Annotated in this window: 52 protein-coding genes (2 of these 52 running past the window's edge); 30 read left to right on the top strand and 22 right to left on the bottom strand. The window is 72.5% G+C overall.

Features of this window, described 5'->3' with window-relative positions:
• Nucleotides 1–17, top strand: the end of a protein-coding gene (locus LTT61_RS28725) for a molybdopterin-dependent oxidoreductase (RefSeq protein ID WP_233017133.1). The gene continues 2,278 nt to the left of window position 1, outside the view; the window shows 17 of its 2,295 coding nt (coding positions 2,279–2,295); its start codon lies beyond the left edge, outside the window; the stop codon is at nt 15–17.
• 90 nt (nt 18–107) lie between these two features.
• On the opposite strand, the gene LTT61_RS28730 is transcribed toward LTT61_RS28725, so the two are convergent.
• The gene (locus tag LTT61_RS28730) at nt 108–554 is read right to left on the bottom strand and encodes a sigma factor-like helix-turn-helix DNA-binding protein (RefSeq protein WP_233017134.1); all 447 of its coding nucleotides are present in this window, start codon (nt 552–554) and stop codon (nt 108–110) included.
• Between the two features lie 179 nt (nt 555–733).
• Here LTT61_RS28730 and LTT61_RS28735 point away from each other — a divergent pair, with 179 nt between their 5' ends.
• From LTT61_RS28735 to LTT61_RS28745, 3 genes are all read left to right on the top strand, one after another.
• A complete protein-coding gene (locus LTT61_RS28735) occupies nt 734–1,756 on the top strand; it encodes an LLM class flavin-dependent oxidoreductase (RefSeq protein WP_233017135.1) in 1,023 nt (340 codons plus the stop codon).
• A gap of 461 nt (nt 1,757–2,217) precedes the next feature.
• Nucleotides 2,218–2,586, top strand: a complete 369-nt coding sequence (locus LTT61_RS28740; protein WP_067657947.1) for a hypothetical protein — start codon at nt 2,218–2,220, stop codon at nt 2,584–2,586.
• The gene (locus LTT61_RS28745) at nt 2,583–3,002 is read left to right on the top strand and encodes a roadblock/LC7 domain-containing protein (RefSeq protein WP_233017136.1); all 420 of its coding nucleotides are present in this window, start codon (nt 2,583–2,585) and stop codon (nt 3,000–3,002) included. Before LTT61_RS28740 ends, LTT61_RS28745 begins: the two co-directional genes overlap by 4 nt.
• A gap of 16 nt (nt 3,003–3,018) precedes the next feature.
• Here the strand turns inward: LTT61_RS28745 and LTT61_RS28750 are convergent, their stop codons facing one another.
• Nucleotides 3,019–3,675 (bottom strand): GntR family transcriptional regulator, encoded by a 657-nt coding sequence (locus tag LTT61_RS28750; protein ID WP_233017137.1) that lies wholly within the window; start codon nt 3,673–3,675, stop codon nt 3,019–3,021.
• A 68-nt stretch (nt 3,676–3,743) separates the two neighbouring features.
• On the opposite strand from LTT61_RS28750, the gene LTT61_RS28755 reads away from it, so the two are divergent.
• The 5 genes from LTT61_RS28755 to LTT61_RS28775 all read left to right on the top strand — a co-directional run bounded on the left by LTT61_RS28755 (nt 3,744) and on the right by LTT61_RS28775 (nt 9,700).
• Nucleotides 3,744–5,111 carry an LLM class flavin-dependent oxidoreductase gene (locus LTT61_RS28755; protein ID WP_233017138.1) on the top strand — a complete coding sequence of 456 codons (1,368 nt, stop codon included), beginning with the start codon at nt 3,744–3,746 and terminating at the stop codon, nt 5,109–5,111.
• 21 nt (nt 5,112–5,132) lie between these two features.
• A complete protein-coding gene (locus LTT61_RS28760; protein WP_233021242.1) occupies nt 5,133–6,317 on the top strand; it encodes a CaiB/BaiF CoA transferase family protein in 1,185 nt (394 codons plus the stop codon).
• 26 nt (nt 6,318–6,343) lie between these two features.
• Nucleotides 6,344–7,264 (top strand): HpcH/HpaI aldolase/citrate lyase family protein, encoded by a 921-nt coding sequence (locus tag LTT61_RS28765; protein WP_233017139.1) that lies wholly within the window; start codon nt 6,344–6,346, stop codon nt 7,262–7,264.
• A gap of 129 nt (nt 7,265–7,393) precedes the next feature.
• Entirely contained in the window at nt 7,394–8,428 is a 1,035-nt protein-coding gene (locus LTT61_RS28770; RefSeq protein ID WP_233017140.1) for a fatty acid desaturase family protein, read from the top strand.
• Nucleotides 8,429–8,455: 27 nt separating this feature from the next.
• Complete coding sequence (locus LTT61_RS28775) at nt 8,456–9,700, top strand: cation:proton antiporter (RefSeq protein ID WP_233017141.1); 1,245 nt, start codon at nt 8,456–8,458, stop codon at nt 9,698–9,700.
• 105 nt (nt 9,701–9,805) lie between these two features.
• On the opposite strand, the gene LTT61_RS28780 is transcribed toward LTT61_RS28775, so the two are convergent.
• Nucleotides 9,806–10,279, bottom strand: coding sequence for a hypothetical protein (locus tag LTT61_RS28780; RefSeq protein WP_233017142.1), 474 nt, complete (start codon nt 10,277–10,279; stop codon nt 9,806–9,808).
• A gap of 185 nt (nt 10,280–10,464) precedes the next feature.
• Between LTT61_RS28780 and LTT61_RS28785 the strand changes: the two genes are divergently transcribed.
• Genes LTT61_RS28785 through LTT61_RS28795 form a run of 3 tightly spaced genes read left to right on the top strand, consistent with a single transcriptional unit; the run spans nt 10,465 to nt 13,729 of the window.
• Complete coding sequence (locus LTT61_RS28785; RefSeq protein ID WP_233017143.1) at nt 10,465–10,911, top strand: helix-turn-helix transcriptional regulator; 447 nt, start codon at nt 10,465–10,467, stop codon at nt 10,909–10,911.
• Between the two features lie 5 nt (nt 10,912–10,916).
• Entirely contained in the window at nt 10,917–11,330 is a 414-nt protein-coding gene (locus LTT61_RS28790) for a VOC family protein (RefSeq protein WP_233017144.1), read from the top strand.
• 14 nt (nt 11,331–11,344) lie between these two features.
• Entirely contained in the window at nt 11,345–13,729 is a 2,385-nt protein-coding gene (locus LTT61_RS28795; RefSeq protein WP_233017145.1) for an ATP-binding cassette domain-containing protein, read from the top strand.
• Here the strand turns inward: LTT61_RS28795 and LTT61_RS28800 are convergent.
• The 4 genes from LTT61_RS28800 to LTT61_RS28815 all read right to left on the bottom strand — a co-directional run bounded on the left by LTT61_RS28800 (nt 13,726) and on the right by LTT61_RS28815 (nt 18,220).
• Nucleotides 13,726–15,339 (bottom strand): FAD-dependent oxidoreductase, encoded by a 1,614-nt coding sequence (locus tag LTT61_RS28800; RefSeq protein WP_233017146.1) that lies wholly within the window; start codon nt 15,337–15,339, stop codon nt 13,726–13,728. The two genes, LTT61_RS28795 and LTT61_RS28800, sit on opposite strands and share 4 nt — an antisense overlap.
• Before the next feature lie 55 nt (nt 15,340–15,394).
• A complete protein-coding gene (locus LTT61_RS28805) occupies nt 15,395–16,207 on the bottom strand; it encodes a hypothetical protein (RefSeq protein WP_233017147.1) in 813 nt (270 codons plus the stop codon).
• Nucleotides 16,204–17,493 (bottom strand): hypothetical protein, encoded by a 1,290-nt coding sequence (locus LTT61_RS28810; protein WP_233017148.1) that lies wholly within the window; start codon nt 17,491–17,493, stop codon nt 16,204–16,206. Before LTT61_RS28810 ends, LTT61_RS28805 begins: the two co-directional genes overlap by 4 nt.
• Before the next feature lie 88 nt (nt 17,494–17,581).
• A complete protein-coding gene (locus LTT61_RS28815) occupies nt 17,582–18,220 on the bottom strand; it encodes a 2OG-Fe dioxygenase family protein (RefSeq protein ID WP_233017149.1) in 639 nt (212 codons plus the stop codon).
• 111 nt (nt 18,221–18,331) lie between these two features.
• On the opposite strand from LTT61_RS28815, the gene LTT61_RS28820 reads away from it, so the two are divergent.
• Nucleotides 18,332–19,366, top strand: coding sequence for an alpha/beta hydrolase (locus LTT61_RS28820; RefSeq protein WP_233017150.1), 1,035 nt, complete (start codon nt 18,332–18,334; stop codon nt 19,364–19,366).
• On the opposite strand, the gene LTT61_RS28825 is transcribed toward LTT61_RS28820, so the two are convergent.
• The gene (locus tag LTT61_RS28825) at nt 19,359–19,913 is read right to left on the bottom strand and encodes a TetR/AcrR family transcriptional regulator (protein WP_233017151.1); all 555 of its coding nucleotides are present in this window, start codon (nt 19,911–19,913) and stop codon (nt 19,359–19,361) included. The genes LTT61_RS28820 and LTT61_RS28825 overlap by 8 nt on opposite strands.
• A 97-nt stretch (nt 19,914–20,010) precedes the next feature.
• Between LTT61_RS28825 and LTT61_RS28830 the strand changes: the two genes are divergently transcribed.
• Together LTT61_RS28830 and LTT61_RS28835 are read left to right on the top strand one after the other, a co-directional pair.
• Nucleotides 20,011–20,877, top strand: a complete 867-nt coding sequence (locus LTT61_RS28830) for an alpha/beta fold hydrolase (RefSeq protein ID WP_233017152.1) — start codon at nt 20,011–20,013, stop codon at nt 20,875–20,877.
• Nucleotides 20,864–21,469 (top strand): TetR/AcrR family transcriptional regulator, encoded by a 606-nt coding sequence (locus LTT61_RS28835; protein WP_233017153.1) that lies wholly within the window; start codon nt 20,864–20,866, stop codon nt 21,467–21,469. Before LTT61_RS28830 ends, LTT61_RS28835 begins: the two co-directional genes overlap by 14 nt.
• A 43-nt stretch (nt 21,470–21,512) precedes the next feature.
• Here LTT61_RS28835 and LTT61_RS28840 read toward each other — a convergent pair whose 3' ends face one another.
• The 3 genes from LTT61_RS28840 to LTT61_RS28850 all read right to left on the bottom strand — a co-directional run bounded on the left by LTT61_RS28840 (nt 21,513) and on the right by LTT61_RS28850 (nt 25,960).
• Nucleotides 21,513–23,351 (bottom strand): acyl-CoA dehydrogenase, encoded by a 1,839-nt coding sequence (locus LTT61_RS28840; protein WP_233017154.1) that lies wholly within the window; start codon nt 23,349–23,351, stop codon nt 21,513–21,515.
• A gap of 134 nt (nt 23,352–23,485) precedes the next feature.
• Nucleotides 23,486–24,736, bottom strand: coding sequence for a diguanylate cyclase domain-containing protein (locus tag LTT61_RS28845; protein WP_233017155.1), 1,251 nt, complete (start codon nt 24,734–24,736; stop codon nt 23,486–23,488).
• A 120-nt stretch (nt 24,737–24,856) separates the two neighbouring features.
• Nucleotides 24,857–25,960, bottom strand: a complete 1,104-nt coding sequence (locus LTT61_RS28850) for a terpene synthase family protein (protein WP_233017156.1) — start codon at nt 25,958–25,960, stop codon at nt 24,857–24,859.
• A gap of 164 nt (nt 25,961–26,124) precedes the next feature.
• Here LTT61_RS28850 and LTT61_RS28855 point away from each other — a divergent pair, with 164 nt between their 5' ends.
• The 14 genes from LTT61_RS28855 (at nt 26,125) to LTT61_RS28920 (ending at nt 47,011) form a co-directional block, all read left to right on the top strand.
• Entirely contained in the window at nt 26,125–26,283 is a 159-nt protein-coding gene (locus LTT61_RS28855) for a hypothetical protein (protein ID WP_233017157.1), read from the top strand.
• 34 nt (nt 26,284–26,317) lie between these two features.
• On the top strand, nt 26,318–26,659 hold the full coding sequence (locus LTT61_RS28860) for a hypothetical protein (protein WP_233017158.1): 342 nt from the start codon (nt 26,318–26,320) through the stop codon (nt 26,657–26,659).
• A gap of 136 nt (nt 26,660–26,795) precedes the next feature.
• Entirely contained in the window at nt 26,796–27,761 is a 966-nt protein-coding gene (locus LTT61_RS28865; protein ID WP_233017159.1) for an acyl-CoA desaturase, read from the top strand.
• Nucleotides 27,762–27,776: 15 nt separating this feature from the next.
• On the top strand, nt 27,777–28,025 hold the full coding sequence (locus tag LTT61_RS28870) for an acyl carrier protein (RefSeq protein WP_233017160.1): 249 nt from the start codon (nt 27,777–27,779) through the stop codon (nt 28,023–28,025).
• Between the two features lie 71 nt (nt 28,026–28,096).
• Nucleotides 28,097–28,993, top strand: coding sequence for an SAM-dependent methyltransferase (locus tag LTT61_RS28875; RefSeq protein ID WP_233017161.1), 897 nt, complete (start codon nt 28,097–28,099; stop codon nt 28,991–28,993).
• Nucleotides 28,990–30,213, top strand: a complete 1,224-nt coding sequence (locus LTT61_RS28880) for a cytochrome P450 (protein ID WP_233017162.1) — start codon at nt 28,990–28,992, stop codon at nt 30,211–30,213. The genes LTT61_RS28875 and LTT61_RS28880 overlap by 4 nt, the downstream gene beginning before the upstream one ends.
• Nucleotides 30,214–30,225: 12 nt before the next feature.
• Nucleotides 30,226–31,941, top strand: a complete 1,716-nt coding sequence (locus tag LTT61_RS28885) for a fatty acyl-AMP ligase (RefSeq protein WP_233017163.1) — start codon at nt 30,226–30,228, stop codon at nt 31,939–31,941.
• A gap of 131 nt (nt 31,942–32,072) precedes the next feature.
• Nucleotides 32,073–33,017, top strand: a complete 945-nt coding sequence (locus tag LTT61_RS28890; protein ID WP_233017164.1) for a LysR family transcriptional regulator — start codon at nt 32,073–32,075, stop codon at nt 33,015–33,017.
• Between the two features lie 75 nt (nt 33,018–33,092).
• Nucleotides 33,093–34,769 (top strand): AMP-dependent synthetase/ligase, encoded by a 1,677-nt coding sequence (locus LTT61_RS28895; RefSeq protein WP_233017165.1) that lies wholly within the window; start codon nt 33,093–33,095, stop codon nt 34,767–34,769.
• Between the two features lie 37 nt (nt 34,770–34,806).
• A complete protein-coding gene (locus LTT61_RS28900; RefSeq protein WP_233017166.1) occupies nt 34,807–36,057 on the top strand; it encodes an NAD(P)/FAD-dependent oxidoreductase in 1,251 nt (416 codons plus the stop codon).
• Nucleotides 36,054–36,656, top strand: a complete 603-nt coding sequence (locus tag LTT61_RS28905) for an SGNH/GDSL hydrolase family protein (protein WP_233017167.1) — start codon at nt 36,054–36,056, stop codon at nt 36,654–36,656. The genes LTT61_RS28900 and LTT61_RS28905 overlap by 4 nt, the downstream gene beginning before the upstream one ends.
• A gap of 28 nt (nt 36,657–36,684) precedes the next feature.
• The gene (locus tag LTT61_RS28910; RefSeq protein WP_233017168.1) at nt 36,685–43,329 is read left to right on the top strand and encodes a type I polyketide synthase; all 6,645 of its coding nucleotides are present in this window, start codon (nt 36,685–36,687) and stop codon (nt 43,327–43,329) included.
• The gene (locus LTT61_RS28915; RefSeq protein ID WP_233017169.1) at nt 43,326–45,452 is read left to right on the top strand and encodes a beta-ketoacyl synthase; all 2,127 of its coding nucleotides are present in this window, start codon (nt 43,326–43,328) and stop codon (nt 45,450–45,452) included. Before LTT61_RS28910 ends, LTT61_RS28915 begins: the two co-directional genes overlap by 4 nt.
• Entirely contained in the window at nt 45,449–47,011 is a 1,563-nt protein-coding gene (locus tag LTT61_RS28920; RefSeq protein WP_233017170.1) for a PfaD family polyunsaturated fatty acid/polyketide biosynthesis protein, read from the top strand. The genes LTT61_RS28915 and LTT61_RS28920 overlap by 4 nt, the downstream gene beginning before the upstream one ends.
• Before the next feature lies 1 nt (nt 47,012).
• Here LTT61_RS28920 and LTT61_RS28925 read toward each other — a convergent pair whose 3' ends face one another.
• Both LTT61_RS28925 and LTT61_RS28930 read right to left on the bottom strand, forming a co-directional pair.
• Nucleotides 47,013–47,474, bottom strand: a complete 462-nt coding sequence (locus LTT61_RS28925; RefSeq protein ID WP_233017171.1) for a VOC family protein — start codon at nt 47,472–47,474, stop codon at nt 47,013–47,015.
• Entirely contained in the window at nt 47,471–48,043 is a 573-nt protein-coding gene (locus LTT61_RS28930; protein WP_233017172.1) for a DinB family protein, read from the bottom strand. The genes LTT61_RS28925 and LTT61_RS28930 overlap by 4 nt, the downstream gene beginning before the upstream one ends.
• 61 nt (nt 48,044–48,104) lie before the next feature.
• On the opposite strand from LTT61_RS28930, the gene LTT61_RS28935 reads away from it, so the two are divergent.
• The gene (locus LTT61_RS28935) at nt 48,105–49,064 is read left to right on the top strand and encodes a helix-turn-helix transcriptional regulator (RefSeq protein ID WP_233017173.1); all 960 of its coding nucleotides are present in this window, start codon (nt 48,105–48,107) and stop codon (nt 49,062–49,064) included.
• On the opposite strand, the gene LTT61_RS28940 is transcribed toward LTT61_RS28935, so the two are convergent.
• The 9 genes from LTT61_RS28940 to LTT61_RS28980 form a co-directional block, all read right to left on the bottom strand.
• Nucleotides 49,061–49,480 carry a pyridoxamine 5'-phosphate oxidase family protein gene (locus tag LTT61_RS28940; RefSeq protein ID WP_233017174.1) on the bottom strand — a complete coding sequence of 140 codons (420 nt, stop codon included), beginning with the start codon at nt 49,478–49,480 and terminating at the stop codon, nt 49,061–49,063. The genes LTT61_RS28935 and LTT61_RS28940 overlap by 4 nt on opposite strands.
• 20 nt (nt 49,481–49,500) lie before the next feature.
• Nucleotides 49,501–50,313, bottom strand: coding sequence for a carbohydrate ABC transporter permease (locus LTT61_RS28945; protein ID WP_233017175.1), 813 nt, complete (start codon nt 50,311–50,313; stop codon nt 49,501–49,503).
• The gene (locus tag LTT61_RS28950; protein ID WP_233017176.1) at nt 50,303–51,355 is read right to left on the bottom strand and encodes a carbohydrate ABC transporter permease; all 1,053 of its coding nucleotides are present in this window, start codon (nt 51,353–51,355) and stop codon (nt 50,303–50,305) included. Before LTT61_RS28950 ends, LTT61_RS28945 begins: the two co-directional genes overlap by 11 nt.
• Before the next feature lie 2 nt (nt 51,356–51,357).
• Nucleotides 51,358–52,197: a metallophosphoesterase gene (locus LTT61_RS28955; RefSeq protein ID WP_233017177.1), complete on the bottom strand. Its 840-nt coding sequence runs from the start codon at nt 52,195–52,197 to the stop codon at nt 51,358–51,360.
• A gap of 75 nt (nt 52,198–52,272) precedes the next feature.
• A complete protein-coding gene (locus LTT61_RS28960; RefSeq protein WP_233017178.1) occupies nt 52,273–53,643 on the bottom strand; it encodes an ABC transporter substrate-binding protein in 1,371 nt (456 codons plus the stop codon).
• A 41-nt stretch (nt 53,644–53,684) separates the two neighbouring features.
• A complete protein-coding gene (locus LTT61_RS28965; RefSeq protein ID WP_233017179.1) occupies nt 53,685–54,812 on the bottom strand; it encodes an ABC transporter ATP-binding protein in 1,128 nt (375 codons plus the stop codon).
• Nucleotides 54,812–55,687: an alpha/beta fold hydrolase gene (locus LTT61_RS28970; RefSeq protein ID WP_233017180.1), complete on the bottom strand. Its 876-nt coding sequence runs from the start codon at nt 55,685–55,687 to the stop codon at nt 54,812–54,814. The genes LTT61_RS28965 and LTT61_RS28970 overlap by 1 nt, the downstream gene beginning before the upstream one ends.
• A complete protein-coding gene (locus LTT61_RS28975; protein WP_233017181.1) occupies nt 55,684–56,208 on the bottom strand; it encodes a YiiD C-terminal domain-containing protein in 525 nt (174 codons plus the stop codon). The genes LTT61_RS28970 and LTT61_RS28975 overlap by 4 nt, the downstream gene beginning before the upstream one ends.
• 13 nt (nt 56,209–56,221) lie before the next feature.
• A protein-coding gene (locus LTT61_RS28980; protein WP_233017182.1) for an acyl-CoA dehydrogenase family protein crosses the window boundary here: on the bottom strand, nt 56,222–56,480 show its 3' portion. It continues 902 nt past the right edge of the window; only the last 259 of its 1,161 coding nucleotides appear in the window; its start codon lies off the right edge, out of view; it ends in the stop codon at nt 56,222–56,224.

Consider the following 56,480-nt stretch of genomic DNA (forward strand, 5'->3'; position numbering starts at 1 on the left):
AGTTCGGTTCCCGCTGAGCCCAACCCTCGGCCGCCGTCCCCGCGCGCTGCGACGATAGTTTCGTGCCCGGCGAGCGCGAGGAGCGGAAACGACGGAGCCGGAGCGGCTCAGGCCGCGAGCGTGGTCCGGAGCGTGGCCAGCGCCCGGTGCTGGGTGACCCGGACCGCGCCGATGGTGGTGTGCAGCGCGCTGGCGGTCTCGTCGGCGGAGAGCCCGAGCACCAGCCGCAGCACGAGCACCTCGCGCTGCGACTCCGGGAGTTCCCCTAGGGGTTCCGGGCCGCGAGTACCGCGGCGGCGCAGTACGTCGGCGACGGTGCGCGAGGTCATCCGGTAGGCGAAGGCGAGGAAGGAGCCGCCGGACTCGGCGAACCGGGGCAGCCCGGTGAGCAGCTCGGCGCAGATTCCGGTGGCGACGGCATCCGCGGGGCCGGTGCCGAGCCGGGCCCGGCAGTACCTGGTCACAAAGGGTTTCACCTGGTCGAGCAGCGTGCCGAGCGCGGCACCGTCGCCGCGGGCGGCCGCCCGGTGCAGCGCCGAATTGCCGCCGTCCATCGCCCCGAACCTCCCATTTCGAATGCTTCGTCCGCCCTGCATCGTAGGCGCAACCGCGCCCGCGGTCGTCACTCGTTCGGCGGACATTCGCGGACGCCGGGTCAGCCGCGCGGGGAAGGGTTGCGTTCCGGCCGAACGCAACCGTGGCGCGCGCCGCCTCCGGCGGGTTGCCTGGCAGGGTGGCACCTCGTATCGCGACACTCGCCTTCCTCACGCCGGGCAACTTCGCCGACGACGACCCCTACACCGGGCTGGAGGAGACGCTCGAGCTCTTCGAGTACGGCGAGCGGCTCGGCTTCGACGGCGGCTGGATCCGGCAGCGGCACCTGGAGCACGGGGTCGGCTCGGCGGCGGTCTTCCTGGCCGCGGCGGCGCAGCGCACGAAGCGGATCGAGCTGGGCTCGGCGGTGATCCCGATCGGCTACGAGAGCCCGTTCCGGCTGGCCGAGGATCTGGCGCTGGCCGACGTGCTCTCCCGCGGCCGGTTGCAGCCGGGGTTCAGCGCGGGCACCCCGCCGCACGCGGAGCTCATCGGCGACCTGGTCTTCGACGGCGACTGGCGCTCGTACGACCTCTCGCACACCCGGATCGAGCGGCTCGTCGAGAACCTGCGCGGCGGGTACCTGGGCGGGCCGGAGACCGTCATCCACTCCCCGGGCAACACCCAGCGGCCGCGGCTGCAACCGCACGATCCCGGGCTGATCGACCGGCTCTGGTACGGCGGCTCCAGCGGCCGCTCGGTGCGCTGGGCGGGCGAGCACGGGCTGAACCTGCTCACCGGCAATATCGTGCTCGGCGAGCGGAGCGACGACTTCGGCGCGAGCCAGCTCGCGCTCATCGCCGCCTACCGGGAGCGGATCGGCCCGGCGCGGCCGGGCCGGGTCGCGGTGGGCCGGGTGCTCGTGCCGACCGACGGTGCGGATCGCGCCACCCGCGAACGGTATCGGCGCTACGCCGAGTCCAGGCACGAGCGCACGCTCGGCCCGCAGGGCGAGCGCCGGGTGCTCTTCGCCCCCGACCTGGTCGGCCCGGCCGAGGAGATCGTGCAGCGGCTGGCGGCCGACCCGGTGCTCGCCGAGACCACCGAGCTGCGCTTGGAGCTGCCCTACGAGTTCCAGCGCGCCGAGTACGAGCAGATCCTGCACGACACGGTCGAGCTGGTCGCACCCGCGCTCGGCTGGAAACCGGCGATTCCGGCGTAGCGCCGCTGATCACAGCACCCGATCAGTTAATTTCCTGCGGATACGCAGGAATTGTATGCACTATTGTGCGAGATTGTGATCGGCATCACCCTTGGTGCTGGCATTCACCGTCTTCGCAAATATCGAAAACCGGTTGACCTGCGCCGATGAACCCCCAGGTAGGCGGGTTGGCACGGTTGCGGGGTAATCCCCGAATCGCGGGCTCCGAACTAATTAAAAGGACATATTTCAGACCGTAGGTCAAGTTTTTCGACTATCGACCAACCTGGTGGACGTTGCTAAGCTGTCGCTGCTCACGAGAACCGACCGGTTTTCCGAGTTTCTGCCACAAAACATGACGCCCACCTGGAGACGCGTTCATAGCCATGATCGATGACGAGCGCGCCTTCCGAGCGGTACCGAGAATGTCCCATCGACGGCCGGAGATGACGCGGGCGCAGGGATTCAGGAGTGCACCAGATATGAAGCTCGACGACGCCCTGCGGGACGGCATGAGCGTGGACGGCGCCATCGGCATCGCCCTCGTGGACATGCGCAGCGGGATGCTGCTGGGGAAGCAGGGCGGTAACCAACTGTTCGACCTGGAGATGGCGGGCGCGCTGAACACCGAGGTGCTGCGCGCCAAGCTGCGCGCGGTCGAGGCGCTGCAGCTCGGCGACAGCGTCCAGGACATCCTGGTCACCCTCGGGGCGCAGTACCACCTGATCATGCCGCTGATCCGGAACGACGGCGAGGAGCTCTTCCTCTACCTCGCGCTGGACAAGGCGCGCGGCAATCTGGCGCTGGCCCGCCACCAGCTGCGCCGGATCGAGCAGGCGATCCGGCTGTGAGCCGGGCGTTCGACCGGCACGCGATCGCCCTCGGCGACCCCCGTGCCGTCGGAGTGCTGCTGCAGCGCGCCTGCGAGGAGATCGCCGACGTCGAGCACGCCGTGATGACCAGCCGGGACGGGCTCGTCATCGCCGCCGACGACGTCTCGGGGACGATGGCGGACGGTGATTCGATCGCCATGCGCAGCTCGGCCATGGCAGCGGCGGCCATCGGCATCGGTGACCACTTCACCAACCTGGTGACCCAGGGCAGGCTGCAGTCCGCGGTCTTCGAGGCCGATCGCGGCTGCGTCGGGGTCTTCCCGCTCAGCTCGTCGCTGCTCCTGGTGGTCACCAGCGCGCCGACGGTCAACCTGGGCCGCTTCAACGCCGCCGCCAAGCGGGTGCTCGGCATCCTGCAGGCCCCCGCCGCCTGACGCGGGCAGGCCGCGTTCAGCCCCCTGCGGCCACGTTCTCCAGCCAGGCCGCCAGCGAGATCCCCGCCTCCAGCACGTGCCGCTCGGCGATCCGCCTGGCGGCGTCGGCGTCCCGCGCCTCGAGCGCGTCGAGCAGCTCGTCGTGCTCGTGCAGCGAGTGCTTCTCGTGATCGGGGAAGAGCCGCAGGAAGTTGGTCGGCACCACCCGGGACGCCTGCTTGATCTGGGTGAGCAGCCGGGGGGAGTGCGCGGCCCGGTGGATGGCCTGGTGGAACTTCCAGTTCGCCTCGCCGATGCCGTCGTCGCCGGAGCGCGCCGCTACCGCGGCGGCCAGCTCGCGCAGCCGGGCCAGCTCGGCGTCGGTGCTGCGCTCGGCGGCCCAGGCCGCCGCCTGGCCGGTGAGCACGCCGAGCAGGGTGAAGCTGTCCCGCACGTCGTCGGCGCCGATCCCGATCACGGTGATCCCGCTGCGCGGCGCCACCCGGACCAGCCCCTCGAAGGAGAGCTCGAGCAGCGCCTCCCGCACGGGCGTGCGCGAGGTGGCGAACTCCTCGGTGATGGCGTCCAGGTCGATGCGCGACCCCGGTGCCATGGCCCCGGTGAGGATGCGGTCACGCAGCTCCCGTGCCGCCCGTTCCCGCACGGTGCCCGCGATGTCGACGCTTCCTGCCATGTGCCGGAGTCTAGCAACGAAGGCATGTAAGGGTTGGCATCTGATATATCAGATGTTAAATTCCCTGCATGACGACACGACGAGACGACCGGATGACGCTGGTCGCATTCATGCAGGCGGGCAGTACCTCGGTCTACTCGGGGTCGTGGCGGCACCCGGCCACCGAGCACGGATACCTGGACGCGTCCTACTACGCCAAGGTCGGCAGGCAGCTCGAGGAAGGCTGCTTCGACCTCATGTTCTTCGACGACCGGCTGGCCATGCCCGGCATCTACGGCGGCTCGGTGGCCGAGGCGGTGCGCTACGGCGCCCGCCCGGTGAAGCTCGACCTGAGCGTCGTGCTCGGCGTGCTCGCCCAGGCCACCTCGAAGATCGGGCTCGGCGCCACCTACTCCACCACCTACTACCCGCCGTTCCACGTGGCCCGCACCTTCGCCACGCTGGACCACCTCTCCGGCGGCCGGGCCGCCTGGAACGTGGTGACCTCGGTGAACGACAGCGAGGCGCAGAACTTCGGCGTCGACGCGCACCTCGGCCACGACGAGCGCTACGACCGCGCCGACGAGTTCCTCGAGGTGGTCGCCGGGCTCTGGGACACCTGGGAGGAGGGCGCGCTGCTGCACGACCGCACCGGCGACTTCGCCGACCCCTCGAAGGTGCACGAGCTGAACCACAGCGGCCGCTTCTTCTCCTCGCGTGGCCCGCTCACCGTGCCGCGCACCCCGCAGGGGCGCCCGGTGGTGATCCAGGCCGGCTCGTCGGGGCGCGGCCGCGACTTCGCCTCGCGCTGGGCCGAGCTGATCTTCACCGGCGACCCCGGGCTGGAGGTCGCCAAGTCGCACTACGCCGACCAGAAGGCGCGGATCGACGCGGCCGGGCGGGACCCGCGCTCGGTGAAGATCTGTCCCATGGCCTACGCCGTCGTCGGCGAGACGGAGTCGCACGCCCGCGAGCGCGAGGAGATGCTGCTGCACGAGCTGGTGCACCCGATGGCCTCGCTGACGCTGCTCTCGGAGCTGATGAACTACGACTTCTCCAGGCACGGCATCGACGACCCGGTCACCGACGAGCTGATCGCCTCGGTCTCCGGCATCCGCGGCCTGGTGCAGAACCTGCGCGAGCACCTCGGCCGCACGGTCACCCTGCGCGACCTGGCCGGGCACCGGGCCACGCTGCTGCAGGGGCCGCGCTTCGTCGGCACCGGCGCGCAGGTGGCCGAGCAGATGGCGGAGTGGTTCCACGGCGACGCCTGCGACGGCTTCGTGCTCGCCGCCACGCACATGCCCGGCGCCTTCGAGGACGTCACCCGGATGGTGGTGCCGCACCTGCAGCGCGGCGGGCTCTTCCGGACGAAGTACGAGGGCAGCACGCTGCGTGAGCACCTCGGGCTGCCGGTGCCGAACTCGTCCCGCTCGGTCGCCGGAACGAGCGCGTAGATGACGGCGGCGGGCCGTCCCATGCTGGACGGCATCCGGGTGCTCGACATGGCCACGCTGGCCGCGGCGCCGCTGGCCGCCACCTACCTCGGCGAATTCGGCGCCGAGGTGATCAAGGTCGAGCAGCCGAAGGGCGGCGACCCGATCCGCTCGTGGGGGCACCAGCGCGACGGCGTCGGGCTGATGTGGAAGTCGGTGTCGCGGAACAAGAAGTCGGTCACCCTCGACCTGCGCGTGGCCGAGGGGCAGGCGCTGCTGCGGCAGCTCGCCAAACACGCCGACGTGGTGGTCGCGAACACCAGGGTGCGCACGCTGGAGCGCTGGGGGCTCGACTACGAGAGCCTGCGCGCGGAGAACCCGAAGATCATCATGCTGCACATCACCGGCTTCGGGCTCACCGGCCCGAAGAGCGAGCGCCCCGGCTTCGGCACGCTCGGCGAGGCGATGAGCGGGTTCGCGCACCTCACCGGCGAGGCGACCGGGCCGCCGACGCTGCCGCCGTTCATGCTGGCCGACGGCGTGGCCTCGCTGAACGCCGCCTACGCGGTGGCGATGGCGCTCTACCACCGGGACGTGCACGACGGGCCGGGGCAGCTCATCGACATCAACCTGATCGACCCGCTGGCCCGGCTGCTGGAGCAGACCCTGCTCTCCTACGACCAGCTCGGGCTGATCCCCGAGCGGGCCGGGAACCGCTGGGACATCTCGGCCCCGCGCAATACCTACCGCACCTCGGACGACCGCTGGCTCGCCATGTCCGGCAGCTCGCCCGCGCTGGCGCTGCGGGTGTTCCGCGCCATCGGCCGCGACGACCTGGTGGCCGACGCCGACTTCTCCGACCCGCAGCGCAGGCTCGCCAGGGCCGCCGAGGTGGACGAGGCGGTGGCGGCCTGGGTCTCGGCCCACACGCTCGCCGAGGCCATGTCGGTCTTCGACGAGTTCGAGGTGGCCGCCGCCCCGATCTACGACATCGCCGACCTGGTGACCGACGACCAGATGAAGCACCGCGAGGTCTTCGTCCCGGTCGAGGATCCCGAGCTGGGCACCGTGACGGTGCAGGCGCCGGTCGCGCGGTTCTCCGGAACCCGCGGCGAGGTCGCCCACCTCGGGCCCCGGCTCGGCGAGCACAATGCCGCCGTCTACGGCGAGCTGCTCGGGCTCGGCGACGCCGAGCTGGCCGAGCTGCGCGCCCGCGGCGTGCTCTGACTCTCCTACGAAGGGAACTCTTTCCGATGACGAAGCTGCTCCGCCGCTCGGAGCTGGCGCTGCCGGCCTGCAACGACCACATGTTCGCCAAGGCCGTCACGCTCGGCGCCGACCTGGTCTTCCTCGACCTGGAGGACGCCACCCCGGTGAGCCTCAAGGAGGGGTCGCGGGAGAAGGCGATCACCGCGCTCAACGAGCTGGACTGGGGACGCACCGCGCGCGCCATCCGGATCAACGGGCTGGACACGCAGTGGTGCCACGACGATGTCATCGAGGTCGTCACCAGGGCCGGGCGCAACCTGGACACCATCGTGGTGCCCAAGGCCAAGACCGCCGAGGATGTCCGGTGGGTTGATGTCCTGCTCACCCAGCTGGAGCTGAAACTCGGGCTGGAGCGGCAGATTCGGCTCGAGGTGCTGATCGAGGAGGTCGAGGGGCTGGCCAACGCGGAGGCGATCGCCACCGCGAGCCCGCGGGTGGACGCCATCATCTTCGGCGTCGGCGACTTCTCGCTCTCCCAGGGCGCCCGGGTGGACACCAACTTCGAGCCGCTCGGCGACTACCCCGGCGACTTCTGGCACTACGCGCGGGCCAAGGTCATCGTCGCGGCGCGGATCGCCGGCATCGACGCCATCGACGCCCCCTTCCCGGACTACGGCAACACCGAGGGGTACGAGCGCGACGCCAAGCGCGCCTCGCTGCTCGGCTACACCGGCAAGTGGGCAATCCACCCGGTGCAGGTGCCGATCGCCAACACCGTCTACTCGCCGACGCCGGAGGAGATCGCGCTCGCCGAGCGGAACATGAAGGCCTACCGGGAGGCCGAGGCGGCGGGCCGCGGCGCGGTCGGCGTCGGCGGCGTCCTGGTGGACGCGGCGCACGTCAAGATGGCCGAGCAGGTGCTGGCCCGGGTCGCGCTGATCGAGGGTGCGGAGCCGCAGCGGTGAAGTGACCGGTCGCGCGCTATTGTTCATGGACCGGTCGCCGGTTCGTGGCCGCGTGACACCCCGCCGGGCAGATCGCTGTCGTTCCCTGGCGCATGAACGGCCGAGGGACGACGGCGAGAGCGGGACGTGATGCGACCGGTGGTGGAGAAGCGGGCCGATGCGGCCCGCGGCAGTGAGTTCGCGGTGCTGCTGCGCCGGGTGCGCGATGCCGGGTTGCTGGAACCGGCGGTGCCGCAGTACATCACCTACACCGCGGTGACCGTCGGGTTGCTGCTGGGGTGCTACGCGCTGCTGATCGCGCTCGGCGACTCGTGGTGGACGCTCGGGATCGCCGTCGTGCTCGCGGCGCTCTTCGCGCAGTTCGCCTTCCTCGGCCACGACGCCGGGCACAAGCAGATCTTCGCGAGCCGCAAGGCCAACCATGTCTACGGCGCGCTCGTCGGCAACCTGCTGATCGGGGTGAGCATCGGCTGGTGGACCAGCAACCACAACAAGCACCACGCGCACCCGAACACCGAGGGCGCCGACCCGGACATCATGGGCATCCTGGCGCACTCCGGCGCCCGCGCCCGGATGGCGAGCGGGGTGAAGCGGCTCGTGGTGCGGCACCAGGGTGTGCTGTTCTTCCCGATGCTCACCCTCGAGGGGCTGAGCCTGCGGATCTCCAGCTGGCGCGGGGTGCTGCGCTGGCCGATCCCGAACCGCGGCTGGGAGGCGGCGCTGCTCGCGAGCCACGCGCTCGGCTACCTGCTGCTGGTGTTCCTGGTGCTCTCGCCGGTGAAGGCGCTGGTCTTCGTCGCGGTGCACCAGGCGCTCTTCGGGCTCTACATGGGCACCACCTTCGCGCCGAACCACAAGGGCATGGCGGTGCTCGCCGCCGACGACACCAGCGGCCACCTGCGCAAGCAGGTGCTCACCTCGCGCAATGTGCTCGGTTCGCGGCTGCTCGACACCGCCTTCGGCGGGCTGAACTACCAGGTCGAGCACCACCTCTTCCCGTCCATGCCGCGGCCGCACCTGCGCCGGGCGCAGCCCCTGGTCGCCGCGTACTGCGCCGAGATCGGGCTGCCCTACCGGGCCACCGGGTTCGTCGCCTCCTACCGCGAGTCGATCGGGCACCTGCACACCGTCGGCAAGGAGGCCGGGCGCGCCCCGAGCGCGTAGCCGGGGGCCGGGGCAGAATCACACCCCATGGTCCCGGTGCTGGTGGTCTTCACCGGCGTCGTCGTGCTGTGGTCGCTGAGCGCCACGCTGCTGCGGCGCGGGCTGATCCACGCCCCGCTCGCCATGGTCGCCGCGGGCGCGGTTTTCGGGGCGTTCTCCTCGACCGATGTCGCGCCCTTCCTGAACAGCGAGGTTGCGCTGCACGCCGCCGAGATCATCCTGGCGGTGCTGCTCTTCGTCGACGCCACCGAGGTGCGCGGCGGGATCTTCGGCGGTGAGCCGCGGGCGGCGGCGCGGCTGCTGTTCCTGGCGCTGCCGCTGAGCATCGGGGCGGCGGTGCTCGCCGGGTGGTTGCTGATCCCCGAGGTCCCGGCGGCGGTGCTGGTGCTGATCGCCTGCATCGTGGTGCCGATCGACTTCGCGCCCGCCGCCGAGATCGTGCGGGAGCGCGGGATCCCGGCCCGGGTGCGGCACCTGATCGCGGTGGAGAGCGGGTACAACGACGGCATCGTCGCCCCGGTCTTCGCCTTCGCGTTGACGCTGGCGACCGGGACCGGTGCGGAGGCGACCCCGCTGGCCGCGCTGCGCGACGCGATCCCGGCCTTCGGCACGGCGGTCGCCGTCGGGCTGGCGCTCGGCGGGGTCACCGCGTGGGCCGGGACGCGGGCGCACCTGCGCGGCCTCACCGACCCGCAGGCGTTCCGGATCGGGCTGGTCGCGCTTCCGCTGCTCGCCTACGGCGCCGCGGTGGCCTGGCACGCCAACGGCTTCGTCGCCGCCTTCGCCTGCGGCCTCGCCTTCAAGGCGGTGCGCTCCCGCGACGCGGTGCGCGTGCTGCGGCGGCGCCCCGCCGAGCGCGAGCTCGGGCTGATCGACGACGTGAGCCTGGTGGCCGGGCTGATCCTGTGGTTCGCCTTCGGCGCGAGCTTCGTCATCGTCTTCGGCGCCGCCCCGCTGCTGGACTGGGGACTGGTGCTCTTCGCCGTACTCGCGCTGACCGTGCTCCGGCTCGGCCCGGTGCTGCTCGCCCTGCTCGGCTCCCCGCTCCCGCACCGGGAGCGGGGACTCGTGGGCGCGCTCGGCCCGCGCGGCACCGCCACCATCGTCTTCGGGCTGCTCGCCTACAACGCGCTCGACGAAGACCTCGGAGAGTACGCACTCACCGTCACCGGCGTCACCGTCCTGATCAGCGTGGTGATACACGGAATCGGCGCCCCGCTACTCACCCGCGCACGGCGGAGTGACCCGCCCGGTTCGCGGCCCGGCTCGTGATTCCGCACCCGCAGCGCATGCGCCGCAGGCGCGAGTCGCGGGTGCGGAATCACGAGCCCCCGAAGGGCCGCGAACCCCGCCGCGCCGAAGGGCGCGGCCAACAACTCAAGCCGTGCCTTCGACGTCGGGTGCCGAGCGCAGCCGCGAGGTCAGGACCGGGACGGCGTTGTCGCCGTAGCGGTGCCTGGTCGAGGCATCGCCGCCCTGCGCGGCGGGGGCGAACTGGGTGACGGCCAGCTGCTCCAGCACGCAGATGAGCAGCAGATGCCTGGTCCGCTCGACGTGGTGGTACTCGGTGCCACCCTGCTCCCGGTTCTGCGGCAGCGCGGGCGGCACGAACTCGGTGAGGGTCCAGAAGAGCTCCGGGCCCATCATGGTCGAGTCGCCGCTGGAGCGGTCGAACCACCGGCTGGAGTACTCGATGAGCACCCGCGCCAATTGCCCGGCGTGCGGGAGCGCCTCGGTGAAGTCGGCCAGGGCCTGCCGGCTGTCGGTGCTGCCCTGGATCACGACGGCGATGCGGCCGGCGACCTCGCGCAGCAGGGGGAGGTCCTGATCGGGCCACGTGGAAAGAGTCATTCGATAACGTCCTAGCTTTGGAACACCGACCCCGACGGTAACGATTCGGTTGCGTGAGCACCAGTCGTGATGTGATCCCTTGGTGCATATCCGGGCGGTTTCCGGCCGGTCCTGTGACAGCCCACAACGGCTGCCCCCACTTGCCGGTGCTGGGCAAGCCCCCGCTGACGTGGCACGATGCACCCGTGGGTACCCGAGGCGAGGACCAGCGGCTGCGCGATCTCGCGCTGCTGCGCCGGGTGCGCGATCGGATCGATCGGGAGTACGAGCGGCCGCTCGACGTCGAGGCGCTCGCGCGCGGCGTGCACCTGTCGGCCGGGCACCTGAGCCGGGCGTTCCGGCAGGCGTACGGGGAGTCGCCCTACTCGTACCTGATGACCAGGCGGATCGAGCGCGCGATGGCGCTGCTGCGCCGCGGCGACCTGAGCGTCACCGAGGTCTGCTTCGCCGTCGGCTGCTCCTCGCTCGGCACCTTCAGTACCAGGTTCACCGAGCTGGTCGGGGTGCCGCCGAGCGTCTATCGCAGGGAGGCGGCGGACGCGACCGCCGGCATGCCGTCCTGCGTGGCCAAGCGGGTCACCCGACCGGTCAGGAATCGAGAAGCGCCGGTCCCCGCCGCCCCTCTAGCGTGAACCGCATGACCATCACCATCCACTCGAGCTTCCTGCCGCACACCGATCCGGAGGCCTCGCTCGCCTTCTACCGGGACACGCTCGGCTTCGAGGTGCGCAACGACGTCGGTTACAACGGGCTGCGCTGGATCACGGTCGGCCCGGCCGAGCACCCCGGCATCAATATCGTGCTCTACCCGCCGGGGGCCGACCCCGGCGTCACCGAGGACGAGAAGCGCACCATCGCCGAGATGATGGCGAAGGGCACCTACGCCAGCGTGCTGCTCGCCACCGAGGACCTGGACGGCGCCTTCGCGAAGGTGTCGGCGACGGACGAGATCGAGATCGTGCAGGAGCCGACCGAGCAGCCGTACGGGGTGCGCGACTGCGCCGTGCGCGACCCGGCGGGCAATATGGTCCGCATCCAGCAGCTGCGCTGACCCAGGGAGAAACGATGAGCACGGCCACCACCTCGGCCACGACCGCGCACGCCGCCGACACCCACGACCTGATCCGGGTCAGGGGGGCGCGGGTGAACAACCTGAAGGACGTCAGCGTCGAGATCCCGAAGCGCAGGCTGACGGTCTTCACCGGCGTCTCCGGCTCGGGCAAGAGCTCGCTGGTCTTCGGCACCATCGCCGCCGAGTCGCAGCGCATGATCAACGAGACCTACAGCGCCTTCGTGCAGGGCTTCATGCCGAACCTGGCGCGCCCGGACGTGGACGTGCTGGAGGGGCTGACCACCGCCATCATCGTCGACCAGGAGCGGATGGGCGCCAACGCGCGCTCCACCGTCGGCACCGCGACCGACGCCAACGCGATGCTGCGCATCCTGTTCAGCAGGCTCGGGCAGCCGCACATCGGCAGTTCGCAGGCGTTCTCCTTCAATGTCGCCTCGATCAGCGGCGCAGGCGCGGTGACGGTGACCAAGGCGGGCGGCCAGGAGGTGCGCGAGCGCCGCGAGTTCAGCGTCACCGGCGGCATGTGCCCGCGCTGCGAGGGCATGGGCAACGTCTCCGACTTCGACCTGACCCAGCTCTACGACGACAGCAAGTCGCTGGCCGAGGGCGCGCTCACCATCCCCGGCTACAGCATGGACGGCTGGTACGGCCGGATCTTCATGGGCTCGGGGTTCCTGGACGCGGACAAGCCGATCCGCAAGTACACCAAGCGCGAGCTGAACGACCTGCTCTACAGGGAGCCGGTGCGGATCAAGGTGGACGGCATCAACGTCACCTACGAGGGGCTGATCCCGAAGATCCAGAAGTCGTTCCTGGCCAAGGACCGCGAGGCCATGCAGCCGCACATCCGCGCCTTCGTGGACCGGGCGATCACCTTCAGCGCCTGTCCCGACTGCGGCGGCACCCGGCTGAGCGAGGCGGCGCGCTCGTCGAAGATCGGCGGCGTCAGCATCGCCGACGCCTGCGCCATGCAGATCAGCGACCTGGCCGCGTGGGTGGCCGGGCTGGACGACCGCTCGGTGGCCCCGCTGCTGGAGACGCTGCGGCAGACCCTGGACGGCTTCGTCGAGATCGGGCTCGGCTACCTCTCGCTGGACCGCTCCTCCGGCACGCTCTCCGGCGGCGAGGCCCAGCGCACCAAGATGATCCGGCACCTCGGCTCCGCGCTCACCGACGTCACCTACGTCTTCGACGAGCCGACCATCGGGCTGCACCCGCACGACATCCAGCGGATGAACGAGCTCCTGCTCCGGCTGCGGGACAAGGGCAACACCGTGCTCGTGGTCGAGCACAAACCGGAGACCATCGTGATCGCCGACCACGTGGTCGACCTCGGCCCCGGCGCGGGCACCGAGGGCGGCACCGTCTGCTTCGAGGGCGACATCGCCGGGCTGCGCGGGTCGGACACCCGCACCGGCAAGCACCTCGGCTACAAGGCCGAGCTCAAGGATTCGGTGCGGAGGTCGACCGGGGCGCTGGAGATCCGCGGCGCGAAGCAGAACAACCTGCGCGGCGTCGACGTCGACGTGCCGACCGGCGTGCTCACCGTGGTCACCGGCGTGGCCGGGTCCGGCAAGAGCTCGCTGATCCACGGCAACCTGGCCCGCCGCGATGGCGTCGTCGTGGTCGACCAGACCGCGATCAAGGGCTCCCGCCGCTCCAACCCCGCCACCTACACGGGGCTGCTCGACCCCATCCGCAAGGCGTTCTCCAAGGCCAACGGCGTGAAACCGGCGCTCTTCAGCGCGAACTCGGAGGGCGCCTGCCCCACCTGCAACGGCGCCGGGGTGATCTACACCGACCTGGCCATGATGGCGGGCGTCGCCACCACCTGCGAGACCTGCGAGGGCAAGCGCTTCATGGCCGAGGTGCTCGAGTACAAGCTCGGCGGCCGCGACATCAGCGAGGTGCTCGGCATGTCGGTCGCCGAGGCCGAGCGGTTCTTCGCCGACGGCGACGCCCGCACCCCCGCCGCGCACAAGATCCTGGACCGCCTCGCCGACGTCGGGCTCGGCTACCTGAAGCTCGGCCAGCCGCTCACCACGCTCTCCGGCGGCGAGCGGCAGCGGCTCAAGCTCGCCACGCACATGTCCGAGAAGGGCGGCGTCTACGTCCTGGACGAGCCGACCACCGGCCTGCACCTGGCCGACGTGGACCAGCTGCTCGGGCTGCTCGACCGGCTGGTCGACGCCGGGAAGACGGTCATCGTGATCGAGCACCACCAGGCCGTGATGGCGCACGCCGACTGGATCATCGACCTGGGGCCGGGGGCCGGGCACGACGGCGGGCTTGTGGTGTTCGAGGGGACGCCGGCGGAGCTGGTGGCGGATCGGAAGACGCTGACCGGGACGCACCTCGCGGAGTACGTGGGCGGCTAACGCCCGCGGGCGGTGGCCAGCAGCTCCTCGACGCTCGCGATCTTCACCCGCGGGCGTCCGGCCGCCGCGCCGCGGGTGCGCTCGGCCTGGTCCAGAAGCTGCCAGCCGGCCCGGTCGACGACGTCGGGGTTGCGCTCCCGGATGAGCTCGGCGAAGGTCTCGCGGTCGGGGGCGGGGGTGGTGAGGTGGCCCGCGGTGAAGTCGTCGAGCAGGGCGCGGACGGTCTCGGCGGCGTCGGCGCGGTTCGAGCCGATGACGCCGCGCGGGCCGCGCTTGATCCAGCCGCTCACGTAGACGCCGGGGGCGACCCGCCCGCCGTCGTTGGGGACGATGCCCGCGGCCTCGTCGAAGGGCAGCCCGGGGACGGGTTCGCCGCGGTAGCCGATGGCGCGCAGCACGAGTGCCGTGTCGAGGGTTTCCCGGTGGCCGGTGATCCGGGTGCCGCCGCCGACCTGCTCGGTGCGGGCGGTGGTGAGGGTCTCGACGCGGCCCGTGCCGCCGAGTTCGATCGGCGCGGAGTGGAAGGCGAAGCGGATGCGGCGGTTGCCATCGGTGCGCGGCTGCTCGGCGTACTCGCGGGCCAGGCGGAGTTTCCACTCCGGGGCGTGGCCGTCGGCGGTGAGGCCGGCGAGGTCGGCCGGGTCGATCACCACGTCGACGCCGGGGAGGTGGCGCAGCGCGAGGAACTCGGCGGCGGTGTAGGCGGCTTCGAGCGGGCCGCGCCTGGCGAGCACGGTGACCTCGCGGATGCTGCTGCGCCGCAGCGCCGCCAGGGCGTGGTCGGCGATGTCGGTGCGGGCCAGGTACTCCGGGTCGGCGGTCAGCACCCGGGCGATGTCCAGCGCGACGTTGCCGTTGCCGACAACGACGGCGCGCTCGCCGGAGAGGTCGAAGGTGTGCCCGGCGTGGTCGGGGTGGCCGTTGTACCAGGCGACGAAGTCGGTGCCGGCGTGGCTGCCCGGCAGCTCCTCGCCGGGGATGCCGAGCCTGCGGTCGGCGCTCGCGCCGACCGCGTAGAGCACCGCGTGGCAGTTGGCCAGCAGGTCGTCGTGGGTGAGGTGGATGCCGATCTCGGTGTTGAGGTGCATGCGCAGCGCGTCGCGCTTGAAGGCGGCGGTGAACATGTCGGCGACGCCGCGGGTTTCGCTGTGGTCGGGGGCGACGCCGTAGCGGACCAGCCCCCACGGGGTCGGCAGCCGGTCGAACATCTCGACCTCCACCCGGCCGGTGCCGAGCAGGTGCTCGGCGGCGTAGCAGGCGGCCGGGCCGGTGCCGACGATCGCCACCCGCAGCGGCTCCCGGTCCCGTGGCAGCCGCCGCTGCGGGGCGGGCGGGGTGACGTCGGCTTCGAGCGGGTGCCGCTGGAAGTACCCGGCGTTGATCTCCGGGTAGCGGGCGAGCGCGGGCGGCAGGTCCTCCTCGGCGTAGACCGCGCCGACCGGGCAGGCCTCGAAGCAGGCGCCGCAGTCGATGCAGGTGTCCGGGTCGATGTAGAGCATCTCGGCGGTGGCGAACTCGGGGTCGTCGGGCCGCGGCCGGATGCAGTCGACCGGGCACTCGCTGACGCAACTCGCGTCGTTGCAGCAGCGCTGGGTGATGACATAGGCCATCGACGGCCCCTCTCCGGTGTCCTGGACAGCTTGATGGACAGCTGTCCGGACGATACTACGGGAGGGCGCGCCACCCGGCCAGGCGGTCGTCCGGGGCGAGGTGGGTGATGGCGAGGTCGCGCAGCGCGATGCCGGGCGGGCTCGCGTCGATGGCGCGGGCCGCGCTCAGCAGCTCGACCAGGGCGAGGTGCTCGGCCGGGGGCACGCCGTCGACGGGGTGGAAGTCGACGGTGGCGGTGCCGGTCCCGGCCGCGGTGGTGCTGACCAGGCGATAGCGCAGCGGGACGGCGCCGCTCCGGCTCCGGATCGAGCGGTAGCGGATGCGGTCGCCGAGATCGTGGTCGGCGGTCACCCGCTCCACCGCGCCGGACCCATCGGTGGTCACCGCGATGGTGACGGCCGGGGTGGGGGTGGCGCGCTGGGCGAAGGCACCGTCCTCGAGCGTGCGGAGGCCGTCGATGTAGTAGCCGGCCGCCGCTTCGGCCGCGGTCCGCGCGTTGTCGGCGTCGGCGCCGAGGTCGGGCACGACGATCTCCTCGATGAGCTCGAGCCGGGTGATCTCCCCGGTCGCGGCGGCGAGCGAGCGGGTGAGGCGGGCCGCGACCGCCGACTGGTGGCCGCCGGTGGCGTGCAGGGTGGCCGCGCCCGCGCGGCAGGCTTCCGCGAGTTCGGCCAGTGGCAGGTCGTGCAGCGGGAGCGCGGTGACCACGTTGCGGCCCGCGCCGAGCAGGGCGGTCAGCTCGGAGGGGTCGGGGGAGAGGTGCAGCACCACGGGGGAGTGCTCGGTGACGACGAGGCCCGGGTGCGCGGCGATCCGGTCGGCCAGCGGCCCGGTGCCGAGCACCGCGACCGGAATCGGGGAGGTCATGCCTGCTCCAGTCGGTAGCGGGGGGTCAGGTCGGGGGTGGCGACACCGGGCGGCGCGGCGCAGAGCGCGGGCACCACGTCGAGCATGGCCTTGACCGAGATGTCGGTGACCGCCGACCAGTCGCCGCTGTGGGTCTCGTCGTCCAGCTCGTTGCGCATCTCGATCCGGGCCGGGCTGCCGTCCAGCGTGATCACGTGGCCGCCCGCCGGGCTGCGCGGATGGTCGGGGCCGAGGTGCGCGTTGCCGGGCCCGACGTGCCAGCACTCGGCATTGGTCATGAAGAGCCGGTCGCCGATGTACCCGCGGTAGCTCATGTGGATGGCGCCGACCGAGCCCGGCTCGATCACGCTGCCGCCCGCCTCGATCCGCACCCGGGCCGGCACCGGGTAGACGTGCCGCTCCACCCGCACCCGGTCGGCGCTCGCCCCGAACAGCGCGTGCCCGACGTTGGCGAGCACCGCGTCGAAGTAGAAGTGCTGCATGAGCGCGATGGCGTGGTCGGACCCGACCGCGCTCAGCGGCATGCCGAAGCCGAGGCTGGCGAGCCCGCCCCACATGCCCTCCGGCGCCGCCGACAGGTCGCCGACCTCGAGGAACCGCACCTCGCGCACCTCGTCCAGCAGCCCGGCGAGCCGCAGCAGCAGCTGCTCGACCATGAGCCCCGGGTGCAGCCCGGTGCCGTGCAGCGAGACCCCGCCCCGCAGGCAGGCCGCCTGCAGCCGGGCGCCGGAGGCCCGGCGCGGGATCGCCCGGTCGGCCACCGGCCCGGCCAGCCGCTCCAGCACCGGCCGGGCCGGCCGCGCCGGGCCCGAATCGGCGACGCGCATGAGCGTTCTGAGCGCGGCGAGGGCATTCGGCAGCCGCGGCCCGAAGGCAGTGCCGGTGACCCGCATTCGTGAGACCGTGCCGAGCACGTCGAGCGCGGAGCGGGATTCGTCGAGCCAGGTCGGCATGGCCGGGTTGTGGTACGCGGCCGCCGACACCACGTTCTTCCCGGACTCCAGCAGCTCGAGCACGTCGGCGTCGGCGCCCTGCACCAGCGCGGGCGTGGTGGGGGTGTGCACCACGCAGTCCGCGTCGAGCGCGAGGATCTCCGCCTTCGAGGTGGTCGCGGCGACCCCCACCGGCGGCAGCCCGACCAGCTCGCCGATATCCGTTCCGTGCTTGTGCGGGCTGAACACCTTCACCCCGACGACCTCGAAATCCGGCGACTCCAGCGCGGTGCGCAGTGCCCGCCCGCCCATGTCGCCCGGCCCCCAGATGATGAGCCGATACGGACCCGTCACAACCGCCTCCTCGCCGTTCGCGGTATGTCTAACACGGCGACGGTGAGAAAGGTTGGCTTTTACTCTCTTATCTTCTCGCCGGGGCCGGTCAGGCCGGGGTGAAGGTCACCTCGAGCAGGTCGCGCAGCGCGGGGCGGCTCGCCGCTACCGGGCGGATCGCGCTCTGCGCGTGCCGGATCCGCCGGTCGTCGATGAGCAGCAGGGTGCCCGGCTCGTCCGGCGCCACGGTGCGCACCGGCGTTCCGTCGGCGGTGCTGAGGGTGGCTGCCCCGCCCTCGGCGTTGTCGCGGCTCACCAGCAGCTGCGCGGCCAGCGTGACGTCCAACCGGCGCGGGGTAGCGGCGGCGGTCTCGGTCGCGGCCAGTTCGCGGAGCGGGTGCGCCCGGACGTCCCAGAGCGTGGCGTCGTCGAGTTCGGCGGCGAACTCGAGCAGCAAACGGAGGAGCCCGGCGAGCAGCGGGTCGGTGGCGAAGGAGTCGGTGAGCGCGTCGGCCTGTGGTTCGCCGCCCTGGCGGTGCGCGAGCAGTTCGAAGGCACCGGTGAGCGAGACCTGGAAGTGGCCGCAGCGGTGCAGCGTCCTGCTGTGCACGCCGGTGCGGGTGCGGTCCACCCGCAGCTCCTCCCAGTGCTTGCGGAACCGGTCCCAGGTGCCGGGGCTCGCGCCGAGCCTGCGCGCGGTCTCGGCGGCGGGGAGCAGGTGCACGCCTGCGTCGGTGAGGTCGCTCATGAGCGTCCAGTTTCCGGCAACCGGCGGGGCGTGGGCAATCTCTCCGCGTTCTTGACTCACGATCAAGAACGCTCTATTTTCTTGGCTGTCACCCAAGAAAAAGGAGCCTCCATGACCACAGCGCGGCGGGACATCACCTTCCGTTCCGGCACCGACGACTGCGCCGCCTGGCTCTACGGCGCCGAGCCGGAGGGCGCCCCGAAACCGCTGGTGATCATGGGGCACGGGCTGGGCGCGGTCAGGGAGATGCGGCTCGACGCCTACGCCGAGCGGTTCGCCGCGCGCGGCTGGGCGGTGCTGGTCTTCGACTACCGGCACCTGGGCGCGAGCGGTGGCGAGCCGCGCCAGCTGCTCGACATCGGCCGCCAGCTCGCCGACTGGCACGCGGCGCTCGGCTACGCGCGCAGCCTGCCCGGCATCGATCGCGGGCGGATCGCGCTGTGGGGCAGCTCGTTCGGCGGCGGCCACGTACTGCGGATCGCGGCGGAGGACGGGGCGGTGGCCGCGGTGGTGGCGCAGTGCCCGTTCACCGACGGCCCGGCCTCGCTGCGGTCGCGGCTGCGGACCGGCTTCCCGAGCGCGCTGGCGCTCACCGCGGCCGGGCTGGTCGACGCGGTCGCCTCCCGGTTCGGCGCGCGCCCGGTGCTGGTGCCGATGGCGGGCGCCGCCTGGATGCCTGCCTTCCTGGTCTCGCCGGACACGCTGCCCGGCGCCTCCGCGCTGCTGCCCGCCGGAACCAGGGTCTCCGCGCGCGCCAGCGCCGCGCTGCGCAGACTGCCCCGGCTGCGCGCCCGGCTCGCCGACGTCCTGACGCTCAGCGACACCGGCGCGGGGTCGATCTGGGGCGTCCTGACCGGCCCGGACGGCGAGTTCACCGCCGCCAACGCGCTCTCCGCGCGGCTGGTGCTGCGGCTCCCGTTCTACCGCCCCGGCCGCGACCTGCGCCGCGGCACCACCCCGACCCTGCTCTGCGTCTGCGACGCCGACGTCGCCGCGCCCGCGGCCACCACCGAGCGGTACGCCGCCGGGCTGCCGCACGTCGAGGTGCGGAACTACCCGTGCGCGCACTTCGACATCTACGTCGGGCCTGCGTTCGAGCGCGCCGTCGCCGACCAGATCGACTTCCTGGCCGCGCGGCTCAGCTGACCGCGCTGCCCTTCGCGCCGCGCAGCAGGGTCTCCAGCACCGCGCGCTTGCGCTCCGGCTCGACGGGGTGCATGAGCAACCCCTCCAGCACGTAGATCGCGATGGTGGTCACCTCGTCCACGCCGTCGTCCGGCACGCCGAGCCCGGCCAGCTCCAGCCGGAGCAGGGCGTCGGTGAGCGCGTGGAACCGCTCGTGCCACTCCCGGATGCTCTCCGACTCCTTGCTGCGCGCGTGCACCGTGGTCACCAACCGGCTCAGCTGCTCCAGCTCGGTGAGCACCCAGAGCAGCCGGTCGGCCGGCTCGAGCAGGGTCAGCTCGCCGGAGCGCTCCAGCGCGTCGGCGAGCACCTCGTCCAGCACCGCGATCAGGATGCCGTCCTTGTCCCCGAAGTACCAGTAGACGGTGTTGGAGACGACGCCCGCGGCCCGCGCGATCCGGGTCATGGAGACCGCGTCGTAGCCGTCGTCGACGAAGAGGGTGCGCGCGGCGGTGACGATCTCCGCGCGCTTCTCCTCCCGATCCCGGGGGCGTCTGTTGCGCGGCATGGCTCGATGCTAGCCGGATTCGTCCGCCGTCGTAGACATACATTCGGAATGTATGTAACTATCGAACGGACCGATCGCGGCGACGAAGGGACGGGCCATGACGCACAGCGCGGCACTGGGGAAGCAGCACGAGATCGAGCTGCCCGGCGGCAGCATCCGCTACCACGAGACGGGGGAGGGCCCGCCGGTCGTGTTCGTGCACGGCCTGCTGGTCAACGCGAACCTGTGGCGCGGCGTCGTGCCCGCGATCGCGGCGGCGGGGTACCGCTGCATCGCCCCGGACTGGCCGCTCGGCGCGCACACCGTCCCGGTGCCGGAGGCGCACCTCTCACCGCCCGGCGTCGCCGACCTGATCGCCGCCTTCCTGGAGCGGCTCGACCTCACCGACGTCACCCTGGTGGCGAACGACACCGGCGGCGCGATCACCCAGGTGCTGCTCGCCCGCGACCCCTCCCGGATCGGCCGGGTCGTGCTCGCCTCGGTGGACTGCTACAACCGCTTCCCGCCGCCGCCGTTCAACGCGCTCGCGGTGCTGGCCCGGGTGCCCGGCGCGGTGCGCGCCGTCACCGAGCTGGCGAAGTTCAGGGCGGTGCACCCGCTGCCGATCGCCTTCGGCTGGCTGGCCAAGCACCCGGTGCCGCCGGAGGTGGTCGACGGCTACCTCGCGCCGAGCAGGCACTCCGCGGCCATCCGGGACGACGTGCGGCGCTTCCTGCTGACCGCGCGCAAGCGGCACACGCTGGCGGCGGCGCGCAGCTTCCCGCGGCTCACGCTGCCGGTGCTGGTGGTGTGGGCGCGGGAGGAGCGGCTCTTCCCGGTCGCGCTGGCCGAGCGGCTGGTGGCGGAGCTGCCGAACGCCACGCTCCGGCTGGTCGACGATTCCTACACCGCTATCCCGGAGGATCAGCCGGATTTGCTGAGCGCGCTGATCCTGGAGTTCACTCGGGAGCATGCCGCGCCGTAGCCAGCTGGACCGCACCCGCAGTACCAGGGGGCGGCTGGAGGCGGCGGGGCGCGCGCTCTTCGCCGAGCACGGCTTCGGCGCCGTCACGGCCGAGCAGATCGTGGCGACGGCCGGGGTCACCCGCGGCGCCCTGCAGTACCACTACGGCGACAAGCGCGGCCTCTTCGTCGCGGTGCTCGAGCGGCTGGAGCAGGACAACACCGACGAGCTGGTCGCCGCCATCGCGGGCGCCCCGCCCTCGGCCGACCCGATGGTGGGGCTGCGCGCCGGGCTCGACGCCTTCCTGCGCATCTGCCGCAGGCCGGAGATGGTGCGGATCGCGCTCTCCGACGCGCCGGCGGTGCTCGGCTGGGACGCCTGGCGCGAGCTGGAGGCGAAGTACGGTCTCGGCCTCGTCGTGCTGCAGCTGGAGGCGGCGCGCGGCACCGGCCTGCTCGCACCGGACGCGCCGGTGCGGATGCTGGCGCAGCTCGTGCTGAGCGCCGTCACCGAGGCGGGCATGATCGTCGCGCACGCCGACGACCCCGGCACCGCGCACGACCAGGCGCTGGACGCCCTTGTCCTGCTCATGGCCGGGCTGCTCCGCGGCTGAGCCCCACCTCGAAGCCCCATCCGGCCGGACTCAGCGGCTGTGCCTAGAAGGCCGCCTCGTCCAGCGCCATGATCTCGGTATCCAGCTCGGCCAGGATGCCGCGCAGCGCCGAGAGTTCGGGCAGCACATTGCGCGCGAAGAACTGCGCGACCGCCACCTTGCCCGCGTAGAAGGCGCGGTCGGCGCCCTCGGCGCCCGCGTCCAGCGCGGCGACGGCGATGCCCGCCTGGTGCAGCAGCTGCCAGCCGATGAGCAGGTCGCCCACCGCGAGCAGGAACCGCACCGAGCCGAGCCCCACCTTGTACAGCTCGGTCGAATCCTCCTGCGCGCCCATCAGATACCCGGTGAGCGAGGCGGCCGCCGCCTGCACGTCCGCCAGCGCGGTGGCGAGCAGCACCCGCTCCCGCTTCAGCCTGCCGTTGCCCGCCCCGCTGTCCAGGGTCCGCTGGATCTGCGCCACCAGGTGCCCGAGCGCGGCGCCGCGGTCGCGGACGATCTTGCGGAAGAAGAAGTCCTGCGCCTGGATCGCGGTCGTTCCCTCGTACAGGGAATCGATCTTGGCGTCCCGGATGTACTGCTCGATCGGGTAGTCCTGCAGGTACCCCGAGCCGCCGAAGGTCTGTAGCGATTCGGTCAGGCACTGGTAGGCCCGCTCCGAGCCGACGCCCTTCACGATCGGCAGCAGCAGGTCGTTCACCCGGGCCGCGGTCTCCGGGTCCGCGCCGGAGACCTGCTCGGCCAGCACCGGATCCTGGTGCGCCGCCGTGTAGAGGTAGATCGCGCGCAGCCCCTCGGCGTACGCCTTCTGCGTCATGAGCGCCCGCCGGATGTCCGGGTGGTGCACGATCGTCACCCGCGGCGCCGACTTGTCCGCCATCGTGGTGAGATCCGCGCCCTGGACGCGCTGCTTCGCGTACTCCAGCGCGTGCAGGTATCCGGTGGAGAGCGTGGCGATGGCCTTGGTGCCGACCATCATCCGCGCGTGCTCGATCACGTCGAACATCTGCGCGATGCCGTTGTGCACCTCGCCGACCAGCCAGCCCCGCGCCGGGACGCCGTGCCCGCCGAAGGTGATCTCGCAGGTGGTGGAGGCCTTGAGCCCCATCTTGTGCTCCAGCCCGGTGACGAAGACGCCGTTGCGCGCGCCGTTCTCGCCGGTGACCGGGTCGAAGTGGAACTGCGGGACGAAGAAGAGCGAGAGCCCCTTCGTGCCCGGCCCCGCGCCGTCCGGGCGGGCCAGCACCAGGTGCAGCATGTTCGGGAAGAGCACGCCGGAATCGCCGTTGCTGATGAAGCGCTTCACGCCCTCGATGTGCCAGGAGCCGTCCGCCTGGCGGATCGCCCTGGTCCGGCCGGCGCCGACATCCGAGCCTGCGTCCGGCTCGGTGAGCACCATGGTGCCGCCCCAGTTGGCGGCTGTGCCGAGCCGGGCCCAGCCGCGCTGCTCCTCGGTGCCGTTGGCGTACAGCACCGAGGCCATCTGCGCGCCCGCCATGCCGTAGAAGAAGGCGGCGGGCTGCGCGCCGAGGATCAGCTCGGCCGCGGCCCAGAACACCGCGCGCGGCACGCCGGGGCCGCCGAGCTCGGTGGGGAGCCCGAGCTGGTGCCAGCCGCCCGCGGTCATGGCGCGGAACGAGCGGACGAAGGCATCGGGCAGCGTGACGGTGTGCGTGGCCGGGTCGAAGACCGGCGGATTGCGGTCGGCCTCGGCGAAGGAGGCGCCGAGCGGCCCCTCCGCGAGCAGCCGCACCTGCTCCAGGAGCTCGGTGACGGTGTCGGCGTCCAGATCGCCGAAGGTCCCGGTCGCCAGCGCCCGCTCCAGCCCGAGCACCTCGAACAGAACGAACCGGAGATCGCGAACATTGCTCTTGAAGTGCGGCATGAGGCCCCCATCGACATCCGGACGCGCGAAAAGGGCGAATGATGTACTGCGGCAGTTATATTCGCCGACAGTTCCATTCGCCCCGCTCATGATCGCACAAACCGGGTGGAAATGGTGGGTGACCCCGGTGGGCATCACTCACTCTGCATGACCCATTGGCCTTTGCTGTCGCGCTTGGCGGCGTGCAGGCTGGTGTCCGCGGCATGCAGCAGGGACTCGGCGTCGGCGTGCTCCAGCGGGGTGACAACGACGCCGATGCTGGCCGAGATGTCGAGCGGGACGTCGTCCACCACGATGGGCTCGGAGAGCGCCGTGAGCAGGCGATTCGCGACCTCCGCGACCTGGATCTCGTCGGCGGGCGGCGGGATGAGCGCGAGGAACTCGTCGCCGCCGAGCCGGCAGACGAAGCTGCCGTCGGGCTGCAGCGTCTCCGCGATCCGGTCGGCCACCGCGACCAGCACCCGGTCGCCGGCGCTGTGGCCGTAGAGGTCGTTGACCTGTTTGAAGTGGTCCAGATCGGCGAAGCAGAGCCCGACCCGGTCGTCGTTGCCCGCGGTGGTGATCAGGTGCTCGATGTGCTCGAGCAGGTAGCGCCGGTTCGGCAGCCCGGTGAGCGAATCGTGCCTGGCCTGGTGGTGCAGCTCCTGTTGCAGCAGGTGCCGCTCGGTGACGTCGGCGCCGACCGCGAGCAGGTAGTCCGGCCTGCCGCCCGCGCCGCGCACGAAGGTGATGGCGAAGGCCATCCAGCCGACGCTGCCGTCGGCGCGCACCAGCCGCTGGTCCAGCGTGACGGTGCCCTCGCCGGTCGGCACCAGCTGCTCGTAGAGCAGGGTGCGGATGCGCTCCCGGTCGTCCGGGTGCGCGAAGTCGTAGACCGAGATGCCGCGCAGGTCGTTCGGCTTGGTGCCGATCATGTCGGCGAGCGCGCGGTTGGCCTCCAGCAGCACGCCGTCGGTGTCGCCGATGGCGATGGCGACGGCGGCGTTGTCGAAGAGCACCCGGAACCGGGTGTCCTGGTCGTCGTGCTCCTCGCCCGCCGCCCTCGAGCGGCTGCGCTGGACCTGGTGACCCTGCCCGAGCGCGGCCAGCAGCCCCGCGAGCCGGCGGTGCGCGTCCGGGTGCGGGCTGGCGTCGGCCAGCCCGTGCAGCACCTGGGCCGAGACCACCGGGACCCCGGGGTGGGTGAGGCCCGCGCCCCAGAGCGCGGCGCCGACCCGGGAGCCCGCGCTCGCGTCGAAGGTCTCGGCGACCAGCGCCTCCTCGAGCTGGGTGACCAGCCCGGGCAGCATCATCGGCCCGCCCGGCCCGCCACCGGGCGCGACACCACCGGTGGCCAGTGCCTGCCACCAGATCCGAGCCAGTGCGGCGCCGCCGCTGCCGTCCACAACACCCCCGTCGATATGTCGCGTTTCCCGGACACCGGAGTGTGCCGGGAATGCTGCTGTGATTCTCCGACAATAGTCCCCCGGGGCCGAACCCAGGCAGCGCCTCGACCCCGCGGCCGGTCAGCCCAGGCGATTCTCCTCGAAGATCGACCGGCCCTTGTACCGGTGCGTGGTGATCTGCCAGACCCAGGTGGCCTGGACCGCGCCGCGCAGATCGGCGACGTGCGCCGTCACCTGCCCGCCCGAATCGACCTCCGGCCGGGCCGCCACCGCCGCCGCGATCCCCGCGCTGACCTCGCGGAACGCGGTCAACCGGTCGCGCACCACGGTGGCCGCGTCGGCCACCGCCCCGGCCAGCCCGCCCGCGGGCGCCTCCAGCAGGCACATCGGCACCAGGTTGAAGTCGGCGCCGTCGGCGATGCACTCCTTCTCGAAGGAGAACACATCGTTCATCAGTGCGCCGATCTCCACCGTGAGCAGGCGCAGCGTGTGCAGCTCGGCGGCGAGCCCGGCCGCCGCCAGCCGCGGCCAGTCCAGGTAGGCGTCCCGGCCGAACTCGCAGAGCGCGATCGCCGGGTACATCCCGGAGACGTGCGAGCGCAGCTCGATGTAGCCGGCCACCGAGAGCACGTCGCCCCGCGCCCTGGCGTTCTGGTCCCGGATGGCGGGGCGCAGGTGCCCCGCGGTGTCGGCGCGGAAGCCGCGCATCCACGCCGGGTCGGCGAGCGCGGCGGTGCGCTCGAGGTACTCGTGGGTCGCGGCCTCCACCGGCTCCGGATCGGCGGCGGGGCTTCCGGTCTCGAGCAGCCGGGTGAGCCTGCGCACCGTCTCGCCCGCCGCCGCCTGCTGCTCCGGGGTGAGCGCGGCGAACTTCTCCCGGCCGACGGTGTCGTTGAGCCAGAACAGGATCGCGTTGTAGATGCCGATCAGCGTCATCCGCTCCGCGGTCACCGCGTTCGGGTGCAGGTACGGCGTCATGCTGTTGTAGTGCGACCCGCCCGGCTCCAGCCAGATGCCGTGTCTGCGGCAGAACTCCTCCGCCCCGGCCAGCGCCTCGTCCCCGAATCTGTTCGGCGCGAACCCCGCGCAGTACGCGTCGATATCGCTCTCCGCGGTGCTGAACAGCTCCCGCAGCGACCACCCCCGACCCGTCTCCAGCAACTCGTCGTATTCGGCCCGCATCAGCGCGAGCCGCGCCTCGACCTCCGGCGTGTAACGATCCACCACAGCACTCCTTCTAGCTCCCCTTACACCGTAAGAGGCGGCGGCCGGAAATGTGCGGCGGATCGCGGTTCCCGGGTGCTGCGGGGAACATCCTGCGCGGCAGGGGAATCGATCGGGCAACCCCGGCGGGGGGCTTGTGCGGTTCTTCCCAACGGGGGGACGAGGTGTTCCGCGCGCTCGCCGAGCCGCGCAGGCGCTCGGGGACCAGGCGGCTGTATCGGGCCGAGCCGAGCGGGGGCGAGCAGGCCAGGCCGGCGCCGGCGGGGATCTGGTCCTCCGCGCTGACCAGGGCCGCGGAACTGGCCGAGGAGGATCCCGCATGACAACGCTCGTCGCGCCCGGCAACCGGTGCCGCCGGTGACCGCGCCGGAGGAGGACGCCCGCGTCCTGCCGCTGACCCGCCCGCCGATCCGGCGCAGCGTGCTGGTCCGCGCCGGCCGCGCCCGCACCTGGGCGGTCTTTGTGGGCCGGATGGCCGAGTGGTGGCGGCTCGACCCGTTCTCGGCGGGGAAGGCGCGGGTCCGCGACGTCACCGTGCAGGCGCGGGTCGGCGGCACCGCCGCCGGGCACGCGGACCGCGACCGCCTGCTCTGGGAGCACGGCCGGCTCAACTGCGACCTGCGCGAGCAGGGGCTGCTCGCGATCACGCCGCGCATGGCATCCCCGGCGACGCGCTGCCCTGACCCTCGCGATACGTGAGAATGATCGACCGATCAGCAGTTCTTCTCGGCCCCGCCCCCCGGCCGCCCGCACGCATACGCTCGGATCCGTTCGAGCCGAATCCTCGCTCCGGCAGCGGGATTCGGCATTCCCGACCCGTCGTGAGGGAGCCGCCATGTCCGGCGAGGACGCACCCCGGCGCGCCGCCCCGAGGAAACTCGCGGTGGACAGCCCCTACCTGCACCGCCTGCAGCGCCGCCACTTCCTGCTCTTCGACGTGGCGCCGATCTTCGGCACCGTGGCCGCGCTCGCCTTCGTGGCGGTGCACCCGATCGGGATCACCGAGATCGCGCTGCTGGTCGGCGGCTGGGCGGCCACCGGGCTGGCGATCACCGTCGGCTACCACCGGCTCTTCACCCACCGGACGTTCGAAGCGGCGCCGTCGGTGCAGGTGGTGCTTGCCGTGCTCGGCTCGATGGCGGGGCAGGGTGGCGTGCTCTCCTGGGTCGCCATCCACCGCAGGCACCACGAGAACGCCGACCGCGACGGCGACCCGCACTCGCCCAACCTCTCCGGCGGCGGGTTCCGCGGCCGGGCCCGCGGGCTGCTGCACTCGCACTTCCTCTGGATGCGCCGCCACGAGTACCCGAACATCGTGCACTACGCCCCGGACCTGCTGAAGAACCGCCTGCTGCTGAAGGTTTCGCGGTATTACCACTGGTGGGTCGCGCTCGGGATGGCGATTCCGGCGGTGATCGGCGGGCTGGTGTACCAGAGCTGGACCGGGGCGGTGAGCGGGCTGCTGTGGGGCGGGCTGGTGCGGATGTTCGTGCTGGAGCACATCATCTGGGCCATCAACTCCTTCCTGCACATGTTCGGCACCAGGCCGTACCGAGCACGCGGCAACAGCCGCAACGGTGGCGTCTTCGCGCTGCTTTCGTTCGGCGAGTCCTGGCACAACAACCACCACGCCTTCCCGGACTCGCCCTCCTTCGGGCTGCAGTGGTACCGGCTCGACCCCGGCTACTGGCTGATCTGCCTGCTCGCCGCCGCCGGGCTGGCCAGGGACGTCGAGGTGCCGTCCCGGGACCGGCTGGAAGCACGGCGCCTCCGCCCCGCCGCCGACGCGGCCACCCCCTGAGAACGGATGACGACCATGGACCGCACGGAGATCATCACCTGGAGCCGCGGCTACCTCGCCGAGGCGCTCGGCGTGCCGCCCGAGAGTATCGACCCCGCCGCCGATTTCGACCGCATCGGGGTGGACTCGGTCGTCGCGGTGGCGCTGCTCATGGAGATCGAGCAGCGCTACGGCGTCGATATCCCGCCGGACGAGCTGTTCGACGAGCCGACCCTCGACGCTGTCGCGGGCTACCTGGTCGAACGAGCCGGGCAGGTGGCATGAGCGAGTCAGGCCCGGAGGCGGTAGCGGAGCGTAGCCACGGAGGGCCCTCGCTCAGGCCGAATGGATACAGCATGAGCGCTTCGGTCTCTACTGCGCGGGCCGAGTCGGCGGCCGCGGCCGTCCGGCACCACTACGACGTCGGCAACGAGTTCTACGCGCTCTGGCTCGACCCCTCGCTCACCTACTCCTGCGCCATGCCCGCCACCCCGGCCGACACCCTGGCGGCGGCCCAGCAGCGCAAGCTCAGCTACCACCTGGACGCGGTCCGCGCGCACGACGCCGGCGAGCTGCTCGACATCGGCTGCGGCTGGGGCGCGCTGCTCGCCGTGGCCGCGAGCGAGGGCGTCGCGCGGCTGACCGGGCTCACCCTCGCCGAGGAGCAGGCCGCGCACGTGCGCGCGCTCGACCTGCCCGGCACCGAGATCGCGGTACGGAACTGGCTGCACCACGAGCCGGAGCGCCCCGTCGACGGCATCGTCTCGATCGGCGCCTTCGAGCACTTCGCCACCCCGGCGGACAGCCCGGCCGAGAAGATCCGGATCTACCGCACCTTCTTCGAGCGCTGCCGGAGCTGGCTGCGCCCCGGCGGTGCGCTCTCGCTGCAGACCATCGCCTACGCCAACATGGCGCGCGACCAGGCCAGCACCTTCATCCAGCGGGACATCTTCCCGGACGCCGACCTGCCGACCCTCGCCGAGATCACCGCGGCCGCCGACGGCCTGTTCGAGGTGCGCACGGTGCGCAACGACCGCCTGGACTACGCCTGGACCTGCGAGCAGTGGGCCACCCGGCTCAAGCGCCGCCGCGCCGAGGCGGTCGCGCTCATCGGTCCCGAGATCACCAAGCGGTACGAGCGCTACCTGCGGCTCTCCGCGCTCGGGTTCCGGATGGGCAAGATCGGGCTGCTGCGCATCGTGCTCGAGCCCTACCGCAGCGGCCACTTCAGCGGAGGCGGGGCCGGGCGGTGACCGCGGCCCCGGTGCGGTTCAACCCGTTCACCGACGAGTTCCGCGCGGACCCGTACCCGATGTACGCCGCGCTGCGCGAGCACGCCCCGGTGCACCGCACCATGGGCATGTGGGTACTCACCCGCCACGCCGACGTGCGCGCGGTGCTGCGCGACCGCGACTTCGGCGTCGACGTCATCCCGCTCGCCCTGCGCCGCCAGGCCGCCCGGCTCGGCGTCGGCGACACCGAGCGGATCGACCGCCTCGGGCTGAAATCGCTGGTCTTCACCGAGAACCCGGACCACGCCCGGCTGCGCGCCCTGGTCAACCGGGTCTTCACCGCCTCCGCCGCCGCCCGGCTTCGCCCCCGCGTCACCGCGCTCGCCGAGCGGCTCATCCGGGACGCCTGGCGCGACGGCGAGACCGAACTCATGGGCTCCTTCGCCGGGCAACTCCCTGTCCTCGCGCTCTGCGACTGGCTGGGGCTGCCCGAGCAGCTGCACCCGCTGGTCGGCGGCTGGACCCACGACATCCGCTTCCTGCTCGAACCCGGCCTCATGACCGCGGCCGACTTCGCCAGGGTGCGCACCGTGGTCGACACCTTCACCGCCGAACTGCGCGCGGTGATCGACCGCCGCCGCGCCGAACCGGGCGACGACCTGATCAGCCTGCTGCTCGCGAGCCGCACCGGAGCAGGCGACCGGCTCTCCGACGAGGAGCTGGCCACCATCGGCATCATGTGCTTCGTCGCAGGCGTCGAGACCACCAAGTCGCTCATCGGCAATGCCGTGCTCGCGCTCACCGCGCACCCCGCCGCCCAGGACCGGCTGCGCGCCGACCCGGCGCGCAGCGCCGCCGCGGTGGCCGAGACCCTGCGCTACGACAGCCCGCTGCAGCACACCAAGCGCGTCGCCCGCCGGTCCGTACCGCTCGGCGACCGGGTGCTCCGCGCGGGCGACCAGGTGCTGCTCTGCCTCGGCGCCGCCAACCGCGACCCGGCGGCCTTCCCCGAGCCGGACACCTTCGACCTCACCAGGGCGCCAACCGCCCACCTGGCCTTCGGCCACGGCCTGCACGGCTGCCTCGGCGCCCCGCTGGCCGAGCTCCAGGCCCGCATCGCGCTGGACTGCCTGCTCCGGCTGCCGGGCAGGCTGGTGCGCGCGGGCGAGCCGGAGTGGCAAGACCACAGCTTCATCGTGCGCGGCCCGCGGCGGCTGCCGCTCGCCGTCGAGACCGTCTGAGGGAGAAACACCGTGCTGCTGCCGGATGTCCTGCGCGAGCGTGCCCGCACCGCACCGGCGGCCACCGCCTACGTCTTCCTGGACGAGCACGGCGCGGAGACCGCCGCGCTCACCTACGCCGGGCTCGACCTGCGCGCCCGCGCGATCGCGGCCCGGCTGGCCGCGGTGACCCGTCCGGGCGACCGCGCGCTGCTCGTCTTCCCGTCCGGGCTCGACTTCGTCGCCGCCTTCTTCGCCTGCCTGTACGCCGGGGTGATCGCGGTGCCGGTGATCCCGCCGCGCCGCGGCCGGGCGCACCCCGCCACGCACGGCATCGTCGCCGGCTGCGACCCCGCCGTCCTGCTGACCGCGGGCGCGCTGGAGGCCGACCTGCCGGTCCCGCAGCGGATCGCGGTGGACGAGGTGCCCGCCGACGGCCCTGCCCTCGACCCGAAGCCGTGCGCCCCCGACGACCCGGCGTTCCTGCAGTACACCTCCGGCTCCACCGGCGCACCCAAGGGCGTGGTGGTGACGCACCGCAACCTGAGCGCCAACCAGGAGATGATCCGCGCCGCCTTCGGCCACGACGAGCACTCCACCTTCGTCGGCTGGGCCCCGCTCTACCACGACCAGGGGCTGATCGGGAACCTGCTGCAACCCCTGTACCTGGGCGCGCCCTGCGTCTTGATGGCGCCGCTCACCTTCATCCGCCGCCCGCTGCTCTGGCTCACCGCTGTTTCCCGCTACCGCGCGCACACCAGCGGCGGCCCCAACTTCGCCTTCGACGCCTGCGTGCGCCACGCCGAGCGGTCCGGCGTCCCGGCCGGACTCGACCTGAGCAGCTGGCGGGTCGCCTTCAACGGCGCCGAGCCGATCCGCGCCGAGACCCTGCGCCGCTTCGCCGCGACCTTCGCCCCGCACGGCTTCGACCCGGGCGCGCTCTACCCCTGCTACGGCCTCGCCGAGGCGACGTTGCTGGTCAGCGGCGGCATTCCCGGCCGGGGCGCGCGGGAACTGCGCGCCGATATCGCGGAGCTCGGCGCGGGCACGCTGCGCGCGGCGGCGCCGGGGGAGCCCGCGCGGCTGCTGGTCGGCTCCGGGCGGCCCGCGCCCGGCGTCGACATCCGGATCGTGGACCCGGAGTCGGGGGAGCCGTGCCCGCCGGGGCGGATCGGCGAGCTTCGCCTCGCGGGGGCGAACGTCGCGGCGGGGTACTGGCGCGACCCGGACGGCACCGCCGCCGTCTTCGGCGGTCGGCGTGGTGCCGGAGACGGCGAGCAGCTCGACGCCGCGGCCGGTCTGCGCACCGGCGACCTCGGGCAGTTCGTCGACGGCGAGCTGTACGTCACCGGCAGGCACAGGGACCTGCTCATCGTCCGCGGCCGCAACCACTACCCGCACGACCTCGAACACACCGCCCAGGCCGCGCACCCGGCGGCGCGCGCGGGCGGCACCGCCGCCTTCGCCGCGGGCGCCGACGACCACCCGGTCCTCGTGCAGGAGATCGAGCGCGGCACCGAGGCGGCGGCGGCCGAGATCGCGGGCGCCATCCGCTCCGCCCTGCTGCGCGACCACGACCTGGCCCTCGCCGAGCTGGTGCTGACCGTGCCCGGCGCCCTCCCCAAAACGAGCAGCGGCAAGATCATGCGCGGCGCCGCGCGTGCGCACCACCTCGGTGCCGGCTTCGAGCGGTGGGGTGCCCCGCCGCTCGAACCGGGCCGCCGGATGAACCTTGGGCCAATTCACTAGCACGGCCCCCCGGGCTTCGTCGTGAGTTAACCCCCGCGCCATGAGCCCGGCTCCCGTACGGCCGGGCAGGTTCATCTGCGGTTACCTCTCGCCGCTAGCGTTTTTCCTACGCGGAAGAAGGGGCCGGCGTCATGGAGATCCGTCATCTGGTTTCATTCATCACGATCGCCGAAGAACTGCATTTCGGTCGCGCAGCGCAGCGCTTGCATCTGACCCAGCCGAGTCTCAGCGCCCAGCTGCAGAAGCTGGAGAAATCGCTGGGGGTCCAGCTGGTCGCCCGGAACTCGCACGAGGTCAAGCTGACCCCGGCCGGGCGGGAGTTCGAGGCACAGGCACGTTTGGTGGTGGCCCAGCTGGACCGGGCCGCCGAGGCGGCCAAGGCCACCGCCGCGGGCCGCTCCGGGCGGCTCGACGTGGGGTACAACCTCCCGGCCAGCAGGCACGTCCTCCCGGAGGCACTGGCCAGGATGACCGACCGGCACCCGGACATCGAGGTCTCGCTCTGGGAGAAACGCACCGGCCCGCAGCTGCAGGCGCTGGCCGACGGCGCGCTCGACATCGGCATGGTCTACGGCCACCCCACCTCGCCGGAGTTCAGGTACCGGCGGCTGCTGCACCGGGTGCCGCTGGTGGCGGTGGTCGGCCGCAGGCACCGCTGGGCCGAGCGCCCCGGCGTTCCCTTCGCCGAGCTGGCCGGGCAGGACTGCGTGCTCTTCGCCAGGGAGCAGTGTCCGGCCATGTACGACTCGATCTTCCGGGCCGCCGCGCAGAACGAGATCTCGCTCGCGGTCACGCACACCGCCGACGATCCCGGCGCCACCGCGCACATGGTGTCGGTGCGCCCGCTGGTCGGCTTCGCCTCGCTGCCGCGCGCCATCTCGATGGGCATGGGCGGGCCGGGCAACGGCTCGGTGGCGGTGAAACTCTTCGACCCGGTTCCCACTCTGGATTTGTACGCGGTGTGGCGGGCGAACGAATCGAAACCGGCCGTGGAGATGTTCCTGGATTGCCTGGATTTCCCCGATCCGGTGCACATCGAGAGTGCCGCCGCCGTTCCGACCCGCGCGGTTGGATAGGCGATGACATTCGCGCGGTAGGAACAGCTGCCGCGGCCGGATATCGGTTCGTGATTCCCCGGAGAATTCTGTGGTGTGAACACAGTTTCGGTGGCCGAGAACGGTTTCGACATAGCGGATACCGAGGGTTTGCACTCGGTGATCTCGGGTGCCGCGCTGCGGCATCCGGAGCGGCTCGCACTGGGCGGCGCGGACGGCACCCGGTTCACGAGCGCCGAGCTCGACCGCCGGGTGCGGGCGCTGGCCTCGGCGCTGCTGAGCCGCGGGGTGGCGCCGGGTGACCGGGTCGCGATCCTGGGCCGCACCACGGTGGAGTGGGCACTGCTGGACTTCGCGGCGCTGGCGATCGGCGCGGTGGTCGTCACCGTCTACCCGACCTCGTCGCAGGCGCAGATCGAGCACATCCTGTCCGACAGCGGCAGCGCGCACTTCGCCGCCGAGTCCGACGCCGACGCCGAGCGGCTGCGCGCCGCGGGCGCCGACCGGGTGTGGCTCTTCGCCGAGGTGCGGGAGTGGTCGACCGGCGCCGCGGCGCCGGGGCTGGACCGGGTGCTCGGCGCGGTGCGCGCCGCCGACCCGGCCATGATCGTCTACACCAGCGGCACCACCGGCGTCGCCAAGGGCTGCGTCATCACGCACCGCAACATGTTCGTCTCCGCCGCGAACACCGTGCGCCGCACCGAGACCCTGTTCGAGGGCGGCACCACCGTGCTCGCGCTCCCGCTGGCCCACGTCTTCGGCCAGACCATGCTCTTCGCCTGCGTCTTCGGCGGCAGCGGCACGCACCTGCTTCCCGCCATCCCGGAGCTGGTCCCCGCGCTGCCGGTGCTGCGCCCGACCTTCCTTCCGATGATCCCGTACGGCCTGGAGAAGATCCGCAAGTACTGCCGCACCCTGCTCGCCGCCGGCGAGGAGGAGGCCGCCGTCGAGCGCGGCATCGCGCTGCTGCGGGCGGGGCAGGTCCCGGAGCCCGGCGAGCACGCGGTGTACGCCGCGCTCGGCGGCAGGCTGCGCGCGGTGATCTCCGGCGGCGCCTCGCTGGACGAGTCCACCCAGGGCTTCTACGCCGGGTTCGGGGTGCAGCTGCTGAACTGCTACGGCCTCACCGAGGCCGCCACCGCGGTCACCGTGAACGCGCCGCGGAGCAACCGCTTCGGCACCGTCGGGCGGCCCATCCCGGCCACCGAGGTCGGCATCGCCCCCGACGGCGAGGTGCTGGTCCGCGGCGCGCACGTCTCGCCCGGGTACTGGGGCGCGGCGGCCGGGCAGCCGATGGCCGACGCCGATGGCTGGCTGCGCACCGGCGACCTCGGCGAGCTGGACGCCGAGGGCTACCTCACCATCACCGGCCGCCGCAAGGAGATCCTGGTGACCTCCGGCGGCAAGAACGTCGCGCCGACCCCGCTGGAGGACCGGGTGCGGCTGCACCCGCTGGTCAGCAACTGCATGGTGGTCGGCGACGGCCGCGACTTCGTCACCGCGCTGGTGACGCTCGACCCGGACCAGCTCGCCCGCCGCCGCACCGCCGATCCCGCGCTCGATCCCGACGCCGAGATCGAATCCGCGGTGGCCGAGGCGAATTCCCTCGTCTCCCGCGCGGAATCCATCCGCGCATTCCGGATCGTGGACGGCGATTTCACCGTCGAGGAAGGGCTGCTCACTTCCTCCCGGAAACTTCGCCGGGCCGCGATCGAAAAGGCGTACGCGGCCGATATCGCCGCGCTCTACGCACCGCGCAGCGTCGCGCGCTAGCCCCTTTTCATTCACCGATCGGAAAGTGAAGCGAAATATGTACGACGTCATCGTTGTCGGTACCCGGGTTGCCGGATCGCCGCTGGCCATGCTCCTCGCCCGCCAGGGGTACCGCGTCCTCGCCGTCGACCGGGCCACCTTTCCCAGCGACACCCCGTCGACCCACTACGTCCACCAGGCCGGGCTCGGTTTCCTGAAGTCGTGGGGGCTGCTCGACCGGGTCGTCGAGACCGGAGTCCCGCCGATCCGGAACCTGAACTTCTCCTACACCGACATCGTCATCAAGGGCTTCGCCCGCACCGCGCCGGACGGCATCGACGCGGTCTACTGCCCGCGCCGCACCGCGCTCGACACCGTCCTGGTCGAGGCCGCCGGTGAGGCGGGCGTCGAGCTGATCCAGGGCTTCACCGTGAGCGGGCTGGTCTTCGACGGTGATCGCGTCGTCGGCATCCGCGGCAGCGAGGCGGGCGGGACCGAGAAGGAGTTCCGGGCCGGGCTCGTGGTCGGCGCGGACGGCGCCAACTCCACCGTCGCCAAGGCGGTCGGCGCCGAGACCTACGAGGGCTCCGCCGCCGCGTGCTTCATCTACTACTCGTACTACGACGGCCTCGACTGGGGCATGCAGCACCGCACCGGCTTCGGCGAGCAGCAGTTCGCCGGCTGGCCCACCAACGACGACCAGACCCTGGTCGCGGTGATGCGCAAGCGCGACCGGTTCCGCGAGTTCCGCCAGGATCCCGACGCGGGCGTGCAGGAGATCGTGAGCCAGGTCGACCCCGAACTGGGCGAGCTGCTGCGCGACAAGGGCACCAGGGCCGAGCCGTTCCGCCCGATGCTCTACCCGGACAACTACCGCAGGACGTCCTACGGTCCGGGCTGGGCCCTGGTCGGCGACGCCGGCTACCACAAGGACCCCTTCACCGGCTGGGGCATCACCGACGCCTTCAAGTACGCCCAGCTGCTGTCGGAGAAGATTCACCAGGGGCTCTCCGGCGAGCGCCCGCTGGACGAGGCGCTCGCCGAGTACCAGACCGAGCGGGACGCGCAGAGCGCGAGCACCTTCGAGCTCACGCTCGCCATCTCCGAGCTGAGCCTGACCCCGTACTACGACTCGGTGTTCCGGGCGACCAGCATGGACGCCGAGTACATCAAGAACTTCTTCGGGCTGATCGCGGGCATCTACCCGCCGGAGAAGTACTTCGGCGAGGAGGAGCTGGCCGCGCTCTACGAGAAGGTGAACTTCCCGCTGGAGGCGCGGCACGTGAGCAAGAGCGGGGTCACCGCATGAGCGCCGCACTCGTCGCGCTCGGCGACAGCTTCGTGGAGGGGCGCGGCGACGACGCGCCCGGCGGCGGGTACCGGGGCTGGGTGCCCCGGCTCGGCGGCCAGCTCGGGCTGCGCCCGGCCACGGTCCGCAACCTCGGCGAGCACGGCGCAACCACCGGCGCCGTGGTCGAGCACCAGCTGCCCCGGGCGTTCGCCGCCCGCGCCGGGCTCTACGGCGTGGTCTGCGGGGTGAACGACCTGGTCAGCGATTTCCACCCGGTCCGGTTCGAGCGCAACCTGCGCACCCTGTTCAGCACGCTGCGGGCGAGCGGCGCCACCGTGGTCACCGCGAACTACCCGGACATCCCGGCCCGGCTCCCGGTGCCGACCGGTATGCGCGCGCTGCTGCGCGAGCGCTTCGCCTTCGCCAACGCGGTGCTCGGCGAGGTCACCGGTGACACCGGCGCGCTGCTGCTCGACCTGGCGGGCGACCCGGCCTGGGAGCGGCCCGAGATGTGGACCGCCGACGGGCTGCACCCGGCCCCGCTCGGCCACCACACCTTCGCCGTCGCCGCCGCCGGCGCCATCGCCGACCGCACCGCGACCACCGTCGCCGCCTGACCACCCGCCCGGTCCGAGAGGAACTTCCGTGACGGACGAACGACGCCTAGCGCGCACCCCGATCGCCATCGTCGGCATGTCGGGGCTGCTGCCGCAGGCACGCAACCACCGCGAGTACTGGCAGAACATCATCGACGGCGTCGACTGCACCACCGAGGTGCCCGCGTCGCGCTGGAACCTGGACGACTACCACGACGCCGACCCGGAGGCACCGGACAAGACCTACTCCCGGCGCGGCGCCTTCCTGCCCGACGTCGAGTTCGACCCGCTGGAGTTCGGGCTGCCGCCGAACCAGCTCGAGGTGACCAGCACCATGCAGACGCTGAGCCTCGGCGTCGCCCGCGACCTGCTCCTCGACGCGGGCGCCACCGGCTCCGAGTGGTACGACGCGAGCCGCACCGGCGTCGTGCTCGGCACCACCGGCCCGGTGCCGCTGATGCACCCGCTCGCCGCCCGGCTCTCCACCCCGGTGCTGGAGGAGGCGGCGCGCTCGGTCGGGCTCAGCCAGGCCGATGCCGAGGCGGTCTCGGCCAAGTTCGTCGCCGCCTACGCGCCGTGGGAGGCGAACTCCTTCCCCGGGCTGCTCTCCAACATCACCGCGGGCCGGGTCGCGAACCGGCTCGGCCTCGGCGGCATCAACTGCACCGTCGACGCCGCCTGCGCCGCCTCGCTCGCCGCGCTGCGCACCGCCGTCGCGGAGCTGCAGGACGGCCGCGCCGACATGATGATCACCGGCGGCGTCGACACCGAGAACACGATCTTCATCTACCTGTGCTTCTCCAAGGTCGGCGCGCTCTCCAAGTCCGACCGGATCAGCCCGTTCGGCAGCGACGCCGACGGCACCCTGCTCGGCGAGGGCATCACCATGCTCGCGCTGCGCAGGCTGGAAGACGCCCGCCGCGACGGCAACCGGATCTACGCGGTGCTGCGCGGGCTCGGCTCGTCGTCCGACGGCAGGGCCAAGAGCATCTACGCCCCGCGCGCGGGCGGCCAGCGGGTCGCGCTGGACCGCGCCTACGCCGACGCCGAGATCTCGCCCGCCACCGTCGCGCTGATCGAGGCGCACGCCACCGGCACCCCGGTCGGCGACAAGACCGAGCTGACCGCGCTCGAGGAGCTGCTCACCGACGCCACCGACGAGCCCCGGTTCGCCGCGCTCGGCAGCGTCAAGTCGCAGATCGGGCACACCAAGGGCGCCGCGGGCACGGCCAGCCTCATGAAGCTGGCCTTCGCACTGCATCAGAAGGTGTTGCCCGGCACCATCAATGTCACCGCGCCGAACGCGAAGATCGCCGCCGAGAACGCGCCGTACTACGTCAACTCGCGCACCCGGCCGTGGATCCGCGACCCCGAGCGCCCGGTGCGCCGCGCCGCAGCCTCGGCCTTCGGCTTCGGCGGCACCAACTTTCACGTGGTGCTCGAGGAGGCCGACGGCGAGCGGCCGAGCGTGCTGCACCGCACCGCGCGGGCGCACCTCTGGCACGCGGCCGACGTCGCCGGGCTGATCGACGCCGTGCGCAGCACCGCCCCGATCGACGGCGGCGAGATCCCGGAGGGGCACGTGCGCGTCGGCTTCGTCTCGCTGGACGACGAGAACGCCGAGCACCTGCGCGGCCTCGCCGTCGACGAGCTGGTCCGCAACCCCGACGCCGCCTCCTGGGAGCACCCGGAGGGCGTCTACTACCGCGCCTCCGCGCTGCCGGACCGCAGGGTGGCCGCGCTCTTCGCCGGCCAGGGCAGCCAGTACGTCGACATGGGCGCGGACGCCGCCATCGCGCAGCCCGCCGTCGGTGCCGCCTTCGACGCCGCCAACGAGGCGTTCGCCGGTGCGCCGCAGCGGCTCTCGTCTGTGGTGTTCCCGCCGCCCGCCTTCGACGAGGCGGCCGCGGCCGCGCAGGAGCGGGCACTGCGCCGCACCGAGTTCGCGCAGCCCGCCATCGGCGCGCTCGCCGCCGGGCAGTTCGCGGCGCTGCGCGAGCGCGGGTTCCGCGCCGACGGGTACCTCGGGCACAGCTTCGGCGAGCTCACCGCGCTCTGGGCGGCCGGTGCGCTCAGCGGGGCCGACTTCCACGGCCTGGCCAGGGCACGCGGCGTCGCGATGACGCCGCGCGACGGCGTCGAGGCGGGGACGATGGTCGCGCTGAACGCGACCGTCGAGGTGGCGCGGGAGATCGTGGACGCCATCGACGACGTCTGGATCTGCAACCACAACGCCCCCGACCAGGTGGTGATCGGCGGGGGTCCCGATGCCGTCGCCGCCGCCGTCGCGGTCTGCGGCGAGCGCGGGGTCGCCACCCGCGCGCTTCCCGTCTCCGGGGCGTTCCACACCCCGTACGTGGCGCACGCGGTCGACGCCTTCGCCGCCGCGCTCGCCGAGGTGCAGATCGGGGCGCCGGACGCGCCGGTGTACGCCAACAGCGCTGGCGCGCGGTACGGCAGTGACGCCGCCGCCAACCGGGCGGTGCTCACCGGGCAGCTCGGGCAGCCGGTCGAGTTCGTGGCCGCGCTCACCGCGCTGCGCGAATCCGGCTGCACGGTCTTCGTCGAGTTCGGGCCGAAGCAGGTGCTGACCTCGCTGGTGCGGCGCACCCTCGGCGACGATGTCGTCGCCATCGCGACCGACTCCGGGCCGATCGGCAACAGTGATCTTTCCTTGACGCGCGCCGCGGTCCGGCTCGCCGTGCTCGGCTTCGGGTTGTCCGGGATCAATCGGCACGCGGCACCGGTGCTGGAGCCGCACAAGCCGAGCCGGCCCATGACGGTGACCATCTCGGCGCCCGAGTATGTGCCGGAAACGCGGAAGGCGGCGTACGCCGCCGCGCTGTCGGACGGGTATCGGGTGCGGCTCGATGATTCCGGTTCGAACGGGAACGGTTCTGCCGTAGCCGTTTCCGCCGCCGGAGGTGTCGGCGACGGCGCCGTGGTCACGGGTGGCGGGCGCGCCGGTGCCGGTTCCGCGCACGGCGTCGCCGGTGGCGGCAATGGTGCCGCTGCCGCGAAGGTCGGTACAGGCAATGGTGCCGCCGCCGTCGGTGCGGGTGCCGCTTCCGTCCCGAACGCTCCCGGGCACGGTCTGCCCGCCCGCACGTCCACCTCCGCCCGCACCTTCCCATCCGTGGCCACGGCAGCCGCACCGACGGCGCCGCCCAGGTACGCCCCCGAACCGACGGAGAGTTCCGTGTACTCGTCCCAGCAGGACGGCGCGCTGGAAAGCGCGCTGACCCAGCACCTCCGATCCCACCACCAGTTCCTCGACGGCCAGCTCGACATGGCACGCGCGCTGGTCGGCGCGCTCGACGCGGGCGTACTGACCGAGACCACCGTGCGCGCCATCGAAGCGGTGAAGGACCACGGCGTCGCCATCGCCGCCAGCCACACCCGCGCCTCCGACGTCCTGGCCCAGCTCGCCGATCTCGAGGCCGGTTTCGCCCGGCCCGCCGCCGCCCGGCCGGTTCCGGCCTACCGGCCGGCCGCCGTGCCGCAGCATCGGCCCGAAGCGCTCGCTCCGGGCCACACCAACGGTTCGGCCGAGGCACTTCCCTCGGCGCAGGTCCCGGCCGGACACTCGGCTGCCGTAGCCACGGCAGCAAGTTCTGCCCCGGCAGACGGCCATGTCCCGGCCCGGACCGTCCCGGCCGCGCCGTTCGGCCCGGCCGCGCCGTCTGCCTCGGGCCCGACCGTCCCGCCCGCGCCGTCTGCTCCGGCTTCGGCCCCGGCCGCGAATTTCACTGCCGTGGCTACGGCAGCCGCACCAGCGCCGGTTCCGGCACCGGCCGACGAGCAGTCGAGCCAGGCCCCGGCGGGCAGCCGCGAAGACCTTCTGCAGGCCCTGCGCGAGGTGGTCGCGGAGAAGACCGGCTACCCGGTCGAGATGGTCGACACCGGGATGGACCTGGAGGCAGACCTCGGCGTGGACTCGATCAAGCGGGTCCAGGTCATCGGCGCTCTTCAGGAACGCTTCCCCGACCTACCCAACCTCGGCCCGGAGCAGCTCGGCACCCTGCGCACCCTCGACCAGATCGCCGAACTCCTCGGCGCGAACGACACCGGCCCCGCCTCGGAGAGCTCCACCGGCACCCCCGCCACCGGGGACAACGCGGAAACCCTCCGCCAGGCCCTGCGCGAGGTGGTCGCGGAGAAGACCGGCTACCCGGTCGAGATGGTCGACACCGGCATGGATCTCGAAGCAGACCTCGGTGTGGACTCGATCAAGCGGGTCCAGGTCATCGGCGCTCTCCAGGAACGCTTCCCCGACCTACCCAACCTCGGCCCGGAGCAACTGGGCACCCTGCGCACCCTCGACCAGATCGTGGCCGAGCTCAGCACCGGCGGTGATGTCCACCCAAAAGCTGATGCCGCGGCGCGCGCGCCGCGGCATGCCGTCGAACTGATCACCCTGCCCGCCGCGGACACCGCGATCGGCGCCTACCGGGCGAACCCGGTGGCCCTGCTCATCGACCCCGCCGGCAGCGGCGAGGCCACCGCGCTGACCACCGCGCTCACCGCGCGCGGATGGTCGGTGCGCACGGTCACAACGCTCCCCGACCCGGGGGAGCACCCCGACCTGTGCCTGATCCTGCTCGGCTCGGGCACCGAGCGAACCGACGTCGAGCGCCTGCTCACCGACACCATCCTGACCGCGGGCCGGATCACCCCCACCATGTCGGCGGAGCACGGCCGCGCCGCCGTCGCGACCCTGATCCGGCTGGACGGGGGGCTCGGCTTCCGCACCGCCGACGACCCGGTGCGCGCCCGGCTCGGCGGCGTCGGCGGCATCCTGAAGACCCTCGCCGCCGAACGCCCCGACCTGTTCTGCCGGGCACTGGACATCGACCCGGCGGCGACGCCGGAGCGCTGTGCCGACCTGGTGCTCACCGAACTGGACGACGCGGCGCGAGACATCGTCGAGGTCGGCGTGGCCGCCGACGGCACCAGGTCCACCCTGGTCCCCGGCGGCTTCGGCCCGGCCCGCACGGTGACCCCGATCCGCCCGCTCGACAGCCAACCCGAGGTCACACTGACCGCCGACGACCTGCTGGTCGTCTCCGGCGGTGCCCGCGGCGTCACCGCCACCTGCGTCCGTGCGCTGGCCGGGCGGGTTCCGGCCCGCTTCATCCTGCTCGGCCGGACCGAGCCCGAGGCCGAACCGGAGTGGGCGGCCGGGATCGCCGACGCCGACCTCCAACAGGCCGCGGTGCGCGCCCTCGCGGGCACCGGGGCGAAACCGCGCGACATCGCGCGCACCTGCTCCGGGATCAGGGCCGCCAGGGAGATCCGGGAGACCCTGACCGCGCTGGACGGCCGCGCCGACTACCTGGCGGTCGACGCCACCGACGCCGACGCGGTGCGCGAGGCGCTCGGCCCCCGGGCCGGGGAGATCACCGGCATCGTGCACGGCGCGGGCGTGCTCGCGGACTCCCGGATCCCGGACAAGACCCCGGAATCCATTGCCCGCGTGCTTAACCCGAAACTGTCGGCGCTGACGGCGCTGCTCACCGCGGTGCCGGAGCCGAAGCACCTGATCCTGTTCACCTCGGTGGCCGGGCTCTACGGCAACACCGGCCAGGCCGACTACGCCGCCGCCAACGAGGCGCTCTCCCGCTTCGCGGTGGCCTGGCGCCGGGCCCATCCGGACCGGCACGTCACCGCGATCGACTGGGGCGCCTGGGACGGCGGCATGGTGACGCCCGCGCTGCGCGAGCACTTCCACGCCGCCGGCGTCGAGCTGCTGCCCCCCGAGGTCGGGGCGGCGGCCTTCACCGAGCAGTTCACCGCGGAGCGCGAAGCGGACACCGTCGTTCTGATCGGCCCGGCCGAATCGCTCGCCGGGCCCGCTCCGGTGCCGCACGCGCCGGTCCGGCTGCGCCGCAGTCTGATCGGGCTCACCGAGGAGCCGATCATCGAGGCGCACCGGGTGGGGGAGCACGTGGTGCTGCCGGCCACCTTCGGGCTCGGCGCGATGGCGCACGCCGCGGAGCGGGCCCTTCCGGGCCGGACCGTGATCGGCGCCAGGGATTTCCAGGTGCTCAAGGGGCTGGTGTTCGACCATCCGGTCGAGGCGCTCGACCTCGAGCTGGAGCCGGGTGCCGAGGCCGGTGGCGTGCTTCCGGTCCGGGTGACGGTGCGTGACGGTGCGATCGCGCACTTCCGGGCAACGCTGGAACTGGCTGCCGCTGCGGCGGATGCACCGGTACTCGCGGTGCCCACCGGCCCGGCGAGCTCGCTCGACATCTATCGCGAGGCCATCCAGTTCCACGCCCCCGCACTGCAGGGGCTGCGGCGGGTGGTCGCCGACACCGGGGACACCGTGGTCTTCGAATGCGCCATCGACGCGGCCCCGGTCGCGGGCGGCGGCTACGCGAGCAGGCTGCACGACCCGGTCCGCGCGGACCTGATGCTGCAGGGCCCGCCGGTGCTCGGGCACCGGCTGCTCGGCGCGGCCTGCCTGCCGCTCGGCATCGGGCGGGTGGAGTACCACCGGCCGCTGCCGGTCGGCGAGCCGTTCCGGTTGGTCGTCGGCAATGGTCGGGCGGGTCGCTTCGACGCCCGCGTCGACGCCACCGCTGTCGCGGCCGACGGCGCGGTATTGCAGCGGTTCTCGGACGTCGTGGTGGTCACGACGCCCGATCTGACGGAGAAGTTCCAGACCTCGGTGAGGCGGTGGATGGCATGACGACCCTCGAGTTCGACGGCATCGCGTTCGATCCGGACGCGGTGCACGATGCCGCCGTCCCGGCGGTGCGGGAGCCGGAAGCGGCCCCGGCGCTGCCGGAACCGGAAGCGGCTCCCACGGTGCCGACCACGAGCACCCCGAATCCGCTCGCGCAGCTCCGCGCCGGCGTCGCGGACGCACACCGCGCTGCCCTCGCGGCGCAGTACGCCCTCCAGCGCGCCCTCTGGGAGCGGGCCGGACTCGCCATCCCGACCGGTACCGGGCAGCCCGCCCAACCCGGCACCTCGGCACAGCCCGGCACCTCGGCACAGCCCGGCACCGCGGCACAGCCCAGCATTGCGGCGCAGCCCGGCACTCCGGCACAGCCCAGCATTGCGGCGCAGCCCGGCGCCTCGGCCCAACCCGGCACTTCGGCACGGCCCAGCACCTCGGCGCAGCCCGGCATCGCGCCGCAGCCCGACGCCGCGCGACCTGCCCCGTTCCACGCCCCGGAATGGGCCTTCAAACCCCAGGCCCGCACCACCCGGACCCACCTCGACCGAGCAGCGCTCGACCAGCTCGCCGCCGGCGACATCGCGACCGTCTTCGGCCCGTCCCACCAGCGCCCCGGCATCCGCCCGGCGGCGAAACTCGCCCCCCAGCACCCCCTGGTGCTCACCGAGGTCGAGACCCTGGAGCTCTTCGGCGCAGGCGGCCGCGGCCGCCTCACCGCCACCTACGAGGGCGACCCCGGCACCGCCGCGACCCAGGCCGGCGAGGTCTTCGCCCTGTTCGCCGGGCTACACCTCGCCCTGACCGGCTCCACCCTGGCCTCCTCCGGCCCGGCGGGAGCCCCCGGCCCGCACTCCGGCACCCTGGAACTCCACGTCACCGAGATCGACCTGGTACCCCGCCCACACCTCACCGCCGAGGTCCACATCGCCGGCGCCGAACCACTGTCGGTACAGATCACCGCCACCGAACCGACCGGCGCCGCCATCGGCCCGGGCCAGGCCGACGAAACCCTGCTGCTCAGCGAATTCCACATGACCCACCTGGCCCGCGGCGACCAAGCCATCGCCATGGGCCCGGAGTTCGCCGAGTACACCGGCGTCCGCGCCACCCGCCTCCCCACCGGCGGCCTGCTCCTGGTCGACCGCGTCCTCGACTTCGACGGCGCCCGCGGGCAATTGACCGAGGCCGCGTACACCACCGAGTACGACTCACCCGCCGACTCCTGGTACTACGGCGCCACCGCCAACGAATCCATGCCGCACTTCGTCTACATGGAGACCTCACTCCAGGCCGCGCTGCTCATGGGCTACTACGCGGGGCCGACGCTGACCCAGCCGGGCACCACCCTGAGCCTGCGCAACCTCGGCGGCACCGCCACCGTCCTGCGCCGGGTCGACCTGCGCGACAGCACCATCCGCCAGCGATCCCGGCTGCTGACCACCACCATCCTGCCCGGCTCCTCGCTGCAGACCTTCGACTACACCCTGAGCACCGGCGGCGAGCCCTTCTACCGGGGCGAGACCATGTTCGGCTACTTCAGCGACGAGGCACTCGCCAACCAGACCGGCCTCGACGCCGGCCGCCCCGCCCCCACCTGGCTGGCCGAGCACCCGGACGCCGAGCGCAGGACCATCGACGTGGCCGCCCGCCGCGCCGACCCGGCGGCCCCGCTCTGCGCTCGCGACACCCTCGCGCTCATCGACCGCGTCCAGGTGGTCGACGGCGGCGGCAAGTACGACGCGGGCTACCTGCACTCGCTGCGCGCGATCGACCCCGCCGACTGGTACTTCGACCGGCACTTCCACCTCGACCCGGTGATCCCCGGCTCGCTCGGCGTCGAGTCGGTGATCCACGCCGTGCAGGAGTGGATGCTCGACGCCGGCTACGCCGACGGCCTCATCGACCCGGCCTTCCGGATCCCCGCCGACATCCCCTTCGGCTGGCGCTACCGCGGCCAGTTCCTGCCGACCGACGGCACCGTCGAACTGGAGGCGCACATCAAGGAGATCAGGCACGGCGAGCACGGCGTGATCGCGATCGTCGACGGCTCGCTGTGGAAGCCGGGGCTGCGGATCTACGAACTCACCGATCTGGCGATCGAACTCGGCGAACGGGAGGTCCGGTCGTGACAACGCTGCACCGGCCGGTCGCCGAGACCCCGGCCGAGATCACCGCCCTGCTGCGCGACGTCACCCGCCCGGTGTGGGTGCTGCGGCGGGACGGCCGGGTCGGGCTCACCGCCGACCGGGCCGCGACCGCGGGCGCCCAGGTGCTCGCCGCGGTCGGCCCGCTCACCCCGGACCGGCTGGGCGACAGCGGGTTCCGCGCCGCGCACGGGTTGCGCGGCGCCTACATGGCGGGTGCCATGGCCAACGGCATCGCCGCACCCGCGCTGGTCACGGCGCTGGCCGGGGCCGGATACCTGGGCTCCTACGGCGCGGCAGGCGTCACCCCGGACCGGGTGGACGCCGCGCTGGCCGGGCTGCGCGCCGAACTCGGCGAGCTGCCCTACGCCTGCAACCTGATCCACAGCCCGTCCGAGCCCGCGCTGGAGCGGGCCATCGTCGACGCCTGCCTGCGCCACGGCGTGCGCTGCGTGGAGGCATCGGCCTTCATGGGCCTCACCGCCGAGGTGGTGCGGTATCGCGCGGCCGGGCTGAGCACCGATCGGGAGGGCCGGATCGTCGTCGGCCACCGGCTGATCGCGAAGGTGTCCCGGGTCGAGGTCGCCGAGCACTTCCTGCGCCCGGCCCCCGCCGCCCTGCTGAACCGGCTGGTCGCCTCCGGCGACATCACCGCCGAGCAGGCCGGGCTCGCCGAGCGGGTGCCGATGGCCGACGACATCACCGCGGAGGCGGATTCCGGCGGCCACACCGACCGCCGCCCGCTGGTCGTACTGCTGCCGGAGATCATCGCGGCGCGCGACCGGCTCGCCCGCACGGTCCCCGGCGCCGCCGAGGTCCGCGTCGGCGCGGCGGGCGGCATCGGCACCCCGGCCGCCGCCGCGGCCGCCTTCGCGCTCGGCGCCGCCTACATCGTCACCGGCTCGGTGAACCAGGCGACGGTGGAGGCCGCGCAGTGCGCCGCCACCAAGCAGCTGCTGGCAGGCGCGCAGTTCGCGGACTGCGTCATGGCGCCATCGGCCGACATGTTCGAACTCGGCGTCCAGGTGCAGGTGCTGCGCCGCGGCACCATGTTCGCAGGCCGCGCGCAGAAGCTCTACGACACCTACCGCGCCTACGACGGCCTCGACGCGCTCCCCGCCGACCTCCGCGCCGACCTCGAGCGGACGCTCTTCAAGCGCCCGCTCGACCAGGTGTGGGACGAATGCGTGCGCTTCTTCACCGAGCGCGACCCGGCCCAGCTGGCCGGCGCCGCGGAGCACCCGAAACGCCGGATGGCCCTGGTCTTCCGCTGGTACCTCGGGCTCTCCTCGGGCTGGAGCATCCGCGGCGACACCGGCCGCGTCGCCGACTACCAGATCTGGTGCGGCCCCGCCATGGGCGCCTTCAACACCTGGGCGGCAGGCACCCACCTGGCGGCGCTGCCGAATCGCCACGCCGCCGAGATCGCCGACCAGCTGCTGCTCGGTGCGGCGTATCTGACCAGGGTCGCGCAGTTGCGTACCGCGGGAGTCCGGCTGCCCGCCGGCTGCGCCGACTTCGTCCCCGTCCCGCTGGAGGCGTGAGTCAGTCCAGGCAGAACTCGTTGCCCTCCGGATCGGCCATGACGATGAAGCCGTGGCTCATCGGCGGTGCCGGTTCGGAGCGGCGCAGCCGGGTGGCGCCGAGCGCGACGAGGCGGTCGCACTCGGCCTCCAGCGCCGCCATCCGCTCGTCGCCGGTCAGCCCGGGCGCCGCCCGCACATCCAGGTGCACGCGATTCTTGGCGACCTTGTCCTCCGGCACCTGCTGGAAGAAGAGCCGGGGGCCGGTGCCGTCCGGATCCTCGGCCGCCGAGTTGCTGTTGCGCTGCCCCTCGGGGACGCCCATCTTGGCGAGGAACGTGTCCCAGGCGTCGAGCGGGTCGGCGCCGTCGGCGAGCTCGGCGCCGGGCGGGCCGGGGATGACGTAGCCGAGCGCGTCGCGCCAGAAGAGCGAGAGCCCGCGCGGGTCGTGCGCGTCGAAGGTGATCTGGACGGTCCGGCTCATGCGGTTTCTCCTCGTCGCGTGTGCAGGTAGAGGTCGCGCAGCAGGCAGACCTCGGAGAGATGGTGGATCAGCTCGCGGTGGATGTGCAGGACCAGGTCGGCCATCGGCGCGTCCTCGTGCCCGGGCTCCTTCGGCCCGACCGGCGTGGCGAGCGCGGCCTCGTCCAGCTCCGCGACACCGGCGAGCCAGACTTCCAGCTCGGTATCCAGCTGCGCGAGTGCCTCTTTCGCGGTGCCCGCGTAGGCCCAGCCTTCGTAGGACGCGGGTGCGCCGCCGAAGTGTGTGGCATTGCGCATGGCCAGCACGCCGACGATCACGTGCCCCAGCCGCCAGGCGATGGTGGTGAACGGCTCGGGCGAGGGGGTCGGGAAGGCGAAGTCGATCAGGTGCTCGCCGGTGCCGAACTGCGGCTCCGGCCCGCCGCGCGGCCGGACGTTCCAGGGGTCCGGCACCGGTGACCAGGTGTACTCGTCGTCGGTGAGGCCGGCCAGCCGGTCCCGCACCTGATGGTTCCAGTGGAATTCCCACTGCTCGCGCAGCGCGCGGTTCCAGTCGAGTGTCGATGTCATGCCCCCACCCTCACAGCACCTGCGGACAGGATCGGTCCGCTAGTCTCGGGAGACTGTGGGTGTGGCGGACGAGGAAGCGCGCGGCACGACCGAGCGGGTACTGACCCTGCTCGGGCTGTTGCAGCAGCGCCGGGTCTGGACCGGGGACGAGCTGGCCGACCGGCTCGGCGTCACCCCGCGCACGGTGCGCCGCGATGTCGAGCGGCTGCGCGTCATCGGCTACCCGGTCCGCGCCGAGCACGGCATCGGCGGCGGCTACCAGCTCGGCCCCGGCCAGGAGCTGCCGCCGCTGCTCTTCGACGACGAGGAGGCGATCGCGACCGCGGTCGCGCTGCTGGCGGGCACCGGCGCCGCGAGCACCGGGGATGCCGCGCTGCGCGCCCTGACCAAGCTCGACCGGGTGCTGCCCACCCGGTTGCGGCACGAGGTGCGCGCGCTCTCCGGGGCGGTCGAGTCCTTCGGCGGCGGCCGCAACCCGGTCGACCCGGAGCTGCTGATGACGCTGGCCCGCGCCTGCCGCGACGAAGTGGAGGCCGGGTTCGAGTACCCGTCGAAGGACGGCGTCGGCCGCCGCCGCGTCGAGCCCTACCGCCTCGTCGCCTCCGACCGCCGCTGGTACCTGCTCGCCTACGACCTGGACCGCGCCGACTGGCGCACCTTCCGCGTCGACCGCATGGCCGAGGTCGCCGCGCGCACCTGGCGCTTCCGCCCCCGCCCCGATGCCCCCGACGCCGCCGCCTTCGTCCAGGAGGGCGTCGCCAGCCGCGTCTACCGCCGCCAGGCCCGCTTCCTGGTGCGGGCCCCCGCGGCGACGGTCCGCACCCAGGTCTCCGCCAACGCCGCGATGGTCGTCGAGGTCGACGCCACCACCTGCGAAATCCACAGCGGCGCCGACAATCTCGACGTAGTACTGATGTACGTGGCCACCCTCGGTCACGCCTTCCGCGTCCTCGAACCCCCCGACCTCGCGACCCGCGCCGAGGAGCTGGCGGCCCGCCTCAACGCCGCGGTACAGCCCTAGACCGACCCCAGGTCCGCCGAGAGCCACTGCTCGGGCCGCATGTACACGGCGACCTGCTCCCCGTGCGACTGCGCGTACTCCAGGTACCCCTCGAGCTTCTCGGCGGGCAGGTACCGCGCCGCCATCTCGCGCACCAGCGCGGCACCGGGCTCGATCCGGGTGACCGGCCCCTCCGCGGTCACGTAGCGAATGGTCGGCTCCAGCACCTGGACCATGAGGCTGAACCGCCGCGCGGCCTTCAGCAGCTCCAGCTTCCTGGAGGTGGTCCCGGTGAGCACCCAGAGCTCGCCGCCGGGGGTGTAGTCGTACCAGATCGGTACGTTCAGCGGGGCCCGGCCGGGAGCGCCTGCGACGGCGAGCGCGCCGATATGCGGCCGGGCGAGGAATTCCTGTCGTTCTTCCAGGGGGAGCGCCATGCGCCCAGCCTACCCACCAGCTACTTCAATCCGGAGCGCACGAAGGCGTTCACGATGTGCCGCTGCAGCAGCAGGTACATGATCAGCACCGGCAGGCAGGCGAGCCCGGCGAGCGCCATCATCGGCCCCCACTGGTCGCCCTCGGTGCCCATGAAGCTGCGCAGCCCCAGCTGCAGCACGCTGTTCGACTGCCGCAGCACGACGGCAGGCCAGAAGTACTCGTTCCAGGCGTTGATGAAGAGCAGGATGCCGAGCGCGGCCAGCGCGGGGCGCAGGTTGGGCACCACGACGGTCCACAGGATGGACCAGGAGGAGCGGCCGTCGATCCGGGCCGCCGCCACCAGCTCCTTGGGGAAGCTCGCCATGTGCTGGCGCAGCAGCAGCACCGCCAGCGCCGAGCAGAGCGTGGGCAGCGCGACCCCGATCAGCGTGTTGATCAGCCCCAGCTGGGTGAGCAGCACGTAGTTCGGCAGCATGGTCACCTGGAACGGCACCAGCCAGGTGCCGACGAACGCCAGGTAGAGCACGCGCTGGAACGGGAAGGTGTACAGCGCGAAGGCGTACGAGGCGAGCAGCGCCACCAGCAGCTGCCCGGCCGCGGAGAACGCCGCGACGAAGAAGGTGTTGCCGATCAGCCCGAGCACGTCCACCTTGTCGGCGGCGTCGGTGTAGTTGGCGATCGAGAGCGGCCACGGGAACGGCGTCAGCGAGGTGACCTCCTCCGGCCTGCGCAGCGAGGTCGCGAAGAGCCAGTAGATCGGGAACACCGCGATCAGCGCGGTCGCGCCGAGCAGCAGGTGGCTGCCGAGCGCGCGCAGGCGGTCAATCGTCATGGAAGGCAACCTTCTCCGAGATCCAGACCAGGGCTCCGGCGAGCACGCCGAACCCGAGGAAGAGCAGCACCCCGGCGGCGGCGCTGAGCCCGGCGTCGAAGCTGTGGAAGGCGTAGTCCCACAGCAGGTAGTAGATGTTCGTCGTGGCCTGCGACGGCCCGCCCTGGGTCATCGAGTCGATCAGCGGGAAGGTGAGCGCGGGGCTGAGCAGCACCGTGGTGAGCACCATGAACATCAGGGTGGGGGAGAGCAGCGGCAGCGTGATCCAGCGCCGGATCTGGCCGGGGCTCGCGCCGTCGACCTGGGCGGCCTCGTCGTAGTCGCTGCTGATCCCGGCCAGCCCGGCCCAGATCACCAGCACCGCGAAGCCGAGCAGCTGCCAGCCGGTGATCACGATGATCACCGTGTGCGCGGTGTCCACGTCGTAGACCCAGTTGCGGTCGCTGTCCAGCAGTTGCCCGACGACGCCGCCGCCCGGGTGCAGCAGCCAGCGCCACACCGCGGCCGCCGCCACCGGCGCCACCAGGAAGGGCGCGAAGATGAAGGCGTGGTAGAGGGTGCGAGCCCGGCCGTGCACCCGCCGCCCGGCCAGCGCGACGAGCAGCGGGAGCAGCACGGTGAAGGGCAGCAGCCCGAGGATCAGCACGCCGGTCCGGCCGAGCGAGTTCCAGAAGGCCGGAAGCTCCAGCAGCCGTTCGTAGTTGCCGGTGCCGACCGGCGTCATCGGCTGGGTCGGCAGCAGGTTCCACGAGTAGGTGGAGAGCTCGAACGCCTGCACCAGCGGCCGGTACGTCCACACCACCAGCAGCACCAGCGCGGGTGCCAGGTACAGGTAGGGGACGAGGCCCCGCCCCAGCCGGCGGAGCCGGGCGGAGGCCGGGGCGGTGCCCGCCTTCCCCGACTCGCCGACGGAAGCAGAGCTGCCGACGGAGGCCGACTTGTCGACGGAGGCCGACTTGTCGAGGGCAGCGGTCTCGGCGAGGGCAGCGGTCTCGGCGAGGGCAGCGGGCTCGTCGAGGGCGGGCGCGTCGAGCACGAACATGGCTACCGCGCCTCCGCCGCGAGGGCGGCGAGCTGGTCCAGCGTCGCCTGCTCGTCCCGCTCGTAGAGCGCCGCGGCAGGCGTCGCCTCGACCGCGGTCGCCACCAGCGAATCGCCGACGACGTCGATCCGGCTGTACCCGAACGCGGCGTACCCGCGCTGCCTGCCGACCGGGGCGAAGGAATCCTGCCGGAACGAGGTCGCCGGGCCGACCCACACCGGGATCCCGGCCAGCGCCGACGCCGCGGTGAGGTGGCTGTGCCCGCAGACGATCAACCGGACATCGCTGCCGCGCAGCACCTCGGCCAGCCGCTCCGGCTGCCGCAGCCGCAGCAGCTGCGAGACCGGCAGCGCCGAGGGGATGGGCGGGTGGTGCAGCACGAGCAGGGTGCCGTGCGGGGCCGGTTCGCGCAGCAGCTCGCGCAGCCGCTCCAGCTGCTCGTCGCTCAGCTCGCCGTGGTGCAGCCCGGGAACGCTGCTGTCCAGCAGCACGATCCGCAGCCCGGCGATCTCCGCCACCTGGTCGGTCTCGGCGTCAGCGCCGCCGAGCAGCTCGGCCCCGAAGGCCGCGCGCTCGTCGTGGTTGCCCGGCGTGTAGAGCACGCGCGCGCCGAGCTCGCCGGCGACCGGCTCGACCGCGTCGCGCAGCCGCCGGTACGCCTCAGGCGAGCCGTCGTCGGCGAGGTCGCCGGAGAAGACGATGGCATCGATGTCGCGGTGCGAGGCGCGCAGCTGGTGCAGCACGTGCGTGAGGTTGGCGAAGGTGTCGACGGTGCCGTGCACGCGTTCGCCGGTGGCGCGGATATGGGTGTCGGTGAGCTGGACGATGGTCACCTCGGACATGGAGCCCCCTTGCGGAACCGCGCGCCCCGGGAGGGGACGCGCGGCTCGAATCGTTGGTCGGTTACGGATGGCCGGTCACTGCTGCGGCATCAGCTGGGCGCCCTGGTCACGCGCCGTGCCGAGCGTGGCCTTGGGGTCCTTGTTCTGGAAGACGGCGGCCTCGACCGCGTCCATCATGCCGTCGCGGATCTGCAGGTAGTTGTTGCCCGGCATGGAGATCCAGGGCTCCATGCTCGCCAGCTGCGCCACGTTCGGCGCCAGCAGCGGGTTCTTCGCGGCCCAGCCCTGCAGCCCCGCCGGATCGTTCATCAGCCCGGTGCGCAGCGGCAGGTAGCCGATGCCCTGCGAGATGGTGGTGTACGCGCCCTCGCTGGTCAGGAACCTGATCAGCTCCCACGAGGCGCGCTGCTTGGCCGGGTCGTTCGACAGGATGTGCAGCGACGCACCGGAATTGGTCGGCACCACCGGCTTGCCGGCGAAGGCGGGCATGGGCGCCGCGCGCAGGTCCCACTTGTCCTTGGCGCCGGAGACGAAGGTGCCCTGCACCGCGCTGGTCTCCAGGATCATGCCGATCTCGCCGCGACCGAACGCCTCGTACCCCTGCTTCTGCTGGAGCCGGGGCATGCTGCCCGACTCCACCAGCCGCTGACCCAGCGCCGCCACCTCGACCGCCGGGGTGTCGGCGAAGGTGAGGTTGCGCCGATCCTCGGAGATCACCCGGCCGCCGTTGGAGCGCACCAGCGACTGGAAGCACCAGTCCTTGGCGGTCTTGGTCAGGCAGTCGATGTAGACGCCGCCCTTGCCGGTCTTGGCGATCGCCGCCGCGGCGGTGCTGACCTCGTCCCAGGTGGTCGGCGGCTTCGCCGGGTCCAGCCCGGCCTCGGTGAAGAGCGAGGCGTTGAAGTAGAGCACCGGGGTGGAGAAGACGAACGGCACCCCGTACGTGTGGCCGTTCCAGTCCGCGAGGGTGCGCGCCCGCGGCGCGTACGGGTGCTTGCTGCCGTCGAAGTTGGCCGCCACCGCGTCCTTGCCGACCAGCGAGTCGAGCGGCTTCGCGCCCAGCTGATTGATGGTGAAGTCCAGGTCGCTGAAGCCGAGCTGGGCGACGTCCGGCGGGGTGCCCGCCACCATCTGGTTCTGGATGCTGGAGATTGTGTCGGTGGCCGGGTTGGGGCTGTTGCCCTGCGGCTTCTGCGCCGTGACTTCAATATTCGGGTGCGTCGCGCGGAACTCGCCGAGCAGCTTGTCGAAGGTGTCGGTCCACGCGCCCGCGAGGCCGTAGTTGTAGGACTCGAAGACGATCGAGACCTTCTGGTCCGGAGCGAGCTCCGGGACGAGGGAGGTCTGCGCGTCCCCGTCGGACGCGGTCGGGCCGAGGCCGCCGCACGCGCTGAGCGCGAGGACCGCCGCGAACACCAGGCCCAGTACGGGCACGGTGCGTTTCACTGTGTTCTCCTCATCATCGGAAGAAGTGCGAGCCTGACGAATCAGGCGACAGCGACGCGGGCGTCGCGGTCGATCGGGGCGCCGGAGTCCGGGTCGCGCCAGCGCAGCCGCAGCCCGGTGGCGGCGTCGAAGAGGTGGACGTCGGCCGGGTCGGCGTGCACGCCGAGCAGGTCGCCGGTGGCCACCCCGGCGGGGCGCGGAACCCGCACGCCGAGGGTGTGTTCGCCGGTGCCGAGGTGCAGCAGCTCTTCGCTGCCGAGGTTCTCCACCATCTCCACCCGGCCGGTGATCGCGCCCGCGGGGTCGGGCCGCAGCCGTTCCGGGCGGATGCCCGCGGTCACCGCGAGCGGCTCGGTCTCCGCGCCCGCGGGGTACGGCAGCACGATGTCGACGCCGGTCGCGCTCAGGTGCAGCCTGCCGTCGCGCGGCGTGACCGTCGCGGGGAAGAGGTTCATCGGCGGCGCGCCGAGGAACCCGGCGACGAAGGTCGAGTTCGGCCGGTCGTACAGCTCGGCCGGGGTGCCGACCTGCTCCACCCGCCCGTCGTTCAGCAGCGCGATCCGGTCGGCCATGGTCATCGCCTCGACCTGGTCGTGCGTGACGTAGAGGAACGTGGTGCGCAGCGTGCGGTGCAGCGTGATCAACTCGGCCCTGGTCGCGGAGCGCAACTTGGCGTCCAGGTTCGACAGCGGCTCGTCCATCAGGAACGCCCCGGGATCGCGGACCATCGCCCGCGCCAGCGCCACCCGCTGCCGCTGCCCGCCGGAGAGGTTGGCCGGCTTGCGCTCCAGCAGCTCACCGAGCCCGAGCACCGCCGCCACCTCCGCCACCCGCTGCGCGATCGCCGCGCGCGGGGTGCGCCGGGCGCGCAGCGGGAAGCCGATGTTCTTCGCCACCGTGAGGTGCGGGTAGAGCGCGTAGCTCTGGAACACCATGGCCAGGTCCCGGCGCTGCGGCGCCAGGTGCGTGATGTCGCTGTCGTCCAGCAGGATCCGCCCCGAGCTCGGCTCCTCCAGCCCGGCCACCATGCGCAGCAGCGTCGACTTCCCGCAGCCGCTCGGCCCGAGCAGCACCATGAACTCGCCGTCCGCGATGTCGAGCTCGACCTCGCGCACCGCCACCGACGCGCCGAACGTCTTCGACACCTTCTCGATCCGCAACCGTGCCATCACGCGCCCCGCGCCCATGCGGCGATCCGGGCGGCCAGCACCGGGGAGTCCTTGACCCAGGTGAAGTGGTCGCGATGGGCGACGCCGGAGCTCGCGTCCACGTGCCAGCGGGTGACCCGTGCGCTCGGCATCCGGCCGACCAGGAAGTCGACATTGGACTTCGGGCCGAGTACATCGGAGTCCAGCGAGATCACCAGCACCGGCTTGGCCAGCCGGCGCAGCAGCGAGTTGTACCGCCGCCGCGAACCTTTCGGCCGGTAGAAGCTGGTGAGCGAGTGCATCGACCAGTCCCGCATGACCCCGCCCGGCATCGGCGCCGGGATCAGCACCCCGCCCGGCCACTGCCCGGTCCGGCGGGAGACCCAGCCGATGTACTGGATCTGGCTCAGCGCCTCCCACCAGCGCCGCACCCCGAAGGCGTACCAGAAGACCGTCCCGGTGCCGATGATGCCGACCCCCGCCACCCGCTCCGGCTCCGCGCTCGCGAAGAGCAGCGCGAGCTGCCCGCCGAGGCTGTGCCCGAAGAGGTACAGCGGCGCCGCCGGGAAGCGGTCGTGGACAGCGGCGACGATGGCGGGCAGATCGGTCTCGATCATCTCCCGGTAGCCGAAGTCGCGGTGCTCGCCGAGCGCGGGAGTGGCCTCGCCGTGCGCGCGCAGGTCGGTGGTGGCGACGGAGAGCCCCTCGGCGTGCAGGCTCGCCGCGAGCGCCAGGTAGTGCTTGGCCTTCATGGCCATGGCGGGCAGGATCAGCACGACCGGGGCGTCCGGCTGCGCGGCGGCCAGGAAGCGCACGGTGAAGGTGACGCCGTCCGCGGTCGCGACCGCGGCGGACTCCAGCTCGGTGAACTTCGGCAGCTTGCTCGGGGCACTCATCGCTCGTTCTCCCCGGGGTTGGTGTCGCAGACGTAGTCGAAACCGAACTCGGCGACCAGCACGTCGGCGTCGTCCAGCAGCGCCGCCGGGATCACGATCTCGAACCGCTCGCGCACCGTGGAGGCGAGCACGCCCGCCACCGCCGCCGGCTCGACCGTGGCGATCGCCCGGATCCGGCCCGCCGCCGGGCGCTGGTAGCGCACGGTCGCGCCCCGCAGCACCAGCCGCCGCACCCGGTACAGCTTGCTCGCCGCCGCCCCGACGAAGGCGGCGGCTCCCGCGATGTCCGCCGCGGTGAAGAGCGCGCCCGCGTGCACGGTGCCCATGTGGTTGGTGGTCGGGCCGTCGGCGGGGATCTCCACCACCGCCCGCTCCGGGCCGATCTCGGTGATCTCGGTGCCGACGTGGGTGCCGAACGGGATCAGGGTGTGCGAGGTCGAGCGCAGGTATTCGTAGTCGACGTGCTCCGGATCGAGCTCCGGGTAGCCCGCCGCGAAGCCGGTGAGTTCACGCGTGGTCATGGTGGTTCCCCTTTCAGCGGTGTGCGCGCAGCGCGCGGCGGGCGATGGAGGTGCGCAGCACCTCGGACGGGCCCTCGTAGATCCGGAACGCCCGCGCCTCGATCAGGAACCGGGCGACCAGGTGGTCCTCGCAGACGCCGAGCCCGCCGTGCAGCTGCACCGCGCGGTCCAGCACCCGCCAGACCGCCTCGGAGACGAAGGTCTTCGCGATCGACGCCTCGTGCCGCGACTGCGAGGCGGTCGGGCCGTGCGCGTCGATGGTCTCGGCGGCG

The sequence above is a fragment of the Nocardia asteroides genome, from assembly GCF_021183625.1.
Taxonomy (GTDB): domain Bacteria; phylum Actinomycetota; class Actinomycetes; order Mycobacteriales; family Mycobacteriaceae; genus Nocardia; species Nocardia asteroides_A.

What these genes read in the sequence shown, in the direction of transcription:
- LTT61_RS28730 (WP_233017134.1), bottom strand. Translation starts at nt 554, where the DNA reads ATGGACGGCGGCAATTCGGCGCTGCACCGGGCGGCCGCCCGCGGCGAC.
- LTT61_RS28740 (WP_067657947.1), top strand. Translation starts at nt 2,218, where the DNA reads ATGAAGCTCGACGACGCCCTGCGGGACGGCATGAGCGTGGACGGCGCC.
- LTT61_RS28750 (WP_233017137.1), bottom strand. Translation starts at nt 3,675, where the DNA reads ATGGCAGGAAGCGTCGACATCGCGGGCACCGTGCGGGAACGGGCGGCA.
- LTT61_RS28755 (WP_233017138.1), top strand. Translation starts at nt 3,744, where the DNA reads ATGACGACACGACGAGACGACCGGATGACGCTGGTCGCATTCATGCAG.
- LTT61_RS28760 (WP_233021242.1), top strand. Translation starts at nt 5,133, where the DNA reads ATGCTGGACGGCATCCGGGTGCTCGACATGGCCACGCTGGCCGCGGCG.
- LTT61_RS28765 (WP_233017139.1), top strand. Translation starts at nt 6,344, where the DNA reads ATGACGAAGCTGCTCCGCCGCTCGGAGCTGGCGCTGCCGGCCTGCAAC.
- LTT61_RS28770 (WP_233017140.1), top strand. Translation starts at nt 7,394, where the DNA reads ATGCGACCGGTGGTGGAGAAGCGGGCCGATGCGGCCCGCGGCAGTGAG.
- LTT61_RS28775 (WP_233017141.1), top strand. Translation starts at nt 8,456, where the DNA reads ATGGTCCCGGTGCTGGTGGTCTTCACCGGCGTCGTCGTGCTGTGGTCG.
- LTT61_RS28780 (WP_233017142.1), bottom strand. Translation starts at nt 10,279, where the DNA reads ATGACTCTTTCCACGTGGCCCGATCAGGACCTCCCCCTGCTGCGCGAG.
- LTT61_RS28790 (WP_233017144.1), top strand. Translation starts at nt 10,917, where the DNA reads ATGACCATCACCATCCACTCGAGCTTCCTGCCGCACACCGATCCGGAG.
- LTT61_RS28795 (WP_233017145.1), top strand. Translation starts at nt 11,345, where the DNA reads ATGAGCACGGCCACCACCTCGGCCACGACCGCGCACGCCGCCGACACC.
- LTT61_RS28800 (WP_233017146.1), bottom strand. Translation starts at nt 15,339, where the DNA reads ATGGCCTATGTCATCACCCAGCGCTGCTGCAACGACGCGAGTTGCGTC.
- LTT61_RS28805 (WP_233017147.1), bottom strand. Translation starts at nt 16,207, where the DNA reads ATGACCTCCCCGATTCCGGTCGCGGTGCTCGGCACCGGGCCGCTGGCC.
- LTT61_RS28815 (WP_233017149.1), bottom strand. Translation starts at nt 18,220, where the DNA reads ATGAGCGACCTCACCGACGCAGGCGTGCACCTGCTCCCCGCCGCCGAG.
- LTT61_RS28820 (WP_233017150.1), top strand. Translation starts at nt 18,332, where the DNA reads ATGACCACAGCGCGGCGGGACATCACCTTCCGTTCCGGCACCGACGAC.
- LTT61_RS28825 (WP_233017151.1), bottom strand. Translation starts at nt 19,913, where the DNA reads ATGCCGCGCAACAGACGCCCCCGGGATCGGGAGGAGAAGCGCGCGGAG.
- LTT61_RS28830 (WP_233017152.1), top strand. Translation starts at nt 20,011, where the DNA reads ATGACGCACAGCGCGGCACTGGGGAAGCAGCACGAGATCGAGCTGCCC.
- LTT61_RS28835 (WP_233017153.1), top strand. Translation starts at nt 20,864, where the DNA reads ATGCCGCGCCGTAGCCAGCTGGACCGCACCCGCAGTACCAGGGGGCGG.
- LTT61_RS28840 (WP_233017154.1), bottom strand. Translation starts at nt 23,351, where the DNA reads ATGCCGCACTTCAAGAGCAATGTTCGCGATCTCCGGTTCGTTCTGTTC.
- LTT61_RS28865 (WP_233017159.1), top strand. Translation starts at nt 26,796, where the DNA reads ATGTCCGGCGAGGACGCACCCCGGCGCGCCGCCCCGAGGAAACTCGCG.
- LTT61_RS28870 (WP_233017160.1), top strand. Translation starts at nt 27,777, where the DNA reads ATGGACCGCACGGAGATCATCACCTGGAGCCGCGGCTACCTCGCCGAG.
- LTT61_RS28875 (WP_233017161.1), top strand. Translation starts at nt 28,097, where the DNA reads ATGAGCGCTTCGGTCTCTACTGCGCGGGCCGAGTCGGCGGCCGCGGCC.
- LTT61_RS28890 (WP_233017164.1), top strand. Translation starts at nt 32,073, where the DNA reads ATGGAGATCCGTCATCTGGTTTCATTCATCACGATCGCCGAAGAACTG.
- LTT61_RS28900 (WP_233017166.1), top strand. Translation starts at nt 34,807, where the DNA reads ATGTACGACGTCATCGTTGTCGGTACCCGGGTTGCCGGATCGCCGCTG.
- LTT61_RS28905 (WP_233017167.1), top strand. Translation starts at nt 36,054, where the DNA reads ATGAGCGCCGCACTCGTCGCGCTCGGCGACAGCTTCGTGGAGGGGCGC.
- LTT61_RS28915 (WP_233017169.1), top strand. Translation starts at nt 43,326, where the DNA reads ATGACGACCCTCGAGTTCGACGGCATCGCGTTCGATCCGGACGCGGTG.
- LTT61_RS28925 (WP_233017171.1), bottom strand. Translation starts at nt 47,474, where the DNA reads ATGAGCCGGACCGTCCAGATCACCTTCGACGCGCACGACCCGCGCGGG.
- LTT61_RS28930 (WP_233017172.1), bottom strand. Translation starts at nt 48,043, where the DNA reads ATGACATCGACACTCGACTGGAACCGCGCGCTGCGCGAGCAGTGGGAA.
- LTT61_RS28940 (WP_233017174.1), bottom strand. Translation starts at nt 49,480, where the DNA reads ATGGCGCTCCCCCTGGAAGAACGACAGGAATTCCTCGCCCGGCCGCAT.
- LTT61_RS28945 (WP_233017175.1), bottom strand. Translation starts at nt 50,313, where the DNA reads ATGACGATTGACCGCCTGCGCGCGCTCGGCAGCCACCTGCTGCTCGGC.
- LTT61_RS28950 (WP_233017176.1), bottom strand. Translation starts at nt 51,355, where the DNA reads ATGTTCGTGCTCGACGCGCCCGCCCTCGACGAGCCCGCTGCCCTCGCC.
- LTT61_RS28955 (WP_233017177.1), bottom strand. Translation starts at nt 52,197, where the DNA reads ATGTCCGAGGTGACCATCGTCCAGCTCACCGACACCCATATCCGCGCC.
- LTT61_RS28965 (WP_233017179.1), bottom strand. Translation starts at nt 54,812, where the DNA reads ATGGCACGGTTGCGGATCGAGAAGGTGTCGAAGACGTTCGGCGCGTCG.
- LTT61_RS28970 (WP_233017180.1), bottom strand. Translation starts at nt 55,687, where the DNA reads ATGAGTGCCCCGAGCAAGCTGCCGAAGTTCACCGAGCTGGAGTCCGCC.
- LTT61_RS28975 (WP_233017181.1), bottom strand. Translation starts at nt 56,208, where the DNA reads ATGACCACGCGTGAACTCACCGGCTTCGCGGCGGGCTACCCGGAGCTC.